The organism is Georgenia sp. SYP-B2076 (assembly GCF_003991205.1).
Taxonomy (GTDB): Bacteria; Actinomycetota; Actinomycetes; order Actinomycetales; family Actinomycetaceae; genus Georgenia.
The window spans coordinates 111586-167269 of sequence record NZ_RXOZ01000032.1 but is presented as its reverse complement, the minus strand read 5'-3'; the positions used below and the strand labels follow the sequence as shown (position 1 = coordinate 167269).

The following is a 55684-nucleotide window of genomic DNA, read 5'->3' as shown; positions in this document are numbered from 1 at the left end:
GCTCGCCGCGGTCGCGGATGCGGGTCTGCGCACCGGGGCCGTCGTCGGCGCGGCCGTGCTCACCGGGCAGCTCTCGATCGGGTGGTCCAACGACCTGCTCGACGCCGACCGGGACGCGCAGGTGGGGCGCACCGACAAGCCGGTCGCCGCGGGGGAGGTCTCCCGCGCCGCCGTCCGCGCCGCCCTCGCCGTGGTGCTGCTCCTGTGCGCGGTCGCGTCCCTGGCGCTCGGGCCCGCCGCCGGGCTCGTCCACCTCGTGGCCGTGGTCGGCTCGGGCTGGGCCTACAACGTCGGGCTCAAGCGGACCGTGTGGTCCGCGGTGCCGTACGTGGTGGCCTTCGGGTCGTTGCCGGCCGTGGTGTGGCTGGCGGCCGACTCCCGCCTGCCGCCGGCGTGGGTCGCCGCCACCGGCGCCCTGCTGGGCCTCGGGGCGCACCTGCTCAACGTCCTGCCCGACCTCGCCGACGACGCGGCCACCCACGTGCGGGGGCTGCCGCACCGGCTGGGGGCCCGGGGCAGCGGCCTGCTGGCGCTCGGCTCGCTGACGGCGGCGTCGGCGGCCACCGTGGTGGGCCCCGCCGGCCCGACGCCGGGGTGGGCGTGGGTCGTCCTCGTGGCCGTCGCGGCGCTCGCCGTCGCCGCGCCGCGGGCCGGCGGCCGGGCGCCGTTCCTCGCCGCCCTGGTCATCGCGCTGACGGACGTCGTCCTCCTCGCCGTGCGCGGGCTGTGAACCCGCGACACGGCGGCGCGCGCACCTTAGGCTCGCTGAGATGACGCACCTGGTGGCGGTCGAGGCGGTGGTCCCCGAGCACCGCTACACCCAGCGCGAGGTCACGGACGCGGTGGTCGAGATGGTGGGGGCCCACGGCCGTACCGAGTCGCTGCTGCGCCGGATCCACGCCGGCTCCGGCGTCGACCACCGCCACCTCGCCCTGCCGCTGGAGCGGTTCGCCGCGCTGACCGACTTCGGGCAGGCCAACGACGCCTTCATCGCCGCCGCCGTCGACCTCGGGGCGCGGGCGCTCGATGCGGCCCTCGGGCGCGCCGGCCTGGAGCCGGCCGACGTCGACCTCATCGTCTCCACCACCATCACCGGGCTGGCCGTGCCGTCCCTCGAGGCGCGGATCGCGGCCCGGCTGGGGCTGCGCGAGGACGTGGTCCGGGTGCCGATGATCGGGCTGGGGTGCATGGGCGGGGCGGCCGGGACCGCCCGCGTCCACGACTACCTCCTCGGCCACCCGGGCGCCGTCGCGGCGCTCGTCTCCGTTGAGCTGTGCTCCCTGACCCTCCAGCGCGGGGACACCACCCCGGCGAACCTCGTGGCCAGCGGGCTCTTCGGCGACGGCGCCGCCGCCCTCGTCGCGGTCGGCGCGGAGCACCCGCTCGCCGCCCGCGGCGGGCCTGGCGCGCCCACCGTCGTGGCCAGCCGCAGCCGCCTGTACGCCGGCACCGAGGCCACGATGGGCTGGGACGTCGGCGCCACCGGGCTGCGCATCGTCCTCGGTGTCGAGGTGCCCGACCTGGTGCGCCGGCACGTCGGCCAGGACGTCAGCCGCTTCCTCGGCGAGCACGCGCTGACCCTGGGCGACGTCGGGTGGTGGGTGTGCCACCCCGGCGGCCCCAAGGTGATCGAGTCGATGGCCGCGACCCTCGGGATCGACGACGACGCCCTCGCCCTGACGACCGACTCGCTGCGCCGGGTCGGGAACCTCTCCTCGTCCTCCGTGCTGCACATCCTGCGGGACACCCTCGACCGGCGCGCCCCCGAGCCCGGGTCGCCCGGCGTGATGATGGCGATGGGTCCCGGCTTCAGCCTCGAGCTCGTGCTCCTGCGGGGCTGAGATGGCCAGCACCCAGAGCCTCGTCCTGTTCACGGTCCTGGTGGCGCTCGTCGCCCTGGAGCGACTCGCCGAGCTCGTCGTCGCGCGGCGCAACGCGCGCTGGAGCTTCGCCCGCGGCGGCGTGGAGAGCGGCCGCGGGCACTACCCGGTGATGGTGGCCCTGCACACGGGCCTGCTCGTCGGGGCGCTCGTGGAGGTGTGGACCCGGCGGCCGGAGTTCGTGCCCGCCCTGGGCTGGCCCATGCTCGCCCTCGCGCTGGGGTCCCAGGCGCTGCGCTGGTGGTGCATCGCCACCCTCGGGCACCGGTGGAACACGCGGGTGATCGTCGTGCCCGGGCTTCCCCTGGTCGGCGGCGGGCCCTACCGGTGGGTCCCGCACCCCAACTACGTGGCCGTCGTCGTCGAGGGGTTCGCGCTGCCGCTCGTGCACTCGGCGTGGATGACCGCGCTGACCTTCACGGTCGCCAACGCCGCGCTGCTCACGGTGCGCGTGCGCACGGAGAACCGGGCCCTGCGGGCCGCCGGCGCTCCGGCATGAGCGTCGACGTCGTCGTGGCCGGGGGCGGGCCCGCCGGGCTGGCCACCGCCCTGTACGCGTCCCGGGCCGGGCTCAGCGTCGTCGTCCGCGAGCCGCGGGGCGGCACGATCGACAAGGCCTGCGGGGAGGGTCTCATGCCCGGCGCCGTGACCCGGCTCGCCCGCCTGGGCGTGGACCCCGCGGGCCAGGAGCTGCGCGGCATCCGGTACCAGTCTGGCGCCACCCACGCCGAGGCCTACTTCCGCGGCCCGCCGGGACGCGGCGTGCGCCGCACCGCCCTGCACGAGGCCCTGCGCGGCGCCGTCGCCGCCGCCGGGGTGGAGGTGGAGCGGCGCGCCGTGACCGAGGTGCGCCAGGACGAGCGCGGCGTCGTCGTCGACGGCACGCCGGCGCGGTACCTGGTCGCCGCGGACGGTCTCCACTCCCCGCTGCGCCGCTCCCTCGGCCTGGACGTCCCCGCGGGGCGTCGCCGGCGGTTCGGTCTGCGCCGGCACGTGGGTGTCGCGCCCTGGACGGACCTCGTCGAGGTGCACTGGGCGGAGCACGCCGAGGCCTACGTGACGCCCGTGGGGCCGGGGGAGGTCGGCGTCGCCGTGCTGACGACGCGGCGCCTGCCCTACGACGCGCAGCTCGCCGCCTTCCCGGTCCTGGCCGAGCGGCTGCTCGGGGAGCCGACCTCCGCCGTCCGCGGCGCGGGACCGCTGCGCCAGCGCTCCCGCAGGCGGGTCGCGGGCCGGGTGCTGCTCGTCGGCGACGCGGGCGGCTACGTCGACGCCCTCACCGGCGAGGGGATCTCGCTCGCGCTGGCGCAGGCGGAGGCCGCCGTCGGGGCGGTGCTGGCCGGGCGGCCGGCCTCCTACGAGGCGAGCTGGCGGCGGATCGTGCGCCGCTACCGGCTGCTCACCGAGGTGCTCCTGGCCGCCTCCGAGGCGCCGGCGCTGCGCAGCCGACTGGTGCCCGCCGCCGGCGCCCTGCCCGGGCTCTTCGGGTGGTGCGTGGGCGAGCTCGGGCGCCCGGCGTGAGCCCGACCCGGCCGGTGCCGCGCCGCCCTGGGCCACCACCCGCGGCGCCCCCGCCCTCGACGTTCCGCGCTGGCCCCTTCAGGGCTAGTCTCGGGTCTGCGGCACCGGTGGCGCCGCGAAGTGAATACCTCAAGCACACCCCGTCCACCGGGATCGTGGCGGGCGGGGCACGTCCCAGGGCGGCGCGGCGCCGTCGCCGACCAGAGGTGATCAGCATGGCCAGTGGCCAGACCGGTTTCGATGACGTCACCTCCCTCATCCCGACGCGGTGCCACGACTTCCGCCACCAGCCGGGCGGCACCGCACCGCAGCAGGGCTAGCGCCACCCCAAAGTCCCGGAAGGGAACCGGTTATGGCTACCAACATCGAAGCCCGCCCGGCGGTCCTGCCAGGTCTCGCCCCACAGCGGCAGCACCTGGGCAGGACGCTGGTCTCGTGGATCACGTCCACCGACCACAAGGTGATCGGGTACATGTACCTGGCGTCGTCGTTCTTCTTCTTCGTGATCGGCGGGATCCTCGCCATGCTCATCCGGACCGAGCTCTTCGAGCCCGGGCTCCAGGTGGTGCAGTCGCACGAGCAGTACAACCAGCTGTTCACCATGCACGGCACGATCATGATGTTCCTGTTCGCGACGTCGCTGTTCACCGGGTTCGCCAATGTCATGGTGCCGATCCAGATCGGCGCGCCGGACGTGGCGTTCCCGCGGCTGAACATGTTCGCGTACTGGCTCTACCTGTTCGGCGGCCTCCTCGTGGTGGGCGGCTTCCTGACGCCCAAGGGGGCGGCGAGCTTCGGCTGGACGGCGTACACGCCCCTGTCCCGCGAGGCGTTCTCCCCGGGCCTGGGCGGTGACCTGTGGGTCCTCGGCCTGGCCATGACCGGCTTTGGGACCATCTTCGGTGCCGTGAACTTCATCGCCACGATCATCACCCTGCGGGCCCCGGGCATGACCATGTTCCGGATGCCGATCTTCACCTGGAACACCCTGATCACCTCGCTGCTGGTGCTCATGGCCTTCCCGGTGCTGGCCGCGGCGCTCTTCGGCCTCGCGATCGACCGGATCTTCGGCGGGCAGATATACAACCCCGACGCCGGCGGCGCGCTGCTGTGGCAGCACCTGTTCTGGTTCTTCGGCCACCCCGAGGTCTACGTCATCGCGCTGCCGTTCTTCGGCATCATCACGGAGGTCCTGCCGGTCTTCTCCCGCAAACCGATCTTCGGCTACAAGGGCCTGGTGTTCGCCACGATCGCGATCGCGGCGCTGTCGATGACCGTGTGGGCGCACCACATGTTCACCACCGGCGGCGTGATGCTGAACTTCTTCTCGCTGATGACGATGCTCATCGCGGTGCCCACCGGCGTGAAGTTCTTCAACTGGGTCGGCACGCTCTGGCGCGGCAAGCTCACGTTCGAGTCGCCCATGCTGTTCGCGCTGGGCTTCCTGGTGACGTTCCTCTTCGGCGGCCTGACCGGCATCATCCTCTCGAGCCCGCCCATGGACTTCCAGGTCCACGACACCTACTTCGTCGTCGCGCACTTCCACTACGTCGTCTTCGGCACGGTGGTCTTCGCGATGTACTCCGGGTTCTACTTCTGGTGGCCCAAGTGGACCGGGCGGATGCTCGACGAGCGCCTGGGCAAGATCAACTTCTGGCTGCTGTTCATCGGGTTCCACACCACGTTCCTGGTCCAGCACTGGCTGGGCGCCCAGGGCATGCCGCGCCGCTATGCGGACTACATGCCCGAGGACGGGTTCCAGCTCTACAACGAGATCTCGACCGTAGGGGCCTTCCTCATCGCCCTGTCCACGCTGCCGTTCATCTACAACGTCTACAAGACCCAGCGGGGCCCGCGGACGGTGTTCGTGGACGACCCGTGGGGGTTCGGCAACTCCCTGGAGTGGGCCACCGCGTCGCCGCTGCCGCGGCACAACTTCACGTCACTGCCCCGGATCCGCTCGGAGCGTCCCGCGTTCGACCTGCACCACCCCGAGGTCGCCGCCATGGACCACCCGGAGCCGAACCGCGGTCCCCTCGACGCCATCTACGGGAGCCCCGAGACCGAGGGCCGCGGCCAGGTGGTCCGGGAGCGCATCGAGCGCGGTGACGGGGCGGAGCGCTAGACGCGCCGGACCGCCGGCGTGACACAGGACCGCCGGCCCGCAGGAGTCGTGCCTGCTGCGGGCCGGCGGTCGTCGGGTGACGTGCGCCGTCAGATGCCGGCGCCGCCCTCCATCGGCGGGTCCGCCTGCTCGGCGCCGGTCGGCGTGTGGCCGCTCGAGCCGTCGGCGTAGGCGGGGTCCCGGGTGCCGAGCTTCCGGGCGACGGCCAGGTGCCCGCCGAGGTAGGCGCCGGCCCCGGCGACCGTGGTGGCGGCCAGGCTCATGGCCACGCCGGTGCCGTGACGCCCGCCGCGGCGGGCGAACCACGAGCCTGCGTACAGGCTCAGCGCGAGGACGTTGGCCGCGGCGTGGACCACGCCGACGCGCTGGGAGGGACGGTCGGCCTCCGCCCACTCGGACCAGCCGGAGATTGCCGTGGGGACGGCGGCGAGGATCCCGAGACCCAGGAGACGGCTGGCGGCCGGGCGGGCCGCCGGGCCGGCGGTGAGGTCGAGGACGGTGGCGCTCAGCCACGCGCCGATGGGCAGGTCGGTGAGCACCGGGTGCAGGGCGTGGCCGAGCGGCCGGCCCTGAAGCACGTCCCGCACGGTGGGGTTCGCGACGATCGCGTGGGCCAGGGGCGTCGCCGCCCGTACCGCCCCGTCGAGGGCGGTGCTCTCCTCGAGCTTGAGCGTCAGGTCGACGAGGGCAGGTGCGGCGCTGTGCACATCGCTGGGCATGGCGGTGGTCTCCTCAGGCAGGGCTGCGGGTGTGTGCCAGCATGCGTCCGAGCAGCCGAGCGCGCATCCCGGGTGCCCATCCGGGTGCCGTCGGGTTGCCGCCCCGGCCCGGCGGGGTCACCGTAGGGCGATGGTGATCGGGACGCAGCTGCCCCGCAGGCGCTCGGGGATCGCAGGCCTTACCCACCTCCCCGGCGCGGCCGTGGCGGCCGGGGCGGGCGCGGCGCTGGGGGCGCTGTTCGCCGCCGTGGCCCTGGCGCGGCGCTCCAGGCCGCTGCACCCGCGCGGCGCCGTGGCGAGCGCCCGGATGGAGCTCTTCGGCGGCGTGCCCGACCTGGGCTCGCTCGGGGTCTCCGGACACCGGGACGTCCTCGCCCGCTTCTCCCGCGCCGTCGGGCTGCCGGCCGCGCTCCCCGACATCCAGGGCCTCGCGCTGCGCTGGCAGGGCCTCGGCGGCCCGAACGACGTGCTGCTGGCCTCCACGGGGACCGGGCCGTGGAGCCGGTACGTCCTGTCCGCCCGGCGGAGCCCGCTCGGCGGCGCCTTCACGTCCCTGATGCCGTTCGCCGGCCCGAACGGCCCCGTGCTGCTCGCCGCCGAGCCGACCGGCGAACCACGCACGCTCGCGATGCGCTGGGCGACCCCGCAAGGACCGTGGCAGCCCTTCGGCACCCTCGTGTGGCGCGCCGAGCCCGCCACCGACTCCGCCGTCCGGTTCGACCCCGTGGACCACTGCCCTGACGGCCTGGGCACCTACCCGTGGACCGCCCGGCTGCGGCGCTACCCCTACCGCTGGTCGCGGCGCGCGTGGCCGGGACCGTCCACCGGCTGAGTCGGACCGGCGCGCCCGGCCTGCCGGTCCCTCAGAGCGCCGGGCCCGTGGCCGGCGCGAGGCCGGAGCCCAGCGCGCGCCGGAGGTCGGCCACGTCGGTCACCGGGCGGTCGCACACGAACCCGCGGCACACGTAGGCCGCGGACCCGCCGCCCACCAGGGGCCTGTCAGCCAGGAGCGGGACCCCTGGGGCGTCGGGCATCCCGGCCGTGAGCACGAGCCCCGGCGACGTCGACGCCCGCGCGGCGTCCGCCAGCTCCCGTGCGGCCTCGTCCTCCCCGACGACGGCGACCTGCAGCGGCCCGGCCAGCGCGGCCTCCGCCACGGCGAGGGTCCAGCCCGCGAAGCGCGGCTCCGCCCGCGCCAGCGTCCCCGCCGCCGCGACGGCGGCGTCGGCCGCCGCCCGGTGGCGGGGCGAGCCGGTCAGCGCCGAGTAGGTCAGCAGCGCACCGGCCAGCGCGGACTGTCCCGCCGGCTCGGCGTTGTCGGCGCCGTTCCGCGGCCGGGTCACGAGGCGCTCGGCGTCGTTCGCGACGTCGTAGAACCCGCCGGCCGCGTCGGCGAAGTGGGCGAGCGCCGTCTCGAGCACGCCCTTCGCCGCCTCGAGCCACCGCGGCTCGCCGGTGGCCTGGTGCAGGGCGAGGAGTCCCTCGGCCAGGTTGCCGTGGTCGTCCGCGACGGCGGCGGCGTTGCCCACGACCCCTTGGCGGGAGGCGCGGCGCAGCCGGCCGTCCACCAGGTGGGCGCCCAGGACGAACGCGGCGCACGTGCGCGCCGCGGCCAGGTAGCGCTCCTCGCCGAGCAGCGCGCCCGCCTCCGCCAGCGCCGCGATCGCCAGCCCGTTCCAGGAGGTGACCGCCTTGTCGTCCCGCCCCGGCTGGGGCCGCCCGGCCCGGGCCGTGAGCAGGCGGTCACGCGCGCCCGCCCACCATGCGGCGTCGTCGGGGTCGGAGCGCAGCTGGAGCGTGGAGGTCCCCCGCTCGAACGTGCCCCCGGCCGTGACGCCGAGCAGCGCCGCGGCGCGCTCGCCGTCCTCCGCGCCGAGCACGGCCGCCAGCTCCGCGGGGGTCCAGGCATACGTCAGCCCCTCGACGCCGGCGGCGTCGGCGTCGAGGGAGGAGGCGAAGGCCCCCTCGGGGGTGCCGAGGTCACGCAGGAGGAAGTCCGCGGTCTCGCGGGCCACGCGCTCGGCGAGGCCGGAGCCGGTGGCCCGGTACAGGTGCAGGTACACGCGCAGCAGCTGGGCGTTGTCGTAGAGCATCTTCTCGAAGTGGGGCACCACCCACGCCGCGTCCACCGAGTACCGGGCGAAGCCGCCGGCGAGCTGGTCGTAGACGCCGCCGCGGGCCATCGCCTCGCAGGTGCTCGTCACCATGTCCAGCGACCCGGGGGAGCCGGTGCGGGCGTGGTGACGCAGGAGGAACTCGAGCACCATCGACGGCGGGAACTTCGGGGACCCGCCGAACCCGCCGTGCCGGGCGTCGAAGCCCGCGGCCAGGCGGTCGGCGGCCGCGTCCAGGGCGGCGGCGTCGACCGCGGCGGGGTCGCCCGCCTCGACCGCGGAACCGAGGAACTGCGCGATGGCGGCGCTGGAGGTCAGGACCTCCTCGCGGCGGGTGGTCCACGCGTCCGCCACAGCGGCCAGCAGCTGGAGGAACTGCGCCTTGGGGTAGTAGGTGCCGCAGAAGAACGGTTCCCCCGCCGGGGTGAGGAAGCAGGTCATCGGCCACCCGCCCTGACCGGTCATCGCGGTGGTGGCCTGCATGTACACGGCGTCGATGTCCGGGCGCTCCTCGCGGTCCACCTTGACCGGGACCACGCTCGCGTTGACCGCCGCGGCGACTGCCTGGTCCTCGAAGGACTCGTGGGCCATCACGTGGCACCAGTGGCAGGCGGCGTACCCGACCGAGAGCATCACGGGCACGTCCCGCCGCCGCGCCTCGGCGAACGCCTCCTCGCCCCACTCCCACCAGTCGACCGGGTTGTCCTTGTGCTGAAGCAGGTACGGGCTGGTCGCGTCGGCGAGGCGGTTGGTCACGAGCTCCCTCGATTCCTGCTGAGCCGCGCCCGCGCGCCGGCTCGAGTGACACAAGTCGTGGCACAAGTCTGCCGTGCACCGCCGGGGACGGCCCGCCGTGAGCCGGCGAACCCCTACGGCCGCGCGTCGTGCAGCCTGCAGGTGGCCGGGCCCTCGAGGACGGCGCCGTCGGCCGCGAACCGCGAGCCGTGCAGCGGGCAGTCCCAGGAGTGCTCGGCGTCGTTCCAGGTGACCACGCCGCCGAGGTGCGTGCACGTGGCCGAGAGCCGGCGGGTGCGGCCATCGACCGTGCTCACCGCGACGAGGCGCTGGCCGTCCAGCTCCACGCGGCCCTCGCCCTCGGGCGGGACGACGGCGGAGGAGTGCACGCGCGGGCTCAGCCGGTCGGCGGTGAGGCGGGCGGCGACGTCGGCGTTGAGGCGGACCGCCCGGTCCAGGCCCGTGACCGCACCCGGCCGCCAGGTGCGGATCGACCGGGCCCAGAGCATGTGGCCCTCCAGGATGCCGCCGGCGAGGGCGAGCGCGGCCGCCACCGCCATCGCCAGGCCCCACTTGTCGAAGCCGGTGGCGACGAGCACGCGGTCCGAGCGCGGCAGGAGGCGGCCCACCGAGGGCAGCTGGTCGATGCCGCGGTAGTCCTGGGCGGACCACGCATGGGTGGGTGCCGCCCCGGGGAACTGTGCGGCCGCCCAGCGGGTCAGCTCCGCCACGTGCGCGCGGGGCGAGACCGCGCGCCCGCCGCGGTGGCTCCCGCCGGCGACGACGAGCCGCTCCCCGCCGGTGACCGGGGCGGTGCGCAGGGACCTGTTGGGCGGGTCCGCCGAGATCGCCATGACCTGGGGGAGCGGGCCGGGGACGTCGAGCGCAAGGGCGTAGGAGCGCGACGGCTCGAGCCGTGCGAAGAAGCCGCCGCGGTCCAGGAAGGGGGTGCCCGTGGCCAGCACCACGCGGTCGGCGAGCACCTCGGTGTCCGCGAGGCGCACCCGGCACGGGTGCCCGGCGTCGACGTCGCGCACGCGGGAGCGCTCGAAGATCTCCCCGCCGTGGCGCTCGATGTCACGGGCCAGGGCGAGCAGCACGTCCAGGGGGTCGAGCTGGGCCTGGTCCGCGAGGCGGACGACGCCGAAGGTCGGGAAGGGCAGGCCGGCCTCCTCCAGCCACTCCACCGGCAGCCCGGCCTCGTGCGCCGCGTCGTGGACGTCTCCCGCGGCGTCGCGGCCCTTCTCGCTCTGCGCGAAGACGAGGTCCGGGCGGCGTTGGACCGGGACGTCGTGCTCCGCGCAGTAGCGCAGGAGCCACTGCTGCCCCTCCATGTTGGCCTCGACGTAGGTGCGCACGGTGCTGCTCGAGTGGCGGCGGGCGATCCGCGCGAGCTTGGTGCCCTGCAGCAGGGTGACCTTGCCGGTGGTGTTGCCGGTGGTGACGGCGCCGAGGTGCCGCGCCTCGAGCACGGCCACGGAGCACCCGGCGCGGGCGAGCAGGAGCGCCGTGGTCAGGCCCGTGAGGCCGGCGCCGACGACGGCGACGTCGAAGGACCGTCCCGGCGCCACCCGCGGGTACGCGGGCCGGTCCGGGCGGTCCAGCCACAGGGACGTCATCGCGGGCCCCCGGCGCCCGTTGCTGCGGTGGCCGGCGTGGCAGGGCACATCGTGGTCTCCCGTTCCCGTCGGGCGCCGATGGGGACCCGGCGGCCGGTGAGCCTGCGGACGCCACCACCGTAGGGCGCCGCCACCGCCGCCGCATCCGGGCTCCGCGGGCCCCGCGCCGACGCTCGACCGGCGCCTCACCACCGCCCGGTCGGCGCCCGGACGTCCCGGGAACGGGCGTCCTCGGGGCAGCTGGTTCCGGTCGCGGGAAGCGCAGAACCGCCCTACGGTCAAAGCCGCAGGCCAGCGAAGTGCCCTGGCGAGGGCCCCGGCGTCGGGGCCGTGGACGAGACCGGAGGTCGATGGTGAGGAAGCTGTCCGGGGTGACAGGGGTGGTGGCGGTGGCCGCGTTGGCGCTCGCCGCCTGCGCGCAGGGCACCGGGGGGTCGTCCTCCGGCGAGGACGTGACGTTCGACCCGGAGGCCGCGCTCGGCGGCAGCCTCGACGTGATGGGCTTCGGCACGGACGACGAGGTCGCCACCGCGCGGGTGGACCGGACGAAGGAGGCCCTCGGCGACGTCGACGTGACCCTGACCAAGGGCGACCTCGACATCCAGCAGTTCCTCTCCGCCGTCGCCGCCGGCGACCCGCCGGAGCTCATCTACGCGACCCGGGACCAGATCGGGACCTTCGCGTCGCGGGGCGCGATCATCCCGCTGACGGCGTGCATCGAGGGCGAGGGCATCCGGACCGAGGACTTCCGCGACTTCGCCTTGAACCAGGTGACCTTCGACGGCGAGGTCTACGGCATCCCGGAGTTCAGCACTGTGGCGCTGACCATGGCGAACGCCGACCTGCTCGCGGCCGCGGGCAGGAGCGTCGAGGACGTCAACGGCTCGAGCTGGGAGGCGATCTCCGCGGCCACCACGGCCATGCACAAGGCCGACGGCGGGTCGCTCTCGGTGATCGGCTACGACACCAAGATGCCGGAGTTCTTCCCGCTGTGGGCGCGCGCCAACGGCGCCGAACTGCTCTCCGACGACGGCCGCACCGCCCGGCTGAACGACCCGGCCGCCGTCGAGGCGCTGGACTGGGCCGTGAGCGTCTACACCGACCAGGGCGGGTTCCCAGGCATCAAGGCGGCGAAGGACGCCTCGGACCCCTTCGGGTCCGGCAACCAGTTCGCCGCCGGCACGCTCGGCGCCATGCCGATGGAGCAGTGGTACATCAACGTCCTGAACGACGTCTCGCCCGACGCCCCGATGGTCTTCGACACCGTCCGGGACCGGCAGGGCCAGCCGCTGGCCCTCGCCGGTGGGTCAGCGTGGGCGATCCCCGCCGACACCGACAACCCCGCGGCCGCGTGCCGGTGGGCGCGGGTGATGACGGAGGTCGACACGTGGCTGGCGGCGGCCGACGCCCGCAAGTCCGCGCGCGACGCCGAGGGCAAGCCCTTCACGGGCCTGCTCACCGGTTCCGCCGCCGCCGACGAGGCCGTCCGCGCGCTCGTCGAGCCCAGCGGCAGCCCGGTCTGGGACGCCGCGGTCGCGGCCATGTACGAGGCCAACGAGGGTGCCGTGGCGCTGCCCGCCAACCCCGCCGACGCCGAGTTCAAGACCGCCTGGGAGGACGCCGTGAACCGCGTCCTGGGCGGAGAGGCGGAGCCGAAGGCTTCGCTCGACCAGGCCCAGGAGGAGGCCCAGTCGGCCCTCGATGAGGCGTGGGCCGACTGGGACAAGAAGGAGTAGGACCGTGGCCACCGTCGTGGGCGCGGCCGCCGGGAGGCGGGCGCGCCGGCCGCCGCGGCCCCCGCGCAGCCAGAACCAGCGGCGCGACACCCGGGCGGCCCTGCTGTTCATCAGCCCCTGGATCGTCGGGTTCCTCGTCTTCACCGCCTGGCCCCTGCTGTACAGCGCGTACCTGTCCTTCACCGACTACGACGTCATCAACGACCCCAGCTTCGTCGGGTGGGACAACTACCGCCGGCTCCTCGAGGACCCGAAGATCGCCACCGCGCTGTGGAACACGTTCTTCTACACCGTGATCCAGGTGCCGCTGTACGTGCTGGTCTCCCTCGGGCTCGCGATGCTGCTCAACCGGGCCGGGCGCGCGTCCGGGTTCTTCCGCACGGCGTTCTACCTGCCCAACATGACCCCGCCCGTGGCGGTGGGCGTGCTCCTGCTGCTGCTCTTCAACGGCCAGGACGGGCTCATCAACGAGGTGCTCGGCTGGTTCGGGATCACCGGGCCGAGCTGGACCACCGACTCGGCGTGGGTCAAGCCGTCGATCATCCTCATGAGCCTGTGGTCCGTCGGGGCCTCGGTCATCATCCTCCTGGCCGCGCTGCGCAACGTGCCGAAGGACCTCTACGACGCCGCCCTGGTCGACGGCGCCGGCGCCTGGCACCGGCTGCGGCACATCACGGTGCCCATGATCTCCGGCGCCCTGTTCTTCGTCACCATCGTCAACACGATCGCCGCGTTCCAGACCTTCACGGAGGCGTACACGGCGTTCTGGGGCGCGGGCTACAAGAACCCCGCCGCCCTCTTCTACGTGATCTACCTGTTCCAGCAGGCGTTCGAGTTCCTCAACATGGGCTACGCCTCCGCCATGGCGTGGGTGCTGTTCGTGATCATCCTGGCCATCACGCTGGTGCAGCTGCGCGTGTCCAAGCGGTTCGTCTACCTCGAGGGGGAGCAGTGAGCGCGACCTCCATGGACGTCCCGCGCGCCGTCGGCGTGGGCGGCCCGCCCGTGGCCGCGGCCCGGGACCCGGACCGCCGCACACCGGCGACCCGCCGGCCGCGACGGCCCACAGCCGGGCGGGTGGCCGTCGTCGCCGCGCTCGTGGCCCTGACGGTGGTGTTCACCTACCCGTTCCTGTGGCTCCTCAGCGCGTCCTTCAAGCCGCAGGGGGACGTCTTCGACAACAAGCTCATCCCCGAGACGTTCACGTTCCAGAACTACCTCAGCGTGTGGCAGGAGGCCCCCATGCTGGCGTGGCTGGGCAACACGGTCCTCGTGACCGTGCTCGCGGCCACGACGGTCACCATCTCGAGCGCCCTGGTCGCGTGGGGCTTCGCCTACTTCCGCTTCCCCGGCCGCGGCGCGCTGTTCGGCCTCGTGCTGGCCACGATGATGCTGCCGGGCGCGGTGACGATGGTGCCGACGTTCCTGATCTGGAACGCCCTCGGCCAGGTGGGCACCCTCACGCCGCTGTGGGCGGGAAACCTCTTCGGCAGCGCCTTCTACATCTTCCTCCTGCGGCAGTTCTTCCTCGGGCTGCCCCGGGACGTGTTCGAGGCGGCCAAGCTCGACGGCGCGAGCAACTGGACCATCTTCCGCCGGATCGCGCTGCCGCTGACGAAGCCCGCCATCGTCGTCACGCTGCTCTTCGAGTTCCAGGCGGCGTGGACCGATCTCATGCGCCCGCTGATCTATCTGCGCGACTCCGAGAAGTTCACGATCCCGCGGGGCCTGAAGGCGGTGCTCGACCAGTTCGGGTTCGGCGGCAACTGGCACTGGGAAATCATCGTGACCGCGTCGGTGATCACCACGGTGCCGATGATCATTCTGTTCTTCCTCGGGCAGCGCCATTTCGTCGAGGGAATCGCGACCACCGGCGTCAAGGGCTGAGGCCCCTCCCGCCACGGAGAGTGGGCGTTCGCCCCGAGACCCCGGCGCTCTCGAGAGGCGGAACCGGCCAGATCCGCACATGATGGAGATGAATTCCGCACGTTCGCTCTACACAGGACGACCACCGAAGGGACTCACCATGACCGAAGGATTCAGCCGTCCGGCCGAGACTCCCGACCCGCTGGGGACCGCACCCACCACCGGTGTGCCCGGTGCCGGCGCGCACGTGGCGGCACAGCCGCCCGTCTACCCCCCGGCCGGGGGCTCCTCCGGGACATCCGGCACGCGGGAGACCGCCAAGCAGGAGGCCGCCGCCGTCGCGCAGACGGCGGGCGAGAGCGCCCGGGAGGTCAAGGACGTCGCGAAGGACCAGGCGAAGGAGACTGCCGCCGTCGCCAAGGACAAGGCCAAGGAGACCGTGGCCGAAGCCAAGTACCAGGTCAGGGATCTCGTGGACCAAGGCCGCGGGCAGCTGAGGGAGCAGGCGAGCGGGCAGCAGCAGCGCCTCGCCGGCGGGTTCCGCTCGTTCTCCACGCAGCTCGGCTCGATGGCCGAGGGGGCCCAGGAGGAGGGGATGGCAGCCGACCTGACACGCCGGGCGTCGTCCTACGCGGACCGCGCGGGCCAGTGGCTCGAGTCCCGCGAGCCCGCCGACCTGCTCGACGAGGTGACGTCGTACGCGCGGCGGCACCCGGGCACGTTCCTGGCCATCGCGGCCGGGCTCGGCCTCCTGGCCGGCCGGGTCGCGCGGAGCCTGAAGGACGAGAGCTCCGAGCCGGACGTCTCGCGCGCCGGGTATGCCGGCACCGCGGGCTACCCGGGTGACTACGGTACCGGCGCCCGCGGCCAGTACGGCGAGACGACGACCGAGTACGCGGCCGGCTACGGCACGCCCACCGGCACGGGCTACGACACGGGCGTCTCCACGGGGGCGACGGACTACCCCACGGAAGAGCGTTACGGCACCCGCACGACGGGGACGTATGGCACGGGTGAGGTGCGATGAGTACACAGTACGAGCCCGACCCACGGACCACGGCCGGGACCCCGGCCGGCCGCACCTCGGGCGAACCGAGCGTCGGCGAGCTCTTCGGTGAGGTCAGCCGGGACCTGTCGACGCTGATCCGGCAGGAGATCGCGCTCGCCAAGGCCGAGGCCACCGTGTCGGCCAAGCAGGCGGGCAAGGGAGCGGGGCTGCTCGGTGGGGCCGCGTGGTCGACCCACTTCGTGCTGCTGTTCCTCTCCGTGGCCCTGTGGTGGGCCCTCGGCACGGCGCTCGGCGAAGGTTCGGCCGACCCCTCCCTGGGCTGGTCGGCGCTGATCGTCGCCGTCATCTGGGCGATCATCGCCGCTGTGCTGGCGCTGACCGGCCGAAAGAAGTTGCGCGAGACCAGGGGTATGCCCGAGACCGCTGACTCAGTCAAGAAGATCCCGGATGCTCTCAAAGGACAGGAGCCATCATGACGACGAACGACCCGGACCAGATCCGCGCCGACATCGAGCGCACCCGAGCCGACCTCAGTGACAACGTGGACGCGCTGACCGACAAGGTCACCCCCAGCCGGATCGCCGAGCGCCAGACCGAGAAGGTCAAGGACGCCGTCACCGGCGTCAAGGACAAGGTCTTCGGGGCCGCTGAGGACACCAAGGAGCGCGTCATGGGTAGCGCCCACGAGGCGAAGGAGCGGGTCATGGGAAGCGCGCACGACGCCGGCGAAAGTGTGCGCGGCGGCACAGGGCAGGTGGTCGACACGGCCAAGGCCGCACCGCACCAGGTCAAGGCCAAGGCCCAGGGCAACCCGTTGGCCGCCGGCCTGGTCGCGTTCGGCGTCGGGCTCCTGGCCGCCGGGCTCATCCCGTCCTCGCGCAAGGAGCGCGAGATGGTGAGCCAGGCCAAGGACAGCGACGCGCTCCAGGGCGTCACCGAGGGCGCCAAGGGCGCGGCCCAGGAGGTGGCCCAGAACCTCCGCGAGCCCGCGCAGCAGGCCGCCGAGCAGGTCAAGGCCACCGCCACCGAGGGCGCCCAGGACGTCAAGGACACCGCCACCGAGGCGGCCCAGGAGGTCAAGGGCACCGCCACCCAGGCCGGCCAGGACGTCAAGGGTCAGGCTCAGCAGTCCAAGGACACCGTCCAGGGGTCCGGGCAGACGTACTGAGCACCTGCCTCTAGGGAGATGGCTCCCGCACGGACCAGGGCCCCGGCGATGCGCCGGGGCCCTCGCCCTGCACTGCGGCCCGCTGTGGCTTTCGTCCCGCACTGCGGCCCACTGCCCGCCTCGTCCCGCACAGCGGCCCGTCGCCGCACCGGGTGGGGACCGCGGGCAGAATCGCTGCCATGAGTGGGCACTGGACAGATGTGGCGCGGTCGGTGGGGCTCCTGTCCGCCGATGGCGTCGTCTCCTCGACGATCTTCGCGGAGATGTCCGCGCTGGCGCGGCGGACGGGGGCGATCAACCTCGGGCAGGGCTTCCCCGACGTCGACGGTCCGCAGCACCTCAAGGACGTCGCCGTCGCCGCCATCCTCTCGGGGGAGAACCAGTACCCGCCCGGCCCCGGCACGCCGGAGCTCCTCCACGCCGTCGCCGCGCACCAGCGCCGGCACTACGGCCTCGACGTCGACCCCGGCACCGAGGTGCTGGTGACCGCGGGCGCCACCGAGGCGCTCGCCGCCACGATCCTCGCCCTGACCGGACCCGGCGACGAGGTCCTCACCCTGGAGCCCTACTACGACTCGTACGCCGCCGCGATCGCCCTCAGCGGCGCCGCTCACCGGACGATCGCGCTGCACCCGACGGCGGACGGGTTCCGGCTCGACACCGCGGACGTCGCGGCCGCCTTCACCCCGCGCACGCGCCTGGTGCTGGTCAACACGCCCCACAACCCCACCGGCACCGTGCTCACCCGCGCGGAGCTCACGGTGATCGCGGAGGCGGCCGTCGCGCACGACGCCATCGTCGTCACCGACGAGGTGTACGAGCACCTCACGTACGACGGCGCCGAGCACGTGCCCATGGCCACGCTCCCCGGGATGGCATCCCGGACGGTGACGATCTCCTCGGCCGGCAAGACCCTCTCCTTCACCGGGTGGAAGGTCGGCTGGCTGCACGGCCCGGCCGAGCTCGTCACGGCCATCCGCACCGTCAAGCAGTTCCTCACCTACGTCGCGTCGGGGCCCTTCCAGCCCGCGGTCGCGGCCGGGCTCGCGGACGAGGACGGCCGCACGGGCCAGTACGTCGCCGCGCTGGCGCGCTCGCTGCAGGAGCGGCGAGACCTGCTCAGCGACGCCCTCGGCGCCGCCGGCTTCAAGCCGGTGACCCCGCGGGGGACGTACTTCGTCGTCGCCGACGCCGCGCCGCTCGGGTACGACGACGGCGTGGACCTGTGCCGGGAGCTGCCCGCCCTGGCGGGCGTCGTCGGGATCCCCGTCACGGCCTTCTGCACGCCGGGCGGGCCGGTCGCGGACGAGCTGCGCTCATTTGTGCGGTTCACGTACGTCAAGGAGACGCCGACCCTCGAGGCGGCGGCGCGCGGCCTGGCACGGCTCGGACGCTGACCGGCTCGGGGTGCCGAGGCGCCGCAGCGCCCGAGGCGCCAACCCGATGTCGACGTGTCCGGAATCACCCAACCACCAGGCGAGACGAAGCGTCCGCTGGTTGGACACCCTTGGGGTCGCCCGACCACATTGGAGGGGGCCGATGGCAGCCGCCTGGCCCGTGACCCATGAGGAGGGTTGATGATCTCGGTCGTCGACGTGTCGAAGACCTTCCGCACCGCGGACGGCGACGTGCGCGCGCTCGACGGCGTCAGCCTCCACGTGGACAAGGGCGAGATCTTCGGCATCGTCGGTCAGAGCGGCGCCGGCAAGAGCACCCTCATCCGCACCGTCAACGCCCTCGAGCGGCCGGACACCGGCACGGTGACGGTCGACGGCGCGGAAATCTCCGCCCTCGACGGCAAGGATCTGCGCCTGGCCCGCCGCCGGTGCGGCATGATCTTCCAGCACTTCAACCTGCTCGCGAGCCGCACCGTGCAGGGCAACGTCGAGCTCGCACTCGAGATCACCGGGATGGATCGCGCCGCGCGCCGCGCCCGCTCCGGCGAGATCCTCGAGCTCGTGGGGCTGACCCAGAAGCGCACGGCATACCCCGCGCAGCTCTCGGGCGGCCAGAAGCAGCGGGTAGGCATCGCCCGGGCGCTGGCCACCAACCCCAGCGTGCTGCTCAGCGACGAGGCGACCTCCGCGCTCGACCCCGAGACCACGCGCTCGGTGCTGGACCTCATCAAGAGGCTCAGCCGCGAGCTCGGCCTGACCGTCCTGCTGATCACCCACGAGATGGACGTGATCAAGCGCGTCTGCGACTCCGCCGCGGTCATGGCCGGCGGCCGGATCCTGGAGCAGGGGCCCGTCGACGACCTGCTGACCACCAACGGCTCGCTGCTCGCCGCCTCCCTCTTCCAGCTCGGCGCGCTCCCGCCCGAGCGTGGCACGACCATCGTCGACATCACCTTCACCAAGGCCACGGCCGGCCGGCCGGTGATCGCGCAGCTGGCGCGCGCGCACGGGCTCGACGTCGCCATCCTCGGCGCCGCGATCGAGACCCTGCACGACGGCGCCCAGTCGGGCCGGACCCGGCTGGAGATCCCGGGGGGCGCGGAGAAGGTGCGCGCCGCCGTCGACGACCTGCGCGGCCAGGGACTCTTCGTGGAGGTGGTCCGGTGATCGACCGCAACGACCCGGAGTTCTGGTCCGACATGGCCGACGTCGTCCTCAAGGCGACGGGGCAGACGTTCTACATGGTGCTTATGGCGCTGCTCATCACGGTCGTGGTCGGGCTGGCCGTCGGCGTCCTGCTGGTGACCACGGAGCCCGGCGGGCTGCTCGCCAAGCCGTTCCGGTCGCGGCGTCTGGGCGTCGTGATCAACCGGGTGCTCGAGCTCATCACCAACCTGGGACGCTCGGTCCCCTTCATCATCCTGATGATCCTGCTCATCCCGGTGACCCGGTTCCTCGTCGGCAGCTTCATCGGGCCGACCGCGGCGATCGTGCCCCTCTCGGTGGCGGGAATCCCCTTCTTCGCCCGGCTCGTGGAGATCGCGATCCGCGAGGTGCCCGCCGGCGTCGTCGAGGCGGCCGAGTCTCTCGGCGCCAGCCGCTGGACGATCCTGACGAAGGTGCTCATCGCCGAGTCCGTGCCCGCCCTGATGCTGGGCCTTTCGACCACCGTCGTCTCCCTCATCGCATACTCCGCGATGGTCGGGACGGTTGGCGGAGGTGGCCTCGGCGACGTGGCGTACCGCTACGGGTTCCAGCGCTACAGCCTTGAGTACATGCTCGTGGTCGTCGCGATCCTGGTGATCGTCGTCCAGATCCTGCAGAGCCTCGGCAACCGCGTCGCGCGCCGGCTCTCGCACCGCTAGACCTGCCGGCCCGTCCCGGCACCACCGCCACCGCAGGGCGCCTCCGCCCTCCCCACCGAAGGACAGTCATGACCTCCTCCCGCAAGACTCTCGCCGGCGTCTCCCTCGCCGCCTCCCTCGCACTGGGCCTGAGCGCCTGCGGCTCGGCCGCGGGCACCGACGCCGCCCCCACCGACGGCAGCCTGGGCACGATCACGGTCGGCGCCCTGGCCGTGCCGGCGGGCGACATGCTCAAGTACGTCGCCGAGGACCTCGCCCCGGACGCCGGGCTGACCGTCGAATACCAGGAGTTCAGCGACTACAACACGCCGAACGTCGGTCTCGTCGACGGTGACGTGGACGCCAACCTCTTCCAGAACGAGACCTTCCTCAAGACGTTCAACGAGGCCAACGGCGAGGACCTGGTCAGCGTCGGCAAGGTGTACCTGCCCCCGATGGCCCTGTACTCCAACGACTACGACGCGGTCGAGGACCTGCCCGACGGCGCCACCGTCGCGATCCCCAACGACCCGACGAACGAGGGCCGCGCGCTCAAGCTCCTCGCCGAGCACGGCCTCATCGAGGTCACGGAGAACCCGATCACCATCGCGGACATCACGGCCAACCCGCAGAACATCGAGTTCACCGAGCTCGAGAACGCCACCCTGCCCCAGGCCGTGAACGACCAGGACGCCGCGATCGTCACCGCGGCCTTCGCCCTGCCGGCAGGCCTGACCACCGACCAGCAGCTCGTCGTCGAGGGCACGGACAGCAACTACTTCAACGTGCTGGCCACCACGCCCGAGCTCGCGGACGACCCCCGCATCGCGAAGCTCTTCGAGCTCCTGACCTCCGACGAGATGAAGACCTGGCTCCAGGAGGAGTACAACGGCGTGATCGTCCCCGCCGAGTAGTTTCCGCGCGTTCCCTGCGCGCCACCGAACTGCCGCGTGCCGGTCCCCTCGGGGGCCGGCACGCGGCAGCTCGCCGGGCAACAGCGCGGTCGAGCCGCCGGGCGGCGGGGCCACCGCGGCCACCGGGCCATCGGGCGGCGGAGCCACTGGGCTACCGGGCTGCCGGCGCGCGTCCGCCCGGGGCGGTTACCTGGTGCCCGCCGCCGCGCCGGCGGCGGAGCGGCGCAGCGCGGCATGGAGGCCCGTCAGGGTGAGCACACCGGCGCGCTCCCCGGCGCCGTCGACGACCGGGACGACGCCGTCGGGGCTGGCCGCCAGCGCCGAGAACGCCGCCTCCAGGCTGTCGCCGAGCTGGACGGTCCGGACGGCGTCGCCGGACGCCCGGCCGGTGGCCGTGTCGCCCACGTCGACCGGTGCGGGACCGTCGGCCGCCGCCTCGACGTCGGCAGCGTCCAGCGTGGCGAGGCTGAGCATCCGCACGGCCCGCGCGTCCCCGATGAACCCCTCGACGAACGCCGTCGCGGGCTGGGCCAGCACGGTCGCCGGCGGGTCGAGCTGCTCCAGGCGACCGCCCTGGCTGAAGACGGCGACCCGGTCACCGAGCAGTACCGCCTCGTCGATGTCGTGGGTGACGAGGAGGACCGTGGTCCCCAGATCCTCGTGGATCCGGCGGAACTGGGTCTGCAGGCTCCGGCGGCCCTCCGGGTCGACGGCCCCGAAGGGCTCGTCCATGAGCATCACCTTGGGGTCGGTGGCCAACGCCCGGGCGACCCCGACGCGCTGACGCTGCCCGCCGGAGAGCTCGTGGGGGTAGCGCGGCCCATGCACCGCCGGGTCCAGGCCGACGAGCGTGAGGAGCTCGGCCACCCGGTCGGCGGTGCGCCGCCGGTCCCACCCCAACAGCCGGGGCACGGTCGCGATGTTCTGGGCGACCGTACGGTGAGGGAACAGCCCGACGTTCTGGATGACGTACCCGATGCCGCGGCGCAGCTGCACCGGGTCCTGGTCCGCCACGTCGGCGCCGTCGAGGAGCACCCGGCCCGAGGTGGGCTCCACGAGCCGGTTGACCATACGCAGCAGGGTCGACTTCCCCGAACCCGACGGACCGACGAGCGTCAGCAGCTCGTCCGCCTGCACGTCCAGGTCCAGGCCGCCGACGGCCACGGTGCCGTCGGCATAGGTCTTCGCCACATCCTCGAACCGGATGAGCGGGGGACGGTGGGGTGACGGCATCCCCCGACGCTACCGGCGCGGGCGCTCGCACAGGTAGCGTCACCGTGTGCGCCCCATGTCCACCGCCGCCGCGGCCAACCCGTGGTTCTCCTGGCGGTACCTGGAGAACAACTGGTCCGACATCGTCGCGTACACCGGCCAGCACGTCAGCCTCACCGTCCAGGCCATGCTGATCGCGCTGGTCGTCGCCCTGCCCCTCGGGCTCCTCGCGCGCACGCGCCCAGCGTTCGCCGGCGCCATCCTTGGCACCTCCGCCGTGCTCTACACGATCCCCTCCCTCGCGCTGTTCGGCCTCCTCGTGCCGTTCACCGGCATCGGCCGCACCACCGTGCTCATCGGGCTGGTGGCCTACGCGATGCTGGTGCTGGTCCGCAACATCCTGGTCGGGCTGCAGGGGGTCCCCGGTGAGGTCCTCGACGCCGCGCGCGGCATGGGGTACTCTCCGCGCCGCCAGCTCATGACCGTCGAGCTGCCCCTCGCCCTGCCGGCGATCATCACCGGCGTGCGGCTGGCCACGGTGACGACGGTGGCGCTCGTGACCGTCGGTGTCGTCGTGGGCTACGGCGGGCTCGGTCAGCTGATGTTCCGGGGCTTCACCTCCAACTACCGCGCGGAGATCCTCACGGCCACCGTGCTCTGCCTCATCATCGCGCTCGCCGCGGACGTGCTCCTCATCGCCGTCGGGCGCATGCTGACGCCCTGGGTGCGCCGGAGGGTCTCGTGACCGTCATCGGTGACGCCGTCCGCTACCTCAACGACCCGCTGAGCTGGACCCGGCCGGGCGGGATCCTCGACCTGCTCGGCGACCACCTGTGGATGACCCTCGTCGCCGTGCTCATCGGCGCCGTCATCGCCCTGCCCCTCGGGCTGTGGCTCGGTCACACCGGCCGCAGCGGCACCATCGTCGTCGGGACCGCGAACCTCACCCGGGCGCTGCCCACCCTCGCGCTGCTCTACATCTTCACGGCCGCGCTGGGGCTGGGGCAGCTGCCCACCATCCTCGCGGTGGCGATCTTCGCCGTGCCGCCGATCCTCTCCAACACCTACACGGGCCTGCGGGAGGTGGACCCGGACGCCCGCGACGCCGGGCTGGGCATGGGCATGTCCGCGACGCGCCTGCTCGTCTCGGTCGAGCTGCCCCTCGCCCTGCCGCTCATCGCGGCGGGGCTGCGCACCGCCGCGGTCCAGGTGGTCGCCACCGTCTCGCTCGCCTCCCTCGTGGGCGGCGGCGGCCTCGGCCTGATCATCTCCAACGGCATCTTCACGCAGCGGTTCGGCCAGGCCCTGGCAGGTGCCTTCATCGTCGTGGTGGTCTGCCTGGGCATCGAGGGGACGCTCGCCCTGCTGCAGCGGCTCCTCACCCCGGCCTCGCTGCGGGCGGGGATGCGTTCCCGGGCCGGGCGCCGGGGCCGCGGCGCGGCACCGGTGGCGGCAGAGGCCTGACCACGCGCTTCGGGGAGGCGTCACTGCACGCTCCGGGAGGTCTCACCGCACGCGCCCACGTTCAGAAGGGCGGCGGTTCCTCCCGCGGTTCCAGCGGCGTGACCGTGCCGTCGGGGTTCTGCCGGTACCGGTGTCCGCTGGGGGTGGTCCAGACGAACGTGCCGGGCGTGGGCTGCTCGAGGGTGAAGGCGCCGAACGACTTGACCTGATGGTCGCGCTTGCACAGCGGGCCGAGGTTGTGGTCGGCGGTCGTCCCGCCCTGGGACGCGGGGATGGTGTGGTCGAGCTCGGCGTGGTCGGCGGGGACGGAGCAGATGGGTAGGACGCAGGTCTTGTCGCGGGCGCGCACGTGTCGCACCAGGTCGGCGGGTGGTCGGTACCTGGTGCGTCCGACGTCGAGGACCGCTCCGGAGAGCGGGTCTGTGACGATGCGCCGCCACGTCCCCCCGGCGGCGAAGGCGCGCGCGACCGAGGGGACCACCGGTCCGTACCTGTCGAGCTCGGCCACCTCGGCGGTGGGTGTGTCCCCGATGGTGGCGGCCGGGTCCTCGCCGGGGGCGGGTTCGGGCCGGTCAGCCGGGGGAAGTGCGACGGAGAGCGGGACGCTGAGGCGGATCTGGATGTGGTCGGGGGACAGGCGAAGCGGCGGACGGGCGCGTACCGGCGGTTCGTCGCGCGCTGTGGAACCAGGGGCCGGGTCGACCCGGGCAGGGGGAGGGGCGCTCGGGTCGACGTGGGCATCGGGGGCCGGTCCGATCCAGCCGGTGGCCAGGGCCTGCGTGGCCAGCTCGATGAGCGCATCGAAGCGGAGCTGGTCCAGGGTTCGCGAGTCGCCGTCGTTCTTCGCGGCCTGGGCCTGGCCCTCGGCGACCAGGTCGAGGGCGACGAGCTGCTCCGCCGGTCCGTACAGGCGCTTGCTCGCCATCCCGTCCGGCAGGGGACGCATGCGCTCAGCCTGACGGCGGCGCGTGGCTGCAACATGGCGGTGGTGGGCGTCGTCGGGATCGACGGCGATCAGCGCCCGGTTGAGGTCCCGCACGAGCTGAGGGTGGGTGCGGGTCCCCGCGTGAGGAAGGACCTCGTCCTGGACGAACCAGGCGACGGCGCCGGGGTGCACCCACAGGGTCGTCACGATGGTGGTGGCCTTGCGCAGGTCGATCTCGCCGCGTTCGAGCGCCTCCCCGGTTGGGGCGAACACGCCCGTGAACGCCTCACCGACGTCGATGGTGCGGTTCGCCTCGGCGCGGGTCATGCCGAGGCGCATGGCGAGCTCCTCGGCGGCGACGTTGAGCTCCTTGCGTTCGCCGGAGGGCAGGAGCCGAGCCGGGTTCATCGACTCACGCGTGGCGACCTGCGCCGCAGCGGCTGCGGCGAGGGCGGCCGAGCGGGCCTCCTGTCGCTTGTGGGCTGCGACGACCTCGACGGCGGTGTAGTCGTCAACCTCCGAGATGTCGATCAGCTCGAGCAGGGCGGCAAGGTCCGCGCCGGGCGCAAGCTCCCGCAGGGTCAGCCCGAGGGGCCGTCCGGACCGACCCGTGCCCGCGGGTAAGCCGGCCCCATGCGCCTCACACCGGCCGAGGAGACACGGGATGCATCCGGGTGCGTCCCCCGCGGGCTGCTGGTCTACCGTCGTCTCGGCCATAAGTCGAACATACGTGCGACCACTGACATCCGCGTGGCCGGGCACGACGGCCTGGGGACGGAGCCGAGCGGCTCACTGTGCTCGCCCGGGAGTGCAGCGCCGTCGCCCGCGTGCCGGCCCCGTCGTCAGCAGCGCGTGCCGGCATCGTCGTCAGCGGCGCGTGCGCGCCCAGCGATACGGCAGGTGCCGCGCGCGTCACGATCAGACCTCGACTTCGCGGCTCCTCGCGCCGACCGCTTGCGCGGGGCGGCGTCGCAGGATCGAATGAGCCGTCGACAACGCCCCGGGTGCTCCGGGCCAACAGGAGGTCAACCATGCGCCGCACGCTCACCGCCGCCCTGAGCGGGCTCGCCGTCCTGGCGCTCGCCGCCTGTGGTTCGCCGGGCTCCGCGGGTGGCGGTGCTCAGACGTCGAGCGCGTCCGGGACCGCCGCTGCCGCGTGCTCGCCGGTCGCGGGTGACCAGCTCGTGGTCCTGGAGGACGACAAGCACCTGCAGACGGCCGACAACATCGTCCCTGCCGTCAACGCCGCGGCCGCCGAGCCGGCGATGATCGCAGCCCTCGACGCGGTCTCGGCCGTGCTCGACACGCCGACGCTCATCGACCTCAACAAGAAGGTCGACGTCGAGCGGAACACCTCCAAGCAGGCCGCCGCCGACTACTACGCCCAGGCGGGCATCAAGGTCCCCGACACCTCCGGCACCGGGCAAGTCGTCGTCGGGGCCGGGAACTTCTCGGAGTCGGCCACGCTGGCCGAGCTCTACGCGCTGGCCCTGAACGCGGCCGGCTACACCAGCGAGGTGCGCACCATCGGCAACCGCGAGACCTACGAGCCGGCGCTCGAGTCGGGCGAGCTGACCGTCGTGCCGGAGTACGTGGGCACCCTGACGGAGTTCCTCAACAAGAAGGTCAACGGCCCCGACGCCGCCGAGGCGACCCCGATGGCCAGCGCGGACCTGGCCCAGACCACGAAGAACCTCACCACGCTCGGCGAGAAGGTCGGGCTCACCTTCGGGACGCCGTCCCCCGCGGCCGACCAGAACGCCTACGCCGTCACGACCGCGTTCGCGGACCAGCACGACGTGAAGACCCTCTCCGAGCTGTCCAAGGCCTGCGGCGGCCTCGTCCTCGGCGGGCCGGCCGAGTGCCCCGACCGGCCGTTCTGCCAGCCGGGTCTCGAGAAGACCTACGGCCTGGACATCTCCGAGTTCGTCTCCCTCGACGCCGGCGGCCCGCTGACCAAGCAGGCGCTGACCTCGGGCCAGATCTCCCTGGGCCTGGTGTTCTCCTCGGACGCGGCGCTCGCGGGCTGAGGACCTCCCCGCGAACCAGCGCCTCAGGCGATGACGCTGACCCGGACCAGCCAGTCCAGGGTCTCGAGCCTGTCCGGGCTGTACTCGAAGGAGTACTCCCTCGGTGGCGTGCCCGTGGACGTCACCTTCAGGACGTAGCCCGAGGACTCGGGCACCCCGTCGAACGACATGGTCCAGGAGCACCCGCGGTCGCCGTCGGCGCTGGGCCGGCCGAGCGTGGCCGTGGCGAGCGCGGCGCCGGCGGCGTCCTCGACCCTCACCGTGGCGCCGTCGAAGAACGTGCCCGCGTACTCGTCCGGGGCGCACCGGTCGGACGACGTCGACGAGGCGTCGCTGATGACCACGGAGAGCTGGTGCGTCCGCTGCGTCCCCTGGACGGCGACGTCGGAAATGGTCACGATCGCCGCGCACGCCGCCGCGAGCCCGACGGCCAGGGGCCACACGCGCTTCCACCCGCGCATCCGGGTGCGCCGGCGCAGCGGCCGGCCGGCCCAGGCTGCGGCCCTGAGCAGGGCCGCGCCGTGCCCGGCGTCGTGCGCGTTGTCGTCCATGCCGCCCCCCGGGAGACCCTCGGCTGTCGCCATCGTATGGGGGGCCGTGCGGCATCGCCGGGATTTCGACGCATGTCGCTCAGTCGTCCGCGGCGCGCAGAGGGACGAACTGGTAGGTCCCCGCGACCGAACGGTCCCGCAGCTCCCCGCCGGCCCGGTCGATCACGTGCAGCACGCCGCGCACGGGGATCACGAGGCGGCCGCCGTCGGCGAGCTGGTCGGTCAGCGCCGAGGGCGTCGACCGCGCCTCCGCCGAGACGAGGATCCGGTCGTACGGCGCCTCCTCGGGCCGCCCGACGTGCCCGGGCACGGCCTGCTCGAGGCGGGCCGACGAGCACCCCGCCGCGAGCAGGTTCGCCCGCCCGACCTCGACGAGGTCGGGCTCGATCTCCACGCCGACCACCCACCCGCCGGGGGCTACGAGGCGGGCGAGCAGCGCCGTCGTCCAGCCGGATCCGGAGCCGACGTCGAGGACCCGGTCACCGGGGCGGGCGCCGAGCAGGTGGAGCATGCGCTCGACGGTGCTCGGCTGGGAGCAGGTGGCGCCGCTGCCGATGCGCAGCGCGAGGTCCGCGCGGGCGAACCGGTGCTGGTCGGGCGGGAGGAAGCCGAGGCGGTCGACGGCGGTCATCGCCTCGATCACCCGCGCGGCGTCAGAAGTGCGCCGCAGCCTCCGGCCCGGGCCCATGCCCCATCCTCCCGCCGCCCGGGAGGGGGCGCCCGGCGTGCCCCGGGGGCGCCCGGCGGCGCCGTGCACGGGCGCTGCCCCAGGACCGCGGCCGGCGCCAGGTAGATTCGCGTCATGAGCACCATGACCAGGCTCGCCGCCGTGCGCTGGGGCATCATCGGCGTCGGGGACGTCACCGAGCGCAAGAGCGGGCCGGGCCTGCAGCGTGCGGAGCGCTCCGAGCTCGTCGCCGTCATGCGCCGCGACGGCGCGCAGGCCGCGGACTTCGCCCGCCGCCACGGCGTGCCCCGCTGGTACGACGACGCCGACGACCTCATCGCCGACCCTGAGGTGGACGCCGTCTACATCGCCACCCCGCCCGACAGCCACCGCGACTACACGCTGCGCGCCGCGGCCGCCGGGAAGGCCGTGTACGTCGAGAAGCCCATGGCGCGGACGGCGGCCGAGTGCGAGGAGATGATCGACGCCTGCGAGCGGGCCGGCGTGCCCCTGTTCGTCGCGTACTACCGCCGCGCGATGCCCCGCTTCCTCACCGTCAAGCAGCTGCTCGACGACGGCGCGATCGGCGCGCCGCGTGCGGTGAGCGTGCGGACGCAGAGCCAGCCCGGCATGTGGGACCCGACGCACCTGCCCTGGCGCGTGCAGCCGGAGCTCTCCGGCGGCGGCCTGTTCGTCGACCTCGGCTCGCACACCCTCGACCTGCTCGACTTCCTGCTCGGCCCGATCGGTGCCGTCAGCGGCGCGGCGTCGAACCAGGGCGGCCACTACCCGGCGGAGGACATCGTCTCCGCCACCTTCGTCTTCGTCTCTGGCGTCCAGGGCGTGGGACTGTGGTCCTTCGACGCCGCGGAGAAGCGCGACGAGGTGGAGATCGTCGGGACCACGGGCACGCTGCGGTTCTCCTCCTTCGGCACCGAGCCGCTGGTCCTCCGCACCGCCGACGGCGAGCGGCTCATCGACGCGCCCTATCCCGAGGTGGTGCAGCAGCCGCTGATCCAGGCGGTCGTCGACGAGCTCACCTGGCGGGGGAACAGTCCCAGCACGGGCGAGAGCGCGCTGCGCACCGCCCGGTTCGTCGACACGGTCCTCGCGGGGTACCGGGCGGAGCACGGGATCACCTTCTAGGGCGGGGCTTCCTCCGCGTCGTCGTCCCGCGTGTCATCGTCGGGCCGGTCCCAGACCACCCGGCCCGGCGCGAGGAGCCGGGCGCCGGCGGCGAGGACGTGGGCGCGGCGGGCGCCGTCCGGCATGAGGTGCCAGACCTCGACCCCGTGGGCGAGGACCGCGACGTCGGCCACGAGCCGCCGGTGGCAGCGCCACCACACCGCCTCGGAGCACATGACCGCGGTGCGGGCGGCGGCGGCGCCCTCGAGGAGCTCGGCCATGGCCGCCGCGAAGTCGTCGCCGCGCGTCCACCCGGCGTAGGCGCGGAACGCGGGCACCTGCCACCACGTGTCCGGCGAGGCGGCGGCGTCCTCCTTGCGCAGGTGCCGGCGCCCGCCCAGGCGTTCCTCCCAGCGGTAGTCGATGCCCGCCGCGGGCAGCCAGTCCGCCAGCGCCTCGCGGCGCACGTCCGGGTTGGACCGCGAGCCCGGGAAGCGGCGCACGTCCACGATCCGGGCCACCGACGCCGAGCGCAGCACGTCGGTGAGCGCGTCGCGGCCCAGGGCGGCATGACCGACGGTGAGCAGCACGAGCACCTCCCTGTGGGGTCATCCTGCCGCGGGGGGCTCGGTGGCGCAGGGTGGGAGCCGCGGCGCCGGATGGGCAGGGGCGCGCGGTGGGGTCGCGGCACCGGGCGCTCGTGGACACCCTCGGCGGCCTGTGCGAGGGTGGGCGGGATCTGCCGGGACGATTCCGAAGAGGGAATCCATGGGCACACCGCTGCACGATCCGCCCCGCTGCGCCGCATGGCTGCACCGGCAGGCGCGCGCCGGGTTCGAGGTCGCCTTCTTCCGGGCCGACGCCGAGGGCCACGTCCTCGACGGCTCCACCAGCGCCGTCGAGGACGGCGAGGCCTGGAACGTGAGCTACTCCCTCACGATCGGTCCGGCGGGCGCGACGCGGGGTGCGCGCGTCACCAGCCGCTCGGTGGGGGGCCCCCGCGAGCGGGTCCTCGTTGCCGACGGGGCCGGGCGCTGGTGGGTCGACGGCGAGGCCGCCCCGCGCCTCGACGGCTGCCTCGACGTGGACCTCGAGTCGTCCGCGTGCACCAACGCGTTGACCGTCCGCCGCCTGCGCCTCCCGGTGGGCGGGCGGGCCGCAGCCCCGGCCGCGTACGTCCGCGCCCCCGGCCTGGGCGTCGACCGGCTGGAGCAGGACTACGTCCGCGTCGCCGACGACGATCTCGGGCACCAGCGCTACGACTACGCCGCGCCGGGCCTCGCCTTCGCGTGCCGGCTCGTCTGCGACCGGTCGGGGCTGGTGCTCGAGTACCCCGGCATCGCGAGCCGCGTGGCCGTCGGGGCGCCAGCGTGACGGCAGGGCCGGAGGGGCGCGACCCTCCGCGCGGGACCGACACCGGGGTCGACGCCCGCGTCGGTGGTGCCGCGACCGGCGGCGCCCAGGCCGGGGGCGCCACCCGGGCGCTCGCCGGCGCCATCCTCGTCGCGGTCGTGGTGGTCGCGTTCCTCTCCACCGTCGCCCTCCTGCCGATGGCCCCGCGCCCGGCATACGCCCCCGCGGACACGTTCAGCGCGGGACGGGCGGGGGTGCACATCGACCGCCTCGCGGCCTCGCCACGGACGCCGGGATCGGCCGCGCACGCGCAGGCGCGCGCGTATCTCGCCGGCGAGCTGGCCGGCTGGGGGTGGCGCACGGAGGTCCAGGACGCCGTCGGGCTCGCCGAGCCCGGCGGGCCGGGGACCGTCCGGGTGGCCGCCGTGGCGAACGTCGTCGCCACGCTGCCGGGCGCGGACCCGACCGGGACGGTCATCCTCGCAGCGCACTACGACACGGTGCCGGGCTCGCCGGGTGCGGGCGACGACGGGATCGGCGTCGCCGCGGTCCTCGAGGCGGCCCGGGCACTGGCCGCGGACGACCCGCCACGCAACGACGTCGTCGTCCTGCTCACCGACGGCGAGGAGGCGGGCCTGCTCGGCGCGGAGGCGTTCGCGCGCGGGGTGGCGCCCGGCACCGCCGTCGTCCTGAACCACGAGGCCCGCGGGGCGGGCGGCGCGCCCGCGACGTTCCGCACGACCTCGCCGAACGGCGTCCTCCTGTCGGCGCTGTCCGCGGCGCCCGGCGCGGCCGCCGAGTCCCTCGGCGAGGCGGCGTTCGCGCTCCTGCCCAACAACACCGACTTCACGGCCTTCACCGCTGCCGGCATGCACGGCCTCGACACCGCGATCGCGGCCGGGAGCGCCGTCTACCACAGCCCCCTCGACGACGCCGCGCACCTGAGCCCCGCCTCGTTGCAGCAGATTGGGGAGACGAGCCTCGCGCTGGCGCGTGACCTCGCCCGTCGCGACCTGGCGTCGCTGCCGGACGGCGACGCGCGCACCGTCACCACCCTGCCGTGGGGGTTGCTGCACCTTCCCGTGGCGCAGGAGCTCCCGCTCGCGCTCGCTGCGCTCGTGCTCGCGCTCGCCCAGGTGACGCTCTTGCGGCGCCGTCGGGCCCTCACGCTCCCACGCGCGGCGCTCGGCTCGGTCGCCGCGCTCGTCGCGGTCGTGGCCGCGCTGGGCGTCGCGTACGGGCTCTGGAAGGCGGCCGTGCTCGTGGACCCGGGTCAGGCCTCCGTCGTGGTCGGCGAGCCGTACCGGCCCTGGCCGTACCAGGTCGCCATGGTGCTGGCCGCGCTGGGCGTGGTGCTCGCGCTGTACACGCTCCTGCGCCGCAGCCTGCGGCCGGCGGCGTTCACCGCCGGCGCCCTGCTGTTGCTCGCCCTCCTTCTGGTGGTGCTCGCCGTCGCCGTGCCCGGCGCGTCACCGGCCCTCGTGCTCCCCGTCCTCGCCGCGGCGCTCGGTGCCGTCGTCGCCGCGGTGCTGCCGCCACGCCGCGCGGCTCTGCGGCTGGCCGCCCACGGGGCCGGTCTTGTCCCCGCCGCCGTGATGCTCGGACCCGGCATCCCGACCGCGTTCGACACCGGCCTCGCGTTCGGCGGCCTGATGAGCGCGTTCTTCGCCGCGGTCCTCGCGCTGCTCCTCCTGCCGGTCATCGGGGGTCTCTGGCCGGTGCCCGACCGTGCCCAGGAGCGTCCCGGCGCGCCGGACGAGCCAACCGCGCGCGGCGCCACCGGCCCGGGCCGGTGGCAAACCGCGGCGGTCCCCGGCGCCGTGCTCGCGCTCGCCGCCGCGAGCACGGCCGTCGGCCTGCTGCTCAACCGGGAGGGGTCGACGGAACTCAGGCAGGAACAGGTGACCTACGCCCTGGAGGCCGACACGGGCCAGGCGTACTGGGCCTCGTGGGCCGCGCCCCGGACGCCCTGGGCGCGCTCGGTGCTCACGGAGCGGCCCGCGGCCTTGGAGCACGCCCTTCCCTGGCTGGATGGTGTCCCGGTCGCGCACGGCCCCGCCCCCGTGGCGGACCTGGCGGCGCCGGCGGCGCAGGTGGTGCAGGACGTCACGAGCGACGGGCGCCGCGAGCTGACCCTGCGGCTGGTCTCCCCGCGCGGCGCTCCTACCCTCGGGCTGTGGGTCGACGGCGCGAGCGCCACGGTCCGCGCGGCGAGCGTGGCAGGACGCGAGCTCCCGGTGCGCGGTTCGCAGGGGGACTTCGGCTTCCTCTTCCGCGGCGCGCCGGCCGAGGGTATCGAGGTCCGCCTGGACCTCGACCAGCGCGCCGACGCAGTCGCGCTGCGTCTTGCCGACCTGACCCACGACCTGAGCGCGGCGCCTGCCCTCGCCCCGCCGCCCCACGGGCGCGTCCTCGTGGCGCCGGAGGTCTCGGTCACCACGGCCCTGCGGTACTGACCGTTCCGGCTACTTCAGGCGCTTGCCCTCGGCGACCATGCCGACCATCCGGGCGATCCGCGTCTGGCGCGTGGCCGGGCGTCTGGCCTCCTCGACCCACGTGACGTACTCGCGCTGGTGGGAGTAGGACATCGCGCGGAAGGCAGCCAGGTGCCCGCCCTCCTCCAGCGCCGCCTGCACGTCCGCGGCGAGCCCCACCACCCGCTCGCTCGTGTCCAGGCGGATCCCCACCCGGACGGTGTCGCCGGGGCCCTTGCCGATCTGGGCCTGGATGTCCTGGCGCACGAGGATCAGGTGGGGGCCGCCGTAGGTGACGAGGGAGCCCTGGTAGGCGACGTCGTCGAACGTGGCGAGCACGGGGACGCGGCCCCGGACACCGAAGAGCTCGGCCACGTCGTGCGGGAACTCGACGAACGCGGAGGATCCCGTAGTGTCCGCCCGCACCATGACGGCGTCGAAGGCCACGGGCCCGGGGTCGCGGTAGGTGGGCATGGGAGCAGGGTAGTGACGCCCGGCGGCCGGTGCTGCGGCATGATGGCGCCATGGCCTCCGCCCACGTCCGCGCCGCCGCCGCCGCGTCGTGATCGTGCTCGCCGGGAGCTTCCTCTACTGCCTTGTCGCCTCCGTCGCCATCGTCCTTCCTGCCGAGGCGTACCTCCTCGGTGCGGCGCTGGCCTCGGACGTGTCGCCGATCTGGCTCGCCGCCGCGGGCGCCGGCGGCCAGGTGGCGGGCAAGATGCTGTTCTACCTCACGGGCCGCGGCGCGCTCGACATGGCCCGGTTGCGGGGCCGCGCCGCCGTGCGGGGGCGATGGCCCGCGCGCATGGCCGCCGTCGAGCGCTGGTGCGCGCGCAACACGTGGGGCCCGAGCGCCGTCACCGCGGTGAGCGCGTTCGCGGGGGTGCCGCCCTACGCCGTCGTCTCGGTGCTCGCCGGGACCGTCGGCATGCGGTGGTGGCTCTTCGCCGCAGTCTCCCTGCTCGGGCGGTTCCTGCGGTTCTGGCTCCTCGTCCTGGCCCCCGGGCTGCTGCCGGCGGGGCTGCTCGGCGCCTGGGCCTGAGCCACCGCGGCGATCCGGACGGCGGGCCGGACGCGGGCGTGTGAGCCATCTCGCATCGTTGATGGCTGCAACTGCTGGCAAGCCATGGCCTCCACCGGGCCCGGCCGGTACGTTTCGAGGCAGTCCCCGCCATCCGATCGGAGCCCCCCCGCCATGACCGAGATTCCCACCACCGAGATGTCCCCGCTGCCGAAGAAGGCGAAAGGCCCCCGTCACGTCGTCGTGATGGGAATCTCGGGGGGCGGCAAGACCACGCTCGCGATGATGCTGGCAGGCAAGCTCGGTTACGTCTTCGCCGAGGGGGACGAGTTCCACAGCCAGGCCAACCGCGACAAGATGCACGCGGGCACGCCGCTCGACGACGACGACCGCGCGCCCTGGCTGCAGTCGATCCAGGACTGGATGACGACGGAGGCGCGGGTGGGCCACTCGACCGTCGTGACGTGCTCCGCGCTGAAGAAGCGGTACCGCGACGTGCTGCGCGGCGCCGAAGGGACCACGATCTTCGTGCACATGGCGCCGCCGGTCGAGCTCACGGCCGAGCGCCTGAACGCACGCAAGGGCCACTACATGCCCGCCAGCCTCTTGGACTCCCAGGTCGCCACGCTGGAGGAGCTCGAGGACGACGAGGCCGGTTTCAAGGTCGTCTCCGCCGGCACGCCGACCGAGATCCTCGCCGAGGTGCTCCTGCAGCTCAAGGACCTGTGAGCGCACGTTCGCCGGGAGACGCCTCCGCGTGACACGACGGCCCCGGCACCCGTGAGGGTGCCGGGGCCGCTTCGCGTCCCAAGGTGACGATGCCCGGTCGGGCCGTGCCCGGTTGCGCCGGATCGGCCGGCGCGTCAGCCGGCGCGGTCAGCGCTGGGCGCGCAGGCGCCGCACGACGACGGCGGCGACCCCTCCCGCCGCCACGACGGCCACCGCGATCACGGCCCACGCGGGCAGCCCGCCGGTGGACGCCGGGGCCTCGTCACCGGAGGCGCTCGCCGTGGGCTCGGCGGTGCCCATCACGCTCGTCGGCGTCGGCGCCGGCGCGGGGGTGTTGGCGGGGGGCGCCGCCGCCGCCTCCGTCGTGCCCGCGACCGTGAAGCCGTACTCGCCCTCGATCCGGTGGCCGTCCGAGGAGACCACCGACCAGGTCACGTGGTACGCGCCGTCGCCGAGGGGCTCGGGCAGCGTCAGGGTGGCGGCCGGGCCGCTCACCACCGGGGAGCCCTCGGCGACCGTCTTCCCGGACGCGTTGGTGACCCTGATCACCTGCGTGCTGTCGAGCAGGTCGTTGTTGAAGGACAGCGAGATCTCGCCGGGCCGCTCGGCGAGCACGGCGTCCGCCGCCGGGGTCGACCCGGTCATGATGTCGTGGGCGTGCGCGGCGGGCGCCGCGACGGTGGCCAGCACTCCGAGGAGCGTCACCAGGGCGGCCAGCAGGGCGGTCAGGGACAGTGCGGTGCGCGGCGCGGGCAGGGTCGGGTTCACCTGGCCACTCTAGGCCGCGGCGGCGGGCTCGCCCGGGTGCGGCCGGCGGCGGCCCCCGGCACACGGGTGCGGCCGGCGGCGGCGGCCGCGTCAGCCCCGCGTCAGCCCCCGCGTCAGCTCACGCGCCGGGCCACCTGGTAGCCGTCGGCGTCGAGCACGACCTCGTACCGGGTGCCCGGGTGACGCTCCTGGCCCAGCGCCGCGGCGTCGGTGACGTCCCGGTCGGGCCACGTGCGGCGCCACGTGTCGAGGGCGACGAAGTCGGGCGCCGGGTTGCCGGTGTTGCCGACCCAGTACACCTGCGCGCGGGGGACGAGGTAGGCCATGAGGTAGATGTCCGTCTCGACGGTGGAGCCGGGGTCGACAGCCGCCAGGGCCGCCGCCGCGCCGTCGTGGCGCGCCGGGAGCTGGTACGTGTCCGGCGCGGCCAGCCGGGCCAGGGGCATGGTGGGCATCATGAGCGCCGTGGTCGCCAGCGAGACGGCGACGGCGGCGCCGCCCAGCCGGCCGGCCCCGCGCGGCGGCAGCGCCGCGGCCCGCGCGGCGCGGCGCGCCACGGCATCGACCAGTGCGGCCGCCGCCACCGGCATGAGGATCGCGGAGTAGTGCCAGGACCAGCCCCAGTAGAACTCCACGTTTCCGAGGAAGCGCCAGGCCAGCGTGGGGACCCACAACCACACCAGCGGGGAGCGGACCCCGACGACGCCGGCGGCCGCGACGAGCAGCAGCACGGTCACGTACTTCTCGCCGGGGACGAACGCGCCGAGGAGCACGTCGAGGACGCCGCGCTGCTCCTCGGAGCCCAGGCGCCCGTAGTAGTCCCACCGCTGCCGCACGTTCAGGGCGGGCAGGATCACCGTGATGGCCAGGACCGACCAGGCGACGCCCCAGGTGGCGAGGGCGGCGCCGAGGCGGGTGGGCCCGCCGGCCGCCGGTTCCGCCGTCGGGCGTGCGCGGCCTCGCCACACCATCACGAGGCCCAGGGCGGCCACCGTCAGGCCGAGGTCCTCCTTGACGAAGACGAGCGGCGCGGCCCAGAGCGCGCAGGGCCACCACCGGCCCCGGAGGAAGGCGGCGAGGGAGAAGGCCAGCAGCGGGACGGCGAGGGCGATCTCGTGGAACTGGGCCGCCAGCGCGCCCTGCAGCCCCCAGCTGAACCCGTACGCCACGCCGAGCGCGGTGCCCCGCCCGCGCCCGAGCCGTTCCCTGGCCACGGACGTGACCGGCGCTGCCGAGAGGGCGAGCAGCAGGGCCTGGACCACGAGCAGGGTGAGGCCCGAGGGGAAGAGGCGGTAAACCGGCCCGAGCACGACGAGCATCGGGTGGAAGTGGTCACCGAGAAGGTTGAAACCCTGGCCCTTGATCGTCACGATCGGCGCCTGGAGGTGGGCGTAGTCCTTCGCGAGCTGGGTGAAGATGCCGAGGTCCCAGGAGGGCACCTCCAGCAGGCGCCACTGCACGACGGCGAAGGTCACGTACGCCGCGGCGACCAGCGCCGCCACGAGCCAGGGCACCCACCGGTCGGCGCGCGTCCGGGCGCCCGACGTGCGGGCGGTGCGGGGGTCGCCGTCTCCCGTGCCGTGCCGTGTACGCATCAGAGCACGTGGCGTCGCTGGAGGATCCGGAAGGCCCACCAGCCCAGCGGCACGCAGCCCCAGAACGTCAGCAGGCGGAAGACGATGGACACGGACAGCGCGGTGGCGTACGGGATCCCCGCCACCGCCAGGCCACCGGTGAGCGCGACCTCCACCGGGCCGATGCCGCCGGGGGAGGGGATCAGGGCGCCGAGGGAGTTGGAGGCCAGGTAGGTGATGGCCAGGGAGGTCAGGGGCAGCTGGTGGCCGAAGGCGGCGAGCGAGGCGCCGAACGCGGCGACGTAGCCGACGGTGAGGATGAGGTTCCCGACCAGGCCCACGATGAGGCGCCGCGGGTTGGAGGCCACCCAGACGAGCCGGGGCCAGGCCTGGTGGAGCGTCGGACCGATCTTCTCCCACACCCACGCGCGCAACTGGGGGATGAGGAAGGTCGCGGCGAGGACGAGCACGACGGCGGTGACCACGCCGATCACGGAGCCCGACGGCGTGCTCAGCGTGCCGGCAGACCCCGTCACGAGCGCCACGGCGGCGAGCAGCAGCACGGTCGTGACGAACCGGGAGACCTGGACCAGGCCCACCGTCGCCGCGGCCATCGGCGTCGCGACGCCCTGCTTGGTCAGGAAGCGCAGGTCGACCGCGGCCGGGCCGATGCCGGCCGGCGCCACCAGGGCGATCACCGACGCGGCGACCTGCACCAGCGTGGTGCGCCACAGGCCGAGCCGTTCCGGGGTGAAGGCCAGCAGGCTCATCGCCGAGCCGACATACGTGGTCAGGCCCACGAGGAAGGCGAAGACCATCCACGCCACGTTCGCGCCCGCGACCGCCTGGGCCACCTCCTGGAAGTTCAGCGAGCCGAGGACCAGCCAGATGGCCACCACGGCCACCGTGAGGGTGATGACCGTGCGGGGGGAGAACCGGGCCAGCTGCACCGGGGCGACGTCGGCGGTGGGAATGAGGTCGACGAGCTCGGCACGCAGGGTGGAGAGGAGGTCGCGGTGGTCCTTCGCGGCGGCGCGCGTGCGGCCGGGCAGGGCCACGGGCTGCAGCAGCGGCGCGATGGAGGCCATCTGGTCGCGGGCAAGGACGCGGGCGGCGGAGGCGAGGGCCCGTTCCGTGCCCACGAGCAGCGCGAGCAGCGCGAGGACCTGCGCGAGGTCGATGCGGCGGGAGAGCTCGGTGGAGATGATCTCGCCGTTCTCCCAGTCGACGAGCCATACCTGCCGGCGCGGGTCGACCAGCACGGAGGCGGCGTGCAGGTCGCGGTGAGCGAGGCCGCGCGCATGGGCGGTGCGGACCTGCGACCAGACGTCGTCGAGGATGTCGTCGTCGAGCTCTCCCGCCTCGAACGAGTCCAGCCGCCGGGCGCCGGCGATGTGCTCGGCGACGATGAGGACGGAGTCCCTGGACTCGGTGACGCCCACCATCCGGGGAGCGCGCACCCCGGCGAAGCGGGTGGCCAGCGCCATCAGCGCGGCCCGGTTCGCGGCCTCGCGCAGGGTGGTCGCGGGCCGGCGGTCCAGGCCGCGCACGCGCAGGTTGTCCCACAGGCTCGAGAGGAACCCGACCACGTGCCGGTCGCCGTCGAGGACCGTGACGTCGTGGCGCCTCCCGTCCGCGTCCCACACGGCGTAGATCCGGTGCGCGCCCTCGCGGTCGAGGTTCCCGACGGCGGACGACGCGGCCTCCCGGAGCACCTGGCCCGGGTCGGTGAGCGGGTCCGGCGCGATCGTGTCCCCGGTGGCCGACCCCTCGCGGTCCACCGCCGTGAGGAGGTCCGCCGGCGACGGGCGGCGGTCCGCGGAGCCGGCGGCGTAGGCGGCGTGCGTCTCCGCCGTCGACTCGTCCTCGCGCGCGTGGGCCTCCGCGGCCGCCGCCGAGGCGGCGGGCTCCCGCAGCCGTTCGGTGTAGCCGATCGGGGCGGAGGTGGTCACCGTCCAGGACTGCGCCCGTGTGCCGGCGAGCAGCGGGTCCATCCGCACCACGCGGACCGGGTCGAGCCCGGCGCGCCGCAGCCCCCGGACGAGCGAGATGCCGATCGCGCGCTCGTGGAGCACCCCCGAGGCGTAGCGCATCCCGAGACCGGCAATCCGGCCGAGGAGCACGGTGACGACGGCGCCGGGAAGGGTCTGGTCGCCCTGGATGACGCTGAGCCCGAGCACGATCCACAGCAGGTTCCACGACCAGCCCAGCATGCGGTTGCTCGAGCGGTCGCCCACGGCGGTCAGCAGCCCGGCCAGTGCCGCGACGTAGGGGTTCATCGCGATGACGGACCGGCCCTCGATCGTGATGGTCAGGCCGTTGGTCAGGGGGTCGGGGGCGAGGGACTCGAGCAGCCAGAGCGCGCCGGCCGCGAGCAGGCCCGCGATGGTGGCCGTCACCGCGGCCTCGAGGGCCGAGCGCCAGTTGCGGCGCACGAGCCGGTCCACGAGCACGACGAGCGGCACGATGAACGTCGCGAGGCCGCCCAGCACGGTCACCGGCAGGAGCAGCACCTGGCGCAGCACCGTGGCGGCGGCGGACTGCACGTCGGACGTCACGGCGCGGGTGGTGGCGCTGGCGTAGACCGCCAGCAGCAGGACGACGATGATGCCGACGGCGCAGGCCACCAGCTGGAGCAGGTCGCTGGGGCGGCGCACGCGGGTCTGCGGGGCGTCGACCAGGAGGACGTCGCGGCGCGGGTTCTCCGGGGGCGGCGCGACGGCGGCGGAGGGCGCGCGGCCGCCCCCACCTGCACGCTCGCTCATGGCTGGGAGTCTACGGGCCCCGTCGTCCCCACCTGTCGTCACGTCCTGCACGTCCCGCGCGACCTCACGCGAGACCGAGCGAGGCCAGCACGCCGGCCGGGAGCACCGTGTACCCGACGAAGGCCACGACGTCGATGAGGGTGTGCGCGATGACGAGCGGCGTCGTCCGGCGTCGGCGGCGGTAGTAGGCGGCGAAGATGACGCCCATGACGGCGTTGCCGACGAACGGGCCGATGCCCTGGTAGAGGTGGTACGCGCCGCGCACGAGGGCGCTGGCCCCGACGACGGCGCCCGGTCGCCAGCCCATCTGCTCGAGCCGCTCGACGAGGTAGCCTGCGACGACGACCTCCTCGAGCAGGGCGTTCTGCAGCGCGGCCAGGATGAGGACCGGCACGGTCCACCAGTGCTGGTTCAGCGTGGCGGCCTGCACCTCGACGGTGAGGCCCAGCGCGCGTCCCAGCAGGTACAGGCCCAGGCCGGGCACGCCGATGAGGGCGGCGAGCCCCACGCCGGCGCCGAGGTTGCGCCAGGGGCGGCGCAGGTCGAGCCCGATGCGGGCGGTGGCGCGCCGGCCCGGCTCCGAGAGGAGGAACAGCGCGAGTGCCACCGGCACGAGGGCGAAGCCGATGCCGAGGAGCTGGTAGGTCAGGTCGAGGTAGGGGCGGGCGGAGCGGGAGGGGTTCAGCGCCGCGGTCTGCTCGCCCAGCGGCGTCCCGGCGGTCAGGCGCGCGACGATGGTGACGACGGCGTAGACCGCCGACTGGCCGAGCGAGAGCCCGAGGACGATGAGGACCTCGGTGCGCAGCCGGACGCGCAGCAGCGGCGTCCGCGGGGACCGGTCCGCGGCGCGGGCGTCCGCCCGCGCGGGGGCGTCGTCGACCGCGGGGGCGTCGTCGGCCGAGGGGCCTGGCGTCGGGGGGAGTGCGGCGTCCGCCGAGGGGCCGGGCGTCTCGTCACTCCGGGCGGGGACGAGCCCCGAGGTGGCGGGACGGGGGGATGGCACGTTCACGGAGCCAGTGTCTACTACGGCCCGCTGGGCGCAGGCTGAAACCCGCGCGGGTGCGGCACCATGAAGGGATGACCTCCACCATCGACGCCGTCGTGTTCGACATGGACGGCGTGCTCACCGACACCGAGACCATCTGGGACGACGTCCGCCGCGGGCTCGCCGCCGAGGACGGCGCGCCCTGGCCCGACGGTGCCTCGGAAGCGATGCTGGGCATGAGCACCCCCGAGTGGTCCGAGTACATGGCCTCGACGATCGGGGTGCGCGGCGACGCCGCGGACGTGGCCCGGCGGACCATCGACGCCCAGGCGGCGCGCTACCGCGAGCACCTGCCCACCCTCCCGGGCGCGGTGGCGGCCGTCCGACGCCTCGCCGCCCGGTGGCCGCTGGGGCTCGCCTCGTCCTCGCCCCGCCGGCTCATCGATGCCACCCTCGACGCGCTGGGCATCGCCGACTGCTTCCAGGCCACGGTCTCGACCGAGGAGGTCGCCGCGGGCAAGCCGGCCCCGGACGGGTACGCGCGCGTCTGCGAGCTCCTCGGGGTGGCCCCGGAACGCGCGGTCGCGATCGAGGACTCCAGCAACGGCCTCCGCTCGGCGGCCGCCGCCGGCATGAGGGTGATCGCTGTCCCGCACGAGGCCTTCCCGCCTGCCGCGGACGCGCTCGCGCTGGCCAGCGCGCAGGTGCACGATCTCGACGACGTCACGGTGGAGCTGGTGGTGGGGCTCGCCGCCGGGCCGTGACAAGGGCCCAGGTGTCGAGTAGCACCGGGTGCCCGGGTGCCCGGGCGGCGGCGGGCGGGCGCCGCCGCCCGGGGTGGCGCGCTCAGGCGGCGCTGTGGACGGCGGTGACGTCGTAGCCCGCCTCGCCCAGGGCGGAACGCAGGGCCTCCTCGTCGAGGACCGCGTCCGAGAAGACGGTGACCGGAGAGATCTCGCCGCTGTGCAGGTCGATGGAGACCCGGGTGACGTTGGGGAGCGCCATGAGCTCCTCGGTCACCTGCTTGACGCAGTGACCGCACGTGATGCCGTCGACGTCGATGACGGTGGTGCGGCCGGTGCTGCCCAGCTCTGCGGTGCGGTCGATCTCTGCGGTGCTCATGGTGCTCCTAGCAAGGTGGTGATGTGGGGAAGACGGACGAACGGCAGATCGTTCACGAACGCACGAGCCTCGCGATCGCCTCGGCGGCCTCCGCGACCTTTGCCTGGCCCTCCTCCTCGGAGGAGCGCGCGGCATCGACCACGCAATGGCCGAGGTGGTCTTCGACCAGCCCGATGCCCACTGCCTGGAGCGCCTTGGTGACGGCGGAGATCTGGGTGAGGACGTCGATGCAGTAGGTGTCCTCGTCGACCATGCGCGCGATCCCGCGCACCTGGCCCTCGATGCGGCGCAAGCGCTTCGCATACTCGTCCTTGGTGCCGCTGTAGCCAGCCACCCGCGCCCCCTCCCGTTCGGCTCGGCCCATGCGGGCCGGTGCCCTCGAAGTTTACCCGTGGGGGGTATGCCCAACCGTCAGGAAGTTCGCCCCCAGCAAGATGTAAGCAAGGTCACGGCAATAGGGGAATACCGTCCGATTTGGCGGCGCTGCGTGCTCAGGCCTCGCCGCCCGCGCGGGTCTCCTCGGCGAGCTTGGCCGTGAGCCAGTCCGGCACGTGCTCGTCGTCCCTGGGGTAGCGGCGCAGGTCCTCGGAGAACTGGCCGGGCTCGAGCGGCGTCGACCACGTCGGCTCGTTCTTCGAGTCGATGTTGAGCGTGATCTTGCCGTCGGGCATCAGCGTCACGAGGGCGGTGAACCACGTGCCCTTGCCGGGCTCGTACTGCGCGTGGCGCATCTCGGCCATGGCGTTGCCGACGTCGCCCGGCAGCGCGGGGAGCACGGCCTCGGTGCCGTCGGGCTGGGTGACGCCGGCCAGGATCTCCCCGCGCGTGCCCACCATGCGGCAGAGCACCCGCGCGCGGGTCCATCCGGCCGGGGCGACCTGGGCCAGCCCCTGGGCCACGCGCTGGAGGGTCGCCGAGTGCCGGGCCAGCGGGTGGTCCGCGGGGGCGCCGGCCGCGGCTCCGGCACCGCTGCGGGCTAGCTGCTCCTCCCGGGCCCACGCCTTGGGGATGCGCTGGGCGTAGACGACGTCGGTGAGCGCGGACAGCGGCACGGTGGTCTCGTAGACCCCGGCGTCGACCTTGTCCATGTGGAGACGCTCCGCGAGGTCGGCGTCGTGCGCCAGCGAGCTGATCCGGCAGAACTGCTCCCCGTCCGCGCCCGGGCCCTGGTCGACGATTCGCACCGGCATGCCGTGCCAGCGGGCGCCGACGTGGATCTCGAACAGCTCGTCGACGTCCGCGGCGCGCACCTGCTTCGCCCAGGTCCCCGCCGTCGTCTTCGTGAAGCCGTGCTCCTGGGCCGCGTCCGACATGGCCACGAGGGTCACGACGCTGGGGGCGCCGTCGTCGTCGGTCTTGACGTCCGCCGCGAAGGTGCCCAGCGGCAGCTTCGCGACGTGGCCGACGTACTTCGAGGGTGCGAGCGCGTGGAAGGAGTCGCCGTCCAGGTGGTTCTGCCACCCGAAGGCGACCCCGTGGTAGGTGCCGACGAGCTCGGGCTCCGGCGCGCCTGGCGTGAAGCGCCACAGCCGTGAGCCCGGCGTCAGTCGGGTGTGCTCGAGCCACGAGAGCGGGGCGACGACGTCGCCCGTGGAGGCGAACCCGGTGCCGGTGAACGGCGGGTGCTCCAGGAACGGGCCGCCGGTGGCCAGCCGGCCCGGCGCGTCGGTGCCGCCCGTCGCGCTCACGAGCACCGCCGTCGGCGACTGCGGCACGTGCAGGACGTCGATCGGCCGGTCCGGCGCGAAGGGGGTGCTCGGGAAGCCGAGGCCGTGCAGCTCGAAGAGGCCCTCGGTCGTGGCGACCTGCGCCACCTCGGCGGCCGGGAGCACGTATCCGGCCACGCGGTCGAGGCCACGCTCGAGGTACGCGGCGGACATCTGCGGGGTGACGGCCTTCTGCAGGATCGTGGTCATCGGGCGCGCCTGGTGTCGGTGGTCACCCGTCGACTCTAGGCGGTGCGGGTGGCACCCGGCACGGCCGGCCGCCGCGCGGCCCCGGTCGGCGGCGCCGCTACCTTGAGGCCATGCGCCTCGGGGTCCTCGACATCGGTTCCAACACCGTGCACCTGCTCATGGTCGACGCCGAGCGGGACGCGCGGCCGGCGCCCGCCGTCGACAGGAGCAGCACCATGCGGCTGATGCGCTACCTCGAGGACGACGGCCGGATCAGTGACGCCGGCGTGGCGGCGCTCAGCTCCGCCGTCGGCCGAGCCAGTGCCGCCGCGGCGCGCTTCGGGCCGGACGAGATGATCGGCATCGCGACCTCCGCGATCCGGGAGGCCACCAACGGCCCGGCGGTCCTCGACCGCCTGGAGCAGGTGGCCGGCGTGCCGCTGCAGGTCCTGACGGGCCGTCAGGAGGCCGAGCTGACCTTCCTCGCGGCCCGGCGCTGGCACGGGTGGGCCGCCGGGCGCCTGCTGGTGCTCGACATCGGCGGCGGTTCCCTCGAGATCGCGACCGGGATCGACGAGCGTCCCGACTACGCCGCCTCGGTGCCGCTGGGCGCCGGGCGCCTCACCCGCGAGTTCCTGCGCTCGGACCCGCCGACCGAGCCGGAGATCGACGAGCTCAGGGCCTACGTCAGGGCCGCGCTGGCGCCGGTCGCGAAGGAGCTCGCCGCGCTGCCGGCACCCGACCGGGTCGTCGGCACGTCCAAGACCTTCCGCTCGCTCGCGCGCCTGGCGGGCCAGCGGGTCGCCGTCGTGGGCCCGGAGGAGCGCCGCCGCATGCAGCTGGCCGACCTGCAGGACTGGACGCCGCGGCTGGCCAAGATCCCCGCCGAGCAGCGCATGGAGCTGCCCGGCATCACGCCCGAGCGGACCTACCAGATCGTGGCGGGCGCCATGGTCGCGCAGCGGGCCATGAAGGCGCTGGGCGTCGACGAGCTGGAGATCTGCCCCTGGGCCCTGCGGGAGGGCGTGCTGCTGCGCCGCCTGGACCGGCTCGGCGACTGACGGTCGCGTGGCTGGTCAGGCGGCGTCGTCGGTCGGGCCGGCGTCGGGCGCCCTCTTGGTCACGCGCGTGGCGCGGACCCGTGAGACGACGAACCACGCGAGCGCGAGGACGACGGCGACGATGACGACCTTGGTGAAGATGCCGACGTAGTTCTCGACCACGTGCCACTGCTCCCCGAGCCAGTAGCCGGCCAGGATCAGCACGGTGTTCCAGACCAGGGAGCCGCTCAGCGTCAGGAGGGTGAACAGCGGCAGGCGCATGCGCGTGATGCCGGCGGGGATGGAGATGAGGCTGCGGAAGATCGGGATCATCCGGCCGAGGAAGACCGTGCCCTTGCCGTGCTTGAGGAACCAGGCCTCGGTGCGGTCGACGTCCTCGAGCTTGACGAGCGGCAGCCAGTTCATGATCGCGCGGGTGCGGTCGCGGCCCAGCAGGGCGCCGATGCCGTAGAGCACCCAGGCGCCGACGACGGAGCCGGCGGTGCACCAGATGATCACCTCGAGCAGGCCGAGGCTGCCGCGGGAGGCGGTGAAGCCGGCGAGGGGGAGGATCACCTCGCTGGGCAGCGGCGGGAAGAGGTTCTCCAGCGCGATGAGGAGGGCGGCGCCGAGGCCACCGAGGGTCTCCATCACGCTGACGGCCCAGCCTGCCACGCCGGTGAGCGGGGCGGTCGAGCCGGTCTGGGTCGCGGCAAGCAGCAGGTTCACCGCCCGAACCTTACGGGGGTCGGCTGACAATGGCCTGAGAGGGCGCTGTGGCGCTCCGCACCGGAGAGGGCGCGCGCAACGGTGCGGACGCCGCGTGGCCCGCCGCGCGGCACGATGGGCCCGTACGTCGTCACGCCGACCGGAGCAGGAGCACACATGGCGCGAGTGCCGGCCGCCGAGCTCGAGATCGGCGAGGCGCTGGTCCGTCGGCTGCTCGCCGACCAGCAGCCCGACCTGGCCGGGCTGCCTCTGCGGCCGCATACGAACGGCTGGGACAACGCGATCCTGCGCCTCGGCCCGGACCTGGTGGTCCGCCTGCCCCGGCGCGCGGCGGCGGCGCAGCTGATCGTCAACGAGCAACGGTGGTTGCCGGAGCTCGCGGGACGGCTCCCCGTTCAGGTGCCGGTGCCGCTGCGCGCCGGCGTCCCGACCGGCTACTACCCCTGGGCGTGGTCCGTGAGCCCCTGGGTGCCGGGCACGCCCGCCGCGGAGGTGCCCGCCCGGGAGCGAGGCGGGGCCGCCGAGACGCTGGCGGCGTTCGTCGCGGCGCTGCACCGGCCCGCGCCGACGGACGCCCCCGCCAACCCCGTGCGGGGCGTGGCGCTGGTCCTTCGGCACGGGGCGGTGCGGGAGCGGCTGGCGGGCGGGAGCGTCCCGCAGGCCACCCGCGTCGCCGGGCTGTGGGACGAGCTCAGCGCGGAGCCGGCGTGGCATGGGCCGCCCCTGTGGCTCCACGGGGACCTGCACCCCGCCAACATGGTCCTGCGCGACGGCGCGCTCGCGGCCGTGATCGACTTCGGCGACCTCACGGCGGGCGACCCGGCGACCGACCTCGCCACGGCGTGGCTCACCTTCGACGGCCAGGGCCGGCGCCGCTTCATGGCACGCCTGGACGAGCTGGGCGGTTACGACGCCGCGACCTGGCGCCGCGCCCGGGGCTGGGCCCTCGTCCTGGCGACGGCGCTGCTCGCCCACGCCGACGACGCACCCGTGCTCGGCGCCGTCGGGCACGAGGCCCTGGGCGAGGTGCTCGCGGGCTGACGGGCGCGGCGCCGCGGCCGCCCGCGCGCCCGGCGTCGGGGGCAGCGGGTTGCGGGTTGCGGTCGCCGCGCGGCGGCCGTCAGTCGTCGAGGTGGCCCACGAGCTGCGCGGCCAGGCCCGTGTACGTGCCCGGCTCGAGGACCCGCAGCCGATCCTCGACGTCGCCGGGCAGACCGAGGCCCGCGATGAAGGCGCGCATCCCGGCACCGTCGACGCGCCGCCCCCGGGTGAGCTCCTTGAGCCGCTCGTACGGGTCCTCCATGCCGGTCGCGCCGGCGATGGACGCGGCCCGCATGGCTTGCTGCACCGCCTCGCCGAGCACCTCCCAGTTGCCGTCGAGGTCGCGGGCCAGGGCGTCGCCGTCGACGTCGAGGCCCGCCAGGCCGCGGCGGATGTTGTCGATGGCGAGGAGCGAGTGGCCGAAGGCGACGCCGATGTTGCGCTGGGTGCTGGAGTCGGTCAGGTCGCGCTGCAGGCGCGACGTGACGAGGGTGGCGGCGAGGGTGTCGAGCAGGGCGCAGGAGATCTCGAGGTTCGCCTCGGCGTTCTCGAAGCGGATGGGGTTGACCTTGTGAGGCATCGTCGAGGAGCCGGTCGAGCCCTGCGCGGAGAGCCGCTGGTGGAAGTAGCCCAGCGAGATGTACGTCCAGGCGTCGGTGGCGAGGTTGTGCAGCACGCGGTTGAACCGGGCGACGTCCGCGTAGAGCTCCGCCTGCCAGTCGTGCGACTCGATCTGGGTCGTCAGCGGGTTCCAGGTCAGGCCGAGGTGCTCGACGAAGGTGCGTGAGACGTCCTCCCAGTCCGTCCCCGGCACGGAGATCACGTGGGCGCCGTAGGTGCCCGTGGCGCCGTTGAGCTTGCCGAGGTACTCGGCGGCGCCGACGCGCCGCAGCTGGCGGCGCAGCCGGTGGGCGAGGACGGCCAGCTCCTTGCCCAGCGTTGTGGGCGTGGCGGGCTGGCCGTGCGTGCGGGCGAGCATCGCGGCGCCGGCGTGCTCCTTGGCCAGCGCCGCGACGTCGTCGACCATCTCGGCCGCGGCGGGCAGCCAGACGTCCTCGACGGCGGAGCGCACGGTCAGGGCGTAGGAGAGGTTGTTGACGTCCTCGCTCGTGCAGAAGATGTGGACGATCTCGTGGACCTGCGGCAGCACGGTGCCCTCGCCGACGGTCGCCGGGGCGGCGTCGAGGCGCCGCTTGAGGAAGTACTCCACGGCCTTGACGTCGTGCCGGGTCTCCCGCTCGATCTCGGCCAGCTCGGCGATCTCCGCGTCGCCGAAGGTGGCGACGACGTCGCGGAGGTAGCCCTTGTCCGCGTCGGTGAGCGTGGGCGCACCGGGGAGCGCGCCGGTCTCGGTCAGGTGGATGAGCCACTCGACCTCCACCTGCAGGCGCGCGCGGTTCAGCGCCGCCTCGGAGAGGTGGTTCGTCAGGGGCGCGACCACCGTGCGGTACCGGCCGTCGAGGGGGCCCAGGGCGATGGGCGGGGTCAGGGTGGACAGGTCGACGCGCTCAGTCATGGCGGTCATCATTCCAGGCGTATGGGGGCCGGTGTCGGGGCGTCCGCGGCGAGCGCCCGCGGCGCGATACGGTGCGGGCGGCGGCCGGGAGGGGCATGCTCGTGCCGTCGCCCGCACCGAGGGAGCCGCAGATGTCCGAGTCCGAGCTGATCGTCGTCCGGCACGGCCAGACCGAGTGGAGCGAGAGCGGCCAGCACACCGGCACCACCGACATCCCGCTCACCGAGGTCGGCGAGGCCCAGGCCCGTCACCTGCTCGACGAGCTGGGCGACCGCACGTTCGCGGCGGTGCTCGTCAGCCCGCGGCAGCGCGCCCGGCGCACCGCCGAGCTGGCCGGGCTGGAGGACCTGGAGGTGCTCGAGGACTTGGTGGAGTGGGACTACGGCACCCTCGAGGGCCGCACCACCGCGGAGTACCTGGCCACCCGCGAGGCGGCCGGGCTCGGCCCGTGGAACCTGTGGGACGACGGCGCGCCCGGCGGGGAGGACGCCGCATCGGTGGGCGTCCGGGTCGACCGGGTCCTCCGCCGCGCCCGCGCGGCGCTCCGCGACGGCGACGTGCTGATCGTCGCCCACAGCCACCTGCTGCGCGTGCTCGCGGCGCGGTGGCTCGGCCTGCCGGCGCGGAACGGCTCCGGCTTCCTCCTCGACGCCGCGCACCGCAGCGTGCTGACGACCGCCCGCGGCTTCCCGGCGGTGCGGTACTGGAACATCCCGCCCACCGCCCCGGAGCCCGGCCGGGAGTAGCCCCCCCGCGCGGGCGCCGAGCGGTCAAGTACTAGCGCCTGCCCGGCGGTCGCATCCTCGCCGCGACGCCTCACTGTCAGTACTTGACCTCTCGGCGCTGAGGGGAGGGGTTGTTCCCGTGTCCCGGGCGGCGCTACCTTGTGACGCATGATACCGGGCGGGGAGAGCATTCTCTCGAACCTGCGTCGTGGAGCGCTCGAGTACTGCGTCCTCGCCCTCCTCCGCGGCGGGCGGCGGTACGGCCTCGACATCGCCCGCACCCTCACCCGGGACGGCGTCCTCATGAGCGGCGAGGGCACGCTCTACCCCCTGCTCGCGCGCCTGCGCAGGGCCGGCCTCGTCGAGACGAGCTGGCAGGACTCCACCACGGGGCCGCCCCGGCGCTACTACTCCCTCACCAGCGACGGCGAGCGGGCGCTCGACGCCTTCGCCCGCACCTGGCAGCCCTTCCGGGATGCGGTTGACGCGGCCCTCGAGCAGAGAGCAGATCTGACATGACCGACCCTTCGCCCGGCGATCCCGCCGCCGCCTACCTCGACGACGTCGCCCGGATGCTCGCCGATCTCAACCCCCTCGACCGGGCCGAGGTCCTCGCGGGGCTGCGCGAGCACATCGACGCCGCGCTCGCGGACGGCCCCCAGCCGCCGACGGCCGAGCGCGTCGACGCGGTCCTGGCCGAGCTGGGACCACCCGACCGCGTGGCGGCGGAGGCTCTGGCCGACCGGTCCCCGACATGGACTGGCGCCCCGGACTCGCCCGCCGCGCCGTCGCACCAGTCCGTCCCGGGTCCGCACGTCCTGCCGGCGCTCGCCCAGGCGTGGGTGCCGGTGCTCGTCGGCGTCTTGCTGACGCTTGGCACCCTGGTGGTGCTCGGCATCGGACTGCCCGTGCTCGTGCGCGCCGGGGTCGCGTCCACCAGCGCCACGGAGGCAGGCGGCGGCCAGAACGTGCTGCTGCCGACGGCCTACGACTTCGTGTGGTCGGTTGTGATCATGTTGGCCCTGGCACTGCCCGGATGGGTCGTCACGTCCGCCCTCCTGCTCCTCTCGCCGCTGTGGGGGAGCCGCCAGAAGACGGTAGGGGTCGCACTGCTTCCCGGCGCGGCGCTCGCGGTCGCGGTGGTCGTCGTGCTCGCCGCCGTCGTCTCCGGACCTGTCGGGCTCCTGTTGGGCGGCGCGGGGATGGTGGGCGTCGTCGTGGCGGCGGTGACCGTCCTGGCCCGGCTCTGGAGGGACGGGGCGACCCGGGCGCGGGCGCTCCGACCGCCCGCCCCGCCCGGCATGCCCGGCGCATGGGCGGGCCCGGGGGTGGGTCAGTGGTGACGCCGCAGGGGCCGGACGACGTGACGACCTTCCTGGACGACCTCGGCCGCATGCTGGCGCCCGCCGACCCGGTGCTGCGGGCCGAGGTCCTGGCCGGGGTGCGCGAGCATGTCGAGTCCGCGCTCGGGCCACGCCCGTGGGCACCGGGCGACGTCACGCGCGTGCTGCTCGAGCTCGGGCCCCCCGAGGAGGTCGCCGCCGCGCTGCTCGAGGAGCGGGGCGGCGCACGCCCGGCCCGCATGCCACTCCTGGCGCGGTCATGGCTGCCGGCGCTCGCGGTCCTGCTGGTGGCGCTGGGGCTCCTCGTCGCGCTCCCGGTGGTGGCGCCCCTGGCCCTGGCCGTCGGCGCGTCCGGCGTGTCGGCCTCGATGTCGGTCCTGGCCGTGTTCGTCGTCGTCGTCCTGCCCTGCTGGCTCGCCGGCGCGGTCGTCGTGACCGCGGCCCCCCTGTGGAGCCGGTCGGAGAAGGTCGCGGTCTGGGCCCTGCTCCCCGGCGCCGCGGCCCTCCTGGCGCTGACCGGGCGCACCGCGTCGCTCGCCGACTCCTGCGCGGGGGCGGTCGGCTCCTGCCGCGGCCCCGTGGCGGGCGTTGCGGCCGCGGCGACCGTGCCCGCCTTCGTCCTCGTGGTGGCGGTGACGGTCGTCGTGCTCGTCCGGGTGGCCCGGGCAGGCGGCCGGCGCGCTCGCGCCGCGGACCGGGCCGGGCTCTCCACCACGGCCGAGGTGGCGGCCCTGGTGGAAGAGGAGCCCGTGGCCGCGTACCGACAGTGGTGGCTGCCCGTGGTCGTAGGGGTGGGTCTGGGCGCGGCGCTCATGACCGTCGCCGCGTTCCCGGCGCTCGGCCGGGCGCGGACCTTCGAGGGGAGCATCGACAGTGCCGAGGGTTACCTCCTGTGGAGCGGGACACGCGAGCGCCTCCTCACGGCCGCCGCCTGGGCGGTGCCCCCATGGCTGGCCGCCACCGCGCTCCTGGTCCGTTCGCCCCTGTGGCGCCGGGGCGCCACGCTCCTGGGCGCGCTCGTCGCGCCCGCAGCGTTGGCCGCCGGCCTCACGCTGCTCGGGCCCCGGGTCATGACGCCCGCGCACGTGGACCTTCTCGTCCCGGCCAGCGGCGTGCTCGCCGTTATCGGCGCGGCGGCGCTGGCCGTGGTCTGGGGCGCCGGCGCGCGGGCCGTGCCCGTCGCCACGGCCGCGCGCCCCGGGGCTGCTCCCCGTGGCCCCGCATCGTCTCCAGCGGGGGTCCGTTGAGACGCGGCTATCCCTGCCGGGCCACATGCGCCACAATTCAGAGGAAATATGTCCAGATAGTCGAAGGGGAGCGCTGTGAGCACACCGTCCAACGAGGACCCGTACGGGAAGCCCCACCAGGAGCCCGTGCCGACACCGGAGCGTGCGGCGGTCCCTCAGTACGGCGAGCAGTCCTACGGCCTGCCGGCCTACGGCGAGCAGTCCTCGGACGGAAGCTACGGCCAGGCGGCGCCTGAACCGGCCGGGGCGGCCTCGTACGGCCAGCAGCCCTACGGCCAGGCCAGCTACGGCCAGCCAGGGGCGGGCGAGGCGCCGTACGGCCAGCAGCCCTACGGGCAGGCACCGTACGGCCAGCAGCCCTATGGCCAGCCCGCGTACGGCCAGCCGGGCCAGTTCCCGAGCGCTGGCGCCGCGCCGATGCCCCGGGGCCCGGAGCTGGCGCACTGGGGCCTGCGCGTCGGAGCATCGGTGATCGACAGCCTCGTCGTCGGGTTCGTGCCGTGGATCCTCTTCGGCATCGCCTCCGCCACCGCGCAGCCGGCGGTCGACGTCTTCGGGAACGTCACGTCCGAGCCGAACGCGGCCGGGGCCGTCGTCATGCTCCTCGGCTGGCTGCTCTACATCGGCACGTGGGTCTGGAACCGGCTGATCCGCCAGGGCCGCACCGGCCAGTCGGTGGGCAAGTCGGTCTTGAAGATCTGGCTCGTGCGCGAGCGCGACCAGCAGCCGATCGGCGCCGGGCTGGCCCTGGGCCGCGACATCGCGCACGTCCTCGACTCGATCCTCATGCTCGGCTACCTCTGGCCGCTGTGGGACCCGAAGAAGCAGACCTTCGCCGACAAGATCGCCGGCAGCGTCGTCGTCAGGCCCTGAGCGGCGCCCCGCCAGGAGTGATCCGGGCGGGTCAGCGACGCGAAAGGGGGCGGCCCGCCGGGCCGCCCCCTCCTTGTCGGCCCGGCCCGGGGCCGCCCACCCTCGTTGCGCCGCCCGGAGACATGCCCCCGCCGGCCGTCTCAGGCCGGCTTGGCCGCCGCGGCCGCCCGGGCCGCCGCCGGCAGCGCCTCGAGGATGCGGCTGACGGCCGCGTCGTCGTGCGCGGCGGAGACGAACCAGGCCTCGAACACCGACGGCGGCAGCGCGACCCCGCCGCCCTGCATGGCGTGGAAGAACGCCGGGTGGCGGAACGTCTCCTGGGCCTGCGCGTCCGCGTAGCTGCGCACGCCGCCCCGGGCGGCCGCCTCGCCGAACATGACCGAGAACAGGTTCCCGGCGTGCTGGACGCGGTGCGCCACGCCCGCGGCGTCCAGCGCCTCGCCGACGGCGTCGCCGAGCACCCGGGCGACCTCGTCGACGTGGGCGTAGACGGCGTCGTCAGCCAGGCGCAGCGTGGCCAGCCCCGCCGCGGTGGCCAGCGGGTTCCCCGAGAGCGTGCCGGCCTGGTACACCGGCCCGGTCGGGGCGAGCAGGTCCATGAGCTCGGCGCGCCCGCCGAGCGCCGCCAGCGGCATGCCGCCGCCGAGGACCTTGCCGAAGGTGAACAGGTCCGGCGTGTAGGGCTCGGTCCCGGTGGCCGTCGCCCCGTCCGCGGAGGCGGCGCCGTCGAGCCCCCACCACCCGGCCGGGCCCACGCGGAAGCCGGTGAGCACCTCGTCGAGGACGAGCAGCGCGCCGTGCTCGGCGGTCAGGCGCCGCAGGGCGGCGTTGAAGCCGGGCTCCGGCGGCACGACGCCCATGTTCGCCGGCGCGGCCTCGGTGATGACGGCGGCGATGTCACCGCCCCGCTCGGCGAAGACGGCACCCAGGGCGGTGAGGTCGTTGTAGGGGACGACGAGCGTCTCCGCGGCGCTCGCCGCCGTGACGCCGGCCGATCCGGGCAGCGCGAAGGTGGCGACGCCGGAGCCCGCCTCGGCGAGCAGGGCGTCCACGTGCCCGTGGTAGCAGCCGGCGAACTTCACGATGAGGTCGCGGCCGGTGGCGCCGCGCGCCAGGCGTACCGCGGTCATGGTGGCCTCGGTGCCGGTAGACACGAGGCGGACCTTCTGCGCGGCGGGCACGCGGGCGCGCAGCGCCTCGGCCAGCTCGATCTCCGCGACGGTCGGCGCCCCGAAGGACAGCCCGCGGGAGGCGGCGTCCTGCACGGCGGCGACCACCTCGGGGTGCGCGTGGCCCAGCAGCGCCGGGCCCCAGGACATCACGAGGTCGACGTACTCGCGGCCCGCGGCGTCGGTGACGTACGGGCCCCGGGCCGAGGCGATGAACCGCGGGTCCCCGCCCACCGAGCCGTACGCACGCACCGGCGAGCTCACCCCGCCCGGGATGACGGCGCGGGCGCGCTCGAACAGCTCTTGCATGGGGTCGGGGGTGGTCATGGGTGCTCCTTGTCGGGTGCGGAATCGGGGCGGGCGCTCGGGCGCGGAGGGCGCTCAAGGACCGTGGGTGCAGAGAACCGGCGCTTCGTCAGTACCTGCGGCACAGCGAGCGGTGGGCGCCCGGCCGCCACCCGCGGCGCCGGCACGCGCCCGAGGGGGCCAGGCGCCGGCCCGTCCGGTGGCACTGCAGGGCGCGCGTCAGCGGAGCCATCCCGCCAGCTCGGTGGCCCAGTAGGTCAGCACGAAGTCGGCGCCGGCGCGCTGGATGCCCACCACCGACTCCTCGATCGCGCGGCGCCGGTCGATCCACCCGTTCGCGGCGGCGGCCTCGATCATCGCGTACTCGCCGGAGACCTGGTACGCCGCGACGGGCACGGGGGAGACGGCGGCGACGTCGGCGAGCACGTCGAGGTAGCTCATCGCCGGCTTCACCATGACGACGTCCGCGCCCTCGGCCAGGTCCAGGGTCGCCTCGCGCAGACCCTCCCGGCGGTTGGCGGGGTCCATCTGGTAGGTCTTGCGGTCGCCCCTCAGCTGGGAGTCGACCGCCTCCCGGAACGGCCCGTAGAACGCCGAGGCGTACTTCGCCGAGTAGGCGAGCACCGCGGTGTCGGTGTACCCGTCTGCCTCGAGGACCTCGCGGACGGCGGCGACCTGGCCGTCCATCATGCCGCTGAGGCCGAGCATGTGCGCCCCGGTGGCGGCCTGCGCGAGCGCCATCTCCTGGTAGCGCACGAGGGTGGCGTCGTTGTCGACGCGACCGGAGGCGTCCAGCACCCCGCAGTGGCCGTGGTCGGTGAACTCATCCAGGCACAGGTCGGACATGACGACGACGGCGTCGCCGACCTCCTCCACGAGGGCCCGCAGCCCGGCGTTGAGCACGCCGTCGGGCTCCGTGGCGGCGGTGCCGGTGGCGTCGCGGGTGGTGGGCACGCCGAAGAGCATGACCCCGCCGACGCCCGCCTCGGCCGCCTCGGCCGCGGCGCGGCGCAGGGAGTCCATCGAGTGCTGCACGACGCCGGGCATCGAGCCCAGCGCCACGGGCTCCCGGGCGCCCTCGAGGACGAACATGGGGAGCACCAGGTCGGCGGGGTGGGTGCGGTGCTCGGCGACGAGGCGGCGCACGGCCGCCGTGGTGCGCAGGCGGCGCGGGCGCTCGGCGGGCGCGGGGCGGGCGCCCCGTGCTGCGGCGGTCCGGGCGGGGGAGGTGGTGGTCACGGGTGAAGGCTCCGATCAGGGGACGGTCGAGGTGCCCAGGGCGCTCGTGGCGGCGGCCACGAGCCCGGCGGGCGTCTGCTGTGCGGCGACGGCGTGGACCGGCAGGCCGGCCTCGTGGGCGGCGCGCTCGGTGGAGGTGCCGATGGCGCACACGCGCACTTGCGGCGGCGGCACGCCGTAGAGCGTGGTCAGGGCCCGGGCGGTGCTGCCCGAGGTGAGCAGGATCGCGTCGATGCGCCCGGCGACGAGGTCGTCGGCCACCTCCGCGTCCGCCCCGGGCGCGGCCTGGGTGCGGTAGGCGACGACGTCGTCCACCAGCCAGCCGCGCTCACGCAGCCCCGTGGCCAGCGTCGCGGCGGCGATCTCGGAGCGGGGGAGGAGGACGAGGCTGGGACCCTGCGCCGGCGGCCAGGTCTCGACGAGCGCGGCGGCCGAGGAGACCGGGCCGTGGGGGGTGAGGTCGACGCGGACGCCCTGGCGCTCCAGGGCCCGGGCGGTGGCGGGGCCGACGGCGGCCACGCGGGCGGCGCCGACCAGGGCGGCCAGCGTGGTGCCCAGGTGCTCCGCCCGGCCGGCCAGCACGTCGACGGTCGTCGCGCTGGTCACGGCGAGCCAGGAGTGGGCGCCCTCGGACAGCGCCAGCAGGGCCCCGTCGAGCTCGGTCGTGGGGTCGACGACGCTCGCGCGCACGAGCTCGACGCCGACGGCCTCGCCGCCGGCGGCGCGGACGGCCGCGGCGATCGTGTCATCCGGGTCGGCGCGGGGCACGAGCAGGCGGCGCCCGCGCAGGTCGGGCGCGCTCATGCCGGGGCGCCGGCGCCCCGGTGCGCGCCGTCGCGCCCGCCCGCGGCGCCGTCCGCCCGGGCGGACGCGGGGGCGTTCGCGGCGAGGGGGAGCCCGGCGATCTCGGCGGCGCCGTCGGCGATCAGGTCCACGGCGGCGGACTCGCCCAGCTGCTGGGCCAGCGTCAGCGTCACGTCCTGGGCCATGGAGGTGCCCCGCGCCTCGGCCGAGGAGTCCTCCGGGTGCCCGGGCAGGCCGGCGGTCCAGCTGCGCGTGAGGCGTCGCTTCCCGGCCGGGTCGAAGGCCCCGCCGCTCAGCTCCAGGCGCGTCGGCGCGTCGGCGGTGCCGGGCACCACGCGCGCGTAG

At 74.5% G+C, this 55684-nt stretch carries 54 protein-coding genes (2 of these 54 running past the window's edge); 32 read left to right on the top strand and 22 right to left on the bottom strand.

What is annotated here, in order from left to right:
- The 5 genes from EJK16_RS13510 to ctaD all read left to right on the top strand — a co-directional run.
- A protein-coding gene (locus tag EJK16_RS13510) for a UbiA family prenyltransferase (protein WP_240646060.1) crosses the window boundary here: on the top strand, positions 1–730 show its 3' portion. It extends 104 nt beyond the left edge of the window; the window shows 730 of its 834 coding nt (coding positions 105–834); its start codon lies off the left edge, out of view; it ends in the stop codon at positions 728–730.
- Positions 731–770: 40 nt separating this feature from the next.
- Complete coding sequence (locus EJK16_RS13505) at positions 771–1841, top strand: type III polyketide synthase (RefSeq protein WP_127130151.1); 1071 nt, start codon at positions 771–773, stop codon at positions 1839–1841.
- Position 1842: 1 nt separating this feature from the next.
- Positions 1843–2379, top strand: a complete 537-nt coding sequence (locus EJK16_RS13500; RefSeq protein ID WP_127130149.1) for an isoprenylcysteine carboxyl methyltransferase family protein — start codon at positions 1843–1845, stop codon at positions 2377–2379.
- On the top strand, positions 2376–3401 hold the full coding sequence (locus EJK16_RS13495; RefSeq protein WP_127130147.1) for an NAD(P)/FAD-dependent oxidoreductase: 1026 nt from the start codon (positions 2376–2378) through the stop codon (positions 3399–3401). The genes EJK16_RS13500 and EJK16_RS13495 overlap by 4 nt, the downstream gene beginning before the upstream one ends.
- A 352-nt stretch (positions 3402–3753) precedes the next feature.
- Complete coding sequence (gene ctaD, locus EJK16_RS13490) at positions 3754–5526, top strand: cytochrome c oxidase subunit I (RefSeq protein WP_127130145.1); 1773 nt, start codon at positions 3754–3756, stop codon at positions 5524–5526.
- An 89-nt stretch (positions 5527–5615) separates the two neighbouring features.
- On the opposite strand, the gene EJK16_RS13485 is transcribed toward ctaD, so the two are convergent.
- On the bottom strand, positions 5616–6245 hold the full coding sequence (locus EJK16_RS13485) for a DUF2231 domain-containing protein (RefSeq protein ID WP_127130143.1): 630 nt from the start codon (positions 6243–6245) through the stop codon (positions 5616–5618).
- 130 nt (positions 6246–6375) lie between these two features.
- On the opposite strand from EJK16_RS13485, the gene EJK16_RS13480 reads away from it, so the two are divergent.
- Entirely contained in the window at positions 6376–7077 is a 702-nt protein-coding gene (locus EJK16_RS13480; protein WP_127130141.1) for a hypothetical protein, read from the top strand.
- A 31-nt stretch (positions 7078–7108) separates the two neighbouring features.
- On the opposite strand, the gene EJK16_RS13475 is transcribed toward EJK16_RS13480, so the two are convergent.
- A complete protein-coding gene (locus EJK16_RS13475; RefSeq protein WP_127130138.1) occupies positions 7109–9115 on the bottom strand; it encodes a thioredoxin domain-containing protein in 2007 nt (668 codons plus the stop codon).
- A 113-nt stretch (positions 9116–9228) separates the two neighbouring features.
- Positions 9229–10713, bottom strand: coding sequence for an FAD-dependent oxidoreductase (locus EJK16_RS13470; RefSeq protein WP_127130136.1), 1485 nt, complete (start codon positions 10711–10713; stop codon positions 9229–9231).
- Between the two features lie 350 nt (positions 10714–11063).
- Here EJK16_RS13470 and EJK16_RS13465 point away from each other — a divergent pair, with 350 nt between their 5' ends.
- The 10 genes from EJK16_RS13465 (at position 11064) to EJK16_RS13420 (ending at position 20647) form a co-directional block, all read left to right on the top strand.
- Complete coding sequence (locus EJK16_RS13465; RefSeq protein ID WP_127130134.1) at positions 11064–12449, top strand: extracellular solute-binding protein; 1386 nt, start codon at positions 11064–11066, stop codon at positions 12447–12449.
- Positions 12450–12453: 4 nt separating this feature from the next.
- The gene (locus tag EJK16_RS13460; protein WP_240646058.1) at positions 12454–13404 is read left to right on the top strand and encodes a carbohydrate ABC transporter permease; all 951 of its coding nucleotides are present in this window, start codon (positions 12454–12456) and stop codon (positions 13402–13404) included.
- 11 nt (positions 13405–13415) lie between these two features.
- Positions 13416–14336, top strand: a complete 921-nt coding sequence (locus EJK16_RS13455; RefSeq protein ID WP_127130404.1) for a carbohydrate ABC transporter permease — start codon at positions 13416–13418, stop codon at positions 14334–14336.
- 139 nt (positions 14337–14475) lie between these two features.
- Complete coding sequence (locus tag EJK16_RS13450; RefSeq protein WP_127130130.1) at positions 14476–15342, top strand: hypothetical protein; 867 nt, start codon at positions 14476–14478, stop codon at positions 15340–15342.
- Entirely contained in the window at positions 15339–15800 is a 462-nt protein-coding gene (locus EJK16_RS13445; RefSeq protein WP_127130128.1) for a phage holin family protein, read from the top strand. The genes EJK16_RS13450 and EJK16_RS13445 overlap by 4 nt, the downstream gene beginning before the upstream one ends.
- Positions 15797–16492 carry a DUF3618 domain-containing protein gene (locus EJK16_RS13440; protein ID WP_127130126.1) on the top strand — a complete coding sequence of 232 codons (696 nt, stop codon included), beginning with the start codon at positions 15797–15799 and terminating at the stop codon, positions 16490–16492. The genes EJK16_RS13445 and EJK16_RS13440 overlap by 4 nt, the downstream gene beginning before the upstream one ends.
- 179 nt (positions 16493–16671) lie before the next feature.
- On the top strand, positions 16672–17889 hold the full coding sequence (locus EJK16_RS13435; RefSeq protein ID WP_127130124.1) for a pyridoxal phosphate-dependent aminotransferase: 1218 nt from the start codon (positions 16672–16674) through the stop codon (positions 17887–17889).
- 180 nt (positions 17890–18069) lie between these two features.
- Positions 18070–19056: a methionine ABC transporter ATP-binding protein gene (locus EJK16_RS13430; RefSeq protein ID WP_127130122.1), complete on the top strand. Its 987-nt coding sequence runs from the start codon at positions 18070–18072 to the stop codon at positions 19054–19056.
- Positions 19053–19754, top strand: coding sequence for a methionine ABC transporter permease (locus EJK16_RS13425; RefSeq protein ID WP_240646057.1), 702 nt, complete (start codon positions 19053–19055; stop codon positions 19752–19754). The genes EJK16_RS13430 and EJK16_RS13425 overlap by 4 nt, the downstream gene beginning before the upstream one ends.
- A gap of 68 nt (positions 19755–19822) precedes the next feature.
- On the top strand, positions 19823–20647 hold the full coding sequence (locus tag EJK16_RS13420) for a MetQ/NlpA family ABC transporter substrate-binding protein (RefSeq protein WP_127130120.1): 825 nt from the start codon (positions 19823–19825) through the stop codon (positions 20645–20647).
- Positions 20648–20833: 186 nt separating this feature from the next.
- On the opposite strand, the gene EJK16_RS13415 is transcribed toward EJK16_RS13420, so the two are convergent.
- Entirely contained in the window at positions 20834–21880 is a 1047-nt protein-coding gene (locus EJK16_RS13415; RefSeq protein WP_127130118.1) for an ABC transporter ATP-binding protein, read from the bottom strand.
- A 55-nt stretch (positions 21881–21935) separates the two neighbouring features.
- Between EJK16_RS13415 and EJK16_RS13410 the strand changes: the two genes are divergently transcribed.
- Both EJK16_RS13410 and EJK16_RS13405 read left to right on the top strand, forming a co-directional pair.
- The gene (locus EJK16_RS13410) at positions 21936–22604 is read left to right on the top strand and encodes an ABC transporter permease (RefSeq protein WP_127130400.1); all 669 of its coding nucleotides are present in this window, start codon (positions 21936–21938) and stop codon (positions 22602–22604) included.
- Positions 22601–23323, top strand: coding sequence for an ABC transporter permease (locus EJK16_RS13405; RefSeq protein ID WP_240646055.1), 723 nt, complete (start codon positions 22601–22603; stop codon positions 23321–23323). The genes EJK16_RS13410 and EJK16_RS13405 overlap by 4 nt, the downstream gene beginning before the upstream one ends.
- A 61-nt stretch (positions 23324–23384) precedes the next feature.
- Here the strand turns inward: EJK16_RS13405 and EJK16_RS13400 are convergent, their stop codons facing one another.
- Positions 23385–24965, bottom strand: coding sequence for an HNH endonuclease signature motif containing protein (locus EJK16_RS13400; protein ID WP_127130116.1), 1581 nt, complete (start codon positions 24963–24965; stop codon positions 23385–23387).
- A 314-nt stretch (positions 24966–25279) separates the two neighbouring features.
- Here EJK16_RS13400 and EJK16_RS13395 point away from each other — a divergent pair, with 314 nt between their 5' ends.
- The gene (locus EJK16_RS13395) at positions 25280–26278 is read left to right on the top strand and encodes a glycine betaine ABC transporter substrate-binding protein (protein WP_127130114.1); all 999 of its coding nucleotides are present in this window, start codon (positions 25280–25282) and stop codon (positions 26276–26278) included.
- A gap of 23 nt (positions 26279–26301) precedes the next feature.
- Here the strand turns inward: EJK16_RS13395 and EJK16_RS13390 are convergent, their stop codons facing one another.
- A complete protein-coding gene (locus tag EJK16_RS13390) occupies positions 26302–26829 on the bottom strand; it encodes a hypothetical protein (RefSeq protein ID WP_127130113.1) in 528 nt (175 codons plus the stop codon).
- 79 nt (positions 26830–26908) lie between these two features.
- Complete coding sequence (locus EJK16_RS13385; RefSeq protein WP_127130110.1) at positions 26909–27517, bottom strand: protein-L-isoaspartate O-methyltransferase; 609 nt, start codon at positions 27515–27517, stop codon at positions 26909–26911.
- A gap of 114 nt (positions 27518–27631) precedes the next feature.
- On the opposite strand from EJK16_RS13385, the gene EJK16_RS13380 reads away from it, so the two are divergent.
- Positions 27632–28642, top strand: a complete 1011-nt coding sequence (locus EJK16_RS13380; RefSeq protein ID WP_205739760.1) for a Gfo/Idh/MocA family protein — start codon at positions 27632–27634, stop codon at positions 28640–28642.
- On the opposite strand, the gene EJK16_RS13375 is transcribed toward EJK16_RS13380, so the two are convergent.
- Complete coding sequence (locus EJK16_RS13375; RefSeq protein WP_127130108.1) at positions 28639–29211, bottom strand: DUF488 family protein; 573 nt, start codon at positions 29209–29211, stop codon at positions 28639–28641. The two genes, EJK16_RS13380 and EJK16_RS13375, sit on opposite strands and share 4 nt — an antisense overlap.
- Positions 29212–29389: 178 nt before the next feature.
- Between EJK16_RS13375 and EJK16_RS13370 the strand changes: the two genes are divergently transcribed.
- A complete protein-coding gene (locus EJK16_RS13370) occupies positions 29390–29995 on the top strand; it encodes a putative glycolipid-binding domain-containing protein (RefSeq protein WP_127130106.1) in 606 nt (201 codons plus the stop codon).
- The gene (locus EJK16_RS13365) at positions 29992–32430 is read left to right on the top strand and encodes a M20/M25/M40 family metallo-hydrolase (RefSeq protein WP_205739758.1); all 2439 of its coding nucleotides are present in this window, start codon (positions 29992–29994) and stop codon (positions 32428–32430) included. Before EJK16_RS13370 ends, EJK16_RS13365 begins: the two co-directional genes overlap by 4 nt.
- Positions 32431–32439: 9 nt before the next feature.
- Here EJK16_RS13365 and EJK16_RS13360 read toward each other — a convergent pair whose 3' ends face one another.
- A complete protein-coding gene (locus tag EJK16_RS13360; RefSeq protein WP_127130104.1) occupies positions 32440–32922 on the bottom strand; it encodes a YdeI/OmpD-associated family protein in 483 nt (160 codons plus the stop codon).
- Between the two features lie 94 nt (positions 32923–33016).
- Between EJK16_RS13360 and EJK16_RS13355 the strand changes: the two genes are divergently transcribed.
- Both EJK16_RS13355 and EJK16_RS13350 read left to right on the top strand, forming a co-directional pair.
- A complete protein-coding gene (locus tag EJK16_RS13355; protein WP_205739757.1) occupies positions 33017–33490 on the top strand; it encodes a VTT domain-containing protein in 474 nt (157 codons plus the stop codon).
- Positions 33491–33643: 153 nt separating this feature from the next.
- On the top strand, positions 33644–34198 hold the full coding sequence (locus EJK16_RS13350; protein ID WP_240646053.1) for a gluconokinase: 555 nt from the start codon (positions 33644–33646) through the stop codon (positions 34196–34198).
- A 147-nt stretch (positions 34199–34345) separates the two neighbouring features.
- Here the strand turns inward: EJK16_RS13350 and EJK16_RS13345 are convergent, their stop codons facing one another.
- The 4 genes from EJK16_RS13345 to EJK16_RS13330 form a co-directional block, all read right to left on the bottom strand.
- Positions 34346–34966, bottom strand: a complete 621-nt coding sequence (locus tag EJK16_RS13345; protein ID WP_127130100.1) for a copper resistance CopC family protein — start codon at positions 34964–34966, stop codon at positions 34346–34348.
- A gap of 113 nt (positions 34967–35079) precedes the next feature.
- A complete protein-coding gene (locus EJK16_RS13340) occupies positions 35080–36561 on the bottom strand; it encodes a DUF2079 domain-containing protein (protein WP_205739756.1) in 1482 nt (493 codons plus the stop codon).
- Positions 36561–39305, bottom strand: coding sequence for a lysylphosphatidylglycerol synthase transmembrane domain-containing protein (locus EJK16_RS13335; RefSeq protein WP_127130098.1), 2745 nt, complete (start codon positions 39303–39305; stop codon positions 36561–36563). The genes EJK16_RS13340 and EJK16_RS13335 overlap by 1 nt, the downstream gene beginning before the upstream one ends.
- A gap of 64 nt (positions 39306–39369) precedes the next feature.
- Positions 39370–40125: a CPBP family intramembrane glutamic endopeptidase gene (locus EJK16_RS13330; RefSeq protein ID WP_240646071.1), complete on the bottom strand. Its 756-nt coding sequence runs from the start codon at positions 40123–40125 to the stop codon at positions 39370–39372.
- 257 nt (positions 40126–40382) lie between these two features.
- Between EJK16_RS13330 and EJK16_RS13325 the strand changes: the two genes are divergently transcribed.
- A complete protein-coding gene (locus EJK16_RS13325; protein WP_127130096.1) occupies positions 40383–41054 on the top strand; it encodes an HAD family phosphatase in 672 nt (223 codons plus the stop codon).
- An 82-nt stretch (positions 41055–41136) separates the two neighbouring features.
- On the opposite strand, the gene EJK16_RS13320 is transcribed toward EJK16_RS13325, so the two are convergent.
- The 3 genes from EJK16_RS13320 to EJK16_RS13310 form a co-directional block, all read right to left on the bottom strand.
- Positions 41137–41412 carry a heavy-metal-associated domain-containing protein gene (locus EJK16_RS13320; protein WP_127130094.1) on the bottom strand — a complete coding sequence of 92 codons (276 nt, stop codon included), beginning with the start codon at positions 41410–41412 and terminating at the stop codon, positions 41137–41139.
- Positions 41413–41464: 52 nt separating this feature from the next.
- On the bottom strand, positions 41465–41746 hold the full coding sequence (locus EJK16_RS13315) for a metal-sensitive transcriptional regulator (RefSeq protein WP_127130092.1): 282 nt from the start codon (positions 41744–41746) through the stop codon (positions 41465–41467).
- 157 nt (positions 41747–41903) lie between these two features.
- The gene (locus EJK16_RS13310) at positions 41904–43328 is read right to left on the bottom strand and encodes a hypothetical protein (RefSeq protein WP_127130090.1); all 1425 of its coding nucleotides are present in this window, start codon (positions 43326–43328) and stop codon (positions 41904–41906) included.
- A 110-nt stretch (positions 43329–43438) separates the two neighbouring features.
- Here EJK16_RS13310 and EJK16_RS13305 point away from each other — a divergent pair, with 110 nt between their 5' ends.
- Positions 43439–44368, top strand: coding sequence for a Ppx/GppA family phosphatase (locus EJK16_RS13305; RefSeq protein ID WP_127130088.1), 930 nt, complete (start codon positions 43439–43441; stop codon positions 44366–44368).
- Positions 44369–44383: 15 nt separating this feature from the next.
- Here the strand turns inward: EJK16_RS13305 and EJK16_RS13300 are convergent, their stop codons facing one another.
- On the bottom strand, positions 44384–45076 hold the full coding sequence (locus tag EJK16_RS13300; protein ID WP_240646051.1) for a DedA family protein: 693 nt from the start codon (positions 45074–45076) through the stop codon (positions 44384–44386).
- A gap of 156 nt (positions 45077–45232) precedes the next feature.
- On the opposite strand from EJK16_RS13300, the gene EJK16_RS13295 reads away from it, so the two are divergent.
- Positions 45233–46117: an aminoglycoside phosphotransferase family protein gene (locus EJK16_RS13295; RefSeq protein WP_127130086.1), complete on the top strand. Its 885-nt coding sequence runs from the start codon at positions 45233–45235 to the stop codon at positions 46115–46117.
- 79 nt (positions 46118–46196) lie between these two features.
- On the opposite strand, the gene purB is transcribed toward EJK16_RS13295, so the two are convergent.
- Positions 46197–47642 carry an adenylosuccinate lyase gene (purB, locus tag EJK16_RS13290; protein WP_205739755.1) on the bottom strand — a complete coding sequence of 482 codons (1446 nt, stop codon included), beginning with the start codon at positions 47640–47642 and terminating at the stop codon, positions 46197–46199.
- 122 nt (positions 47643–47764) lie between these two features.
- Between purB and EJK16_RS13285 the strand changes: the two genes are divergently transcribed.
- The 5 genes from EJK16_RS13285 (at position 47765) to EJK16_RS13265 (ending at position 51821) form a co-directional block, all read left to right on the top strand.
- Positions 47765–48379, top strand: coding sequence for a histidine phosphatase family protein (locus EJK16_RS13285; RefSeq protein ID WP_127130082.1), 615 nt, complete (start codon positions 47765–47767; stop codon positions 48377–48379).
- A 147-nt stretch (positions 48380–48526) separates the two neighbouring features.
- Positions 48527–48877, top strand: coding sequence for a PadR family transcriptional regulator (locus tag EJK16_RS13280; RefSeq protein WP_127130080.1), 351 nt, complete (start codon positions 48527–48529; stop codon positions 48875–48877).
- A complete protein-coding gene (locus EJK16_RS13275) occupies positions 48874–49701 on the top strand; it encodes a hypothetical protein (protein ID WP_127130078.1) in 828 nt (275 codons plus the stop codon). The genes EJK16_RS13280 and EJK16_RS13275 overlap by 4 nt, the downstream gene beginning before the upstream one ends.
- The gene (locus EJK16_RS13270) at positions 49695–50948 is read left to right on the top strand and encodes a hypothetical protein (RefSeq protein WP_127130076.1); all 1254 of its coding nucleotides are present in this window, start codon (positions 49695–49697) and stop codon (positions 50946–50948) included. Before EJK16_RS13275 ends, EJK16_RS13270 begins: the two co-directional genes overlap by 7 nt.
- A gap of 75 nt (positions 50949–51023) precedes the next feature.
- Positions 51024–51821, top strand: coding sequence for an RDD family protein (locus tag EJK16_RS13265; RefSeq protein ID WP_205739753.1), 798 nt, complete (start codon positions 51024–51026; stop codon positions 51819–51821).
- A 140-nt stretch (positions 51822–51961) separates the two neighbouring features.
- On the opposite strand, the gene hemL is transcribed toward EJK16_RS13265, so the two are convergent.
- The 4 genes from hemL to hemC form a co-directional block, all read right to left on the bottom strand.
- Positions 51962–53317: a glutamate-1-semialdehyde 2,1-aminomutase gene (gene hemL, locus EJK16_RS13260; protein ID WP_127130074.1), complete on the bottom strand. Its 1356-nt coding sequence runs from the start codon at positions 53315–53317 to the stop codon at positions 51962–51964.
- Between the two features lie 198 nt (positions 53318–53515).
- Positions 53516–54535, bottom strand: a complete 1020-nt coding sequence (gene hemB / locus EJK16_RS13255) for a porphobilinogen synthase (protein WP_127130072.1) — start codon at positions 54533–54535, stop codon at positions 53516–53518.
- Between the two features lie 15 nt (positions 54536–54550).
- A complete protein-coding gene (locus tag EJK16_RS13250; protein ID WP_127130070.1) occupies positions 54551–55339 on the bottom strand; it encodes a uroporphyrinogen-III synthase in 789 nt (262 codons plus the stop codon).
- Positions 55336–55684, bottom strand: partial view of a hydroxymethylbilane synthase gene (hemC, locus tag EJK16_RS13245; RefSeq protein WP_127130068.1) — the 3' portion only. It continues 752 nt past the right edge of the window; only the last 349 of its 1101 coding nucleotides appear in the window; its start codon lies beyond the right edge, outside the window; the stop codon is at positions 55336–55338. Before hemC ends, EJK16_RS13250 begins: the two co-directional genes overlap by 4 nt.

Coding starts and splice junctions, on each gene's coding strand:
- EJK16_RS13505 (WP_127130151.1), top strand. CDS start 771: ATGACGCACCTGGTGGCGGTCGAGGCGGTGGTCCCCGAGCACCGCTAC.
- EJK16_RS13500 (WP_127130149.1), top strand. CDS start 1,843: ATGGCCAGCACCCAGAGCCTCGTCCTGTTCACGGTCCTGGTGGCGCTC.
- EJK16_RS13495 (WP_127130147.1), top strand. CDS start 2,376: ATGAGCGTCGACGTCGTCGTGGCCGGGGGCGGGCCCGCCGGGCTGGCC.
- ctaD (WP_127130145.1), top strand. CDS start 3,754: ATGGCTACCAACATCGAAGCCCGCCCGGCGGTCCTGCCAGGTCTCGCC.
- EJK16_RS13485 (WP_127130143.1), bottom strand. CDS start 6,245: ATGCCCAGCGATGTGCACAGCGCCGCACCTGCCCTCGTCGACCTGACG.
- EJK16_RS13480 (WP_127130141.1), top strand. CDS start 6,376: ATGGTGATCGGGACGCAGCTGCCCCGCAGGCGCTCGGGGATCGCAGGC.
- EJK16_RS13470 (WP_127130136.1), bottom strand. CDS start 10,713: ATGACGTCCCTGTGGCTGGACCGCCCGGACCGGCCCGCGTACCCGCGG.
- EJK16_RS13465 (WP_127130134.1), top strand. CDS start 11,064: ATGGTGAGGAAGCTGTCCGGGGTGACAGGGGTGGTGGCGGTGGCCGCG.
- EJK16_RS13455 (WP_127130404.1), top strand. CDS start 13,416: ATGGACGTCCCGCGCGCCGTCGGCGTGGGCGGCCCGCCCGTGGCCGCG.
- EJK16_RS13450 (WP_127130130.1), top strand. CDS start 14,476: ATGACCGAAGGATTCAGCCGTCCGGCCGAGACTCCCGACCCGCTGGGG.
- EJK16_RS13445 (WP_127130128.1), top strand. CDS start 15,339: ATGAGTACACAGTACGAGCCCGACCCACGGACCACGGCCGGGACCCCG.
- EJK16_RS13440 (WP_127130126.1), top strand. CDS start 15,797: ATGACGACGAACGACCCGGACCAGATCCGCGCCGACATCGAGCGCACC.
- EJK16_RS13435 (WP_127130124.1), top strand. CDS start 16,672: ATGAGTGGGCACTGGACAGATGTGGCGCGGTCGGTGGGGCTCCTGTCC.
- EJK16_RS13430 (WP_127130122.1), top strand. CDS start 18,070: ATGATCTCGGTCGTCGACGTGTCGAAGACCTTCCGCACCGCGGACGGC.
- EJK16_RS13420 (WP_127130120.1), top strand. CDS start 19,823: ATGACCTCCTCCCGCAAGACTCTCGCCGGCGTCTCCCTCGCCGCCTCC.
- EJK16_RS13415 (WP_127130118.1), bottom strand. CDS start 21,880: ATGCCGTCACCCCACCGTCCCCCGCTCATCCGGTTCGAGGATGTGGCG.
- EJK16_RS13410 (WP_127130400.1), top strand. CDS start 21,936: ATGTCCACCGCCGCCGCGGCCAACCCGTGGTTCTCCTGGCGGTACCTG.
- EJK16_RS13400 (WP_127130116.1), bottom strand. CDS start 24,965: ATGGCCGAGACGACGGTAGACCAGCAGCCCGCGGGGGACGCACCCGGA.
- EJK16_RS13395 (WP_127130114.1), top strand. CDS start 25,280: ATGCGCCGCACGCTCACCGCCGCCCTGAGCGGGCTCGCCGTCCTGGCG.
- EJK16_RS13390 (WP_127130113.1), bottom strand. CDS start 26,829: ATGGACGACAACGCGCACGACGCCGGGCACGGCGCGGCCCTGCTCAGG.
- EJK16_RS13385 (WP_127130110.1), bottom strand. CDS start 27,517: ATGGGCCCGGGCCGGAGGCTGCGGCGCACTTCTGACGCCGCGCGGGTG.
- EJK16_RS13380 (WP_205739760.1), top strand. CDS start 27,632: ATGAGCACCATGACCAGGCTCGCCGCCGTGCGCTGGGGCATCATCGGC.
- EJK16_RS13370 (WP_127130106.1), top strand. CDS start 29,390: ATGGGCACACCGCTGCACGATCCGCCCCGCTGCGCCGCATGGCTGCAC.
- EJK16_RS13360 (WP_127130104.1), bottom strand. CDS start 32,922: ATGCCCACCTACCGCGACCCCGGGCCCGTGGCCTTCGACGCCGTCATG.
- EJK16_RS13350 (WP_240646053.1), top strand. CDS start 33,644: ATGACCGAGATTCCCACCACCGAGATGTCCCCGCTGCCGAAGAAGGCG.
- EJK16_RS13340 (WP_205739756.1), bottom strand. CDS start 36,561: ATGCGTACACGGCACGGCACGGGAGACGGCGACCCCCGCACCGCCCGC.
- EJK16_RS13335 (WP_127130098.1), bottom strand. CDS start 39,305: ATGAGCGAGCGTGCAGGTGGGGGCGGCCGCGCGCCCTCCGCCGCCGTC.
- EJK16_RS13325 (WP_127130096.1), top strand. CDS start 40,383: ATGACCTCCACCATCGACGCCGTCGTGTTCGACATGGACGGCGTGCTC.
- EJK16_RS13320 (WP_127130094.1), bottom strand. CDS start 41,412: ATGAGCACCGCAGAGATCGACCGCACCGCAGAGCTGGGCAGCACCGGC.
- EJK16_RS13310 (WP_127130090.1), bottom strand. CDS start 43,328: ATGACCACGATCCTGCAGAAGGCCGTCACCCCGCAGATGTCCGCCGCG.
- EJK16_RS13305 (WP_127130088.1), top strand. CDS start 43,439: ATGCGCCTCGGGGTCCTCGACATCGGTTCCAACACCGTGCACCTGCTC.
- EJK16_RS13295 (WP_127130086.1), top strand. CDS start 45,233: ATGGCGCGAGTGCCGGCCGCCGAGCTCGAGATCGGCGAGGCGCTGGTC.
- purB (WP_205739755.1), bottom strand. CDS start 47,642: ATGACCGCCATGACTGAGCGCGTCGACCTGTCCACCCTGACCCCGCCC.
- EJK16_RS13285 (WP_127130082.1), top strand. CDS start 47,765: ATGTCCGAGTCCGAGCTGATCGTCGTCCGGCACGGCCAGACCGAGTGG.
- EJK16_RS13280 (WP_127130080.1), top strand. CDS start 48,527: ATGATACCGGGCGGGGAGAGCATTCTCTCGAACCTGCGTCGTGGAGCG.
- EJK16_RS13275 (WP_127130078.1), top strand. CDS start 48,874: ATGACCGACCCTTCGCCCGGCGATCCCGCCGCCGCCTACCTCGACGAC.
- hemL (WP_127130074.1), bottom strand. CDS start 53,317: ATGACCACCCCCGACCCCATGCAAGAGCTGTTCGAGCGCGCCCGCGCC.
- EJK16_RS13250 (WP_127130070.1), bottom strand. CDS start 55,339: ATGAGCGCGCCCGACCTGCGCGGGCGCCGCCTGCTCGTGCCCCGCGCC.